The 57,671-nt window shown below is 46.0% G+C and carries 52 protein-coding genes and 4 pseudogenes (1 of these 56 only partly in view); 30 read left to right on the forward strand and 26 right to left on the reverse strand.

Annotated features, from left to right (window positions below):
• The first annotated feature begins 178 nt into the window (after positions 1-178).
• Together D0A34_05160 and D0A34_05165 are read left to right on the forward strand one after the other, a co-directional pair.
• Entirely contained in the window at positions 179-589 is a 411-nt protein-coding gene (locus D0A34_05160) for an AbrB family transcriptional regulator (GenBank protein UNU18343.1), read from the forward strand.
• A 90-nt stretch (positions 590-679) separates the two neighbouring features.
• Complete coding sequence (locus D0A34_05165) at positions 680-1,147, forward strand: regulatory protein RecX (GenBank protein UNU18344.1); 468 nt, start codon at positions 680-682, stop codon at positions 1,145-1,147.
• Between the two features lie 101 nt (positions 1,148-1,248).
• On the opposite strand, the gene D0A34_05170 is transcribed toward D0A34_05165, so the two are convergent.
• Together D0A34_05170 and D0A34_05175 are read right to left on the reverse strand one after the other, a co-directional pair.
• A complete protein-coding gene (locus D0A34_05170) occupies positions 1,249-1,764 on the reverse strand; it encodes a DUF4385 domain-containing protein (GenBank protein ID UNU18345.1) in 516 nt (171 codons plus the stop codon).
• Positions 1,761-2,186 carry a DoxX family membrane protein gene (locus tag D0A34_05175; GenBank protein ID UNU18346.1) on the reverse strand — a complete coding sequence of 142 codons (426 nt, stop codon included), beginning with the start codon at positions 2,184-2,186 and terminating at the stop codon, positions 1,761-1,763. Before D0A34_05175 ends, D0A34_05170 begins: the two co-directional genes overlap by 4 nt.
• A gap of 875 nt (positions 2,187-3,061) precedes the next feature.
• Here D0A34_05175 and D0A34_05180 point away from each other — a divergent pair.
• The 4 genes from D0A34_05180 (at position 3,062) to ureG (ending at position 5,869) form a co-directional block, all read left to right on the forward strand.
• On the forward strand, positions 3,062-3,553 hold the full coding sequence (locus tag D0A34_05180) for a DUF4168 domain-containing protein (GenBank protein ID UNU18347.1): 492 nt from the start codon (positions 3,062-3,064) through the stop codon (positions 3,551-3,553).
• A 431-nt stretch (positions 3,554-3,984) separates the two neighbouring features.
• Positions 3,985-4,422: an urease accessory protein UreE gene (ureE, locus tag D0A34_05185; protein UNU18348.1), complete on the forward strand. Its 438-nt coding sequence runs from the start codon at positions 3,985-3,987 to the stop codon at positions 4,420-4,422.
• Positions 4,423-4,545: 123 nt separating this feature from the next.
• Positions 4,546-5,235, forward strand: a complete 690-nt coding sequence (locus D0A34_05190; GenBank protein UNU18349.1) for an urease accessory protein UreF — start codon at positions 4,546-4,548, stop codon at positions 5,233-5,235.
• A gap of 37 nt (positions 5,236-5,272) precedes the next feature.
• A complete protein-coding gene (gene ureG, locus D0A34_05195; GenBank protein UNU18350.1) occupies positions 5,273-5,869 on the forward strand; it encodes an urease accessory protein UreG in 597 nt (198 codons plus the stop codon).
• Between the two features lie 70 nt (positions 5,870-5,939).
• On the opposite strand, the gene murG is transcribed toward ureG, so the two are convergent.
• Positions 5,940-7,004 (reverse strand): undecaprenyldiphospho-muramoylpentapeptide beta-N-acetylglucosaminyltransferase, encoded by a 1,065-nt coding sequence (gene murG / locus D0A34_05200; protein ID UNU22177.1) that lies wholly within the window; start codon positions 7,002-7,004, stop codon positions 5,940-5,942.
• Between the two features lie 221 nt (positions 7,005-7,225).
• Here murG and D0A34_05205 point away from each other — a divergent pair, with 221 nt between their 5' ends.
• Positions 7,226-8,131 carry a nuclear transport factor 2 family protein gene (locus D0A34_05205; protein ID UNU18351.1) on the forward strand — a complete coding sequence of 302 codons (906 nt, stop codon included), beginning with the start codon at positions 7,226-7,228 and terminating at the stop codon, positions 8,129-8,131.
• Between the two features lie 184 nt (positions 8,132-8,315).
• Complete coding sequence (locus D0A34_05210) at positions 8,316-9,104, forward strand: SDR family oxidoreductase (GenBank protein UNU18352.1); 789 nt, start codon at positions 8,316-8,318, stop codon at positions 9,102-9,104.
• A 138-nt stretch (positions 9,105-9,242) separates the two neighbouring features.
• Here D0A34_05210 and D0A34_05215 read toward each other — a convergent pair whose 3' ends face one another.
• From D0A34_05215 to D0A34_05235, 5 genes are all read right to left on the reverse strand, one after another.
• Complete coding sequence (locus D0A34_05215; GenBank protein ID UNU18353.1) at positions 9,243-9,713, reverse strand: hypothetical protein; 471 nt, start codon at positions 9,711-9,713, stop codon at positions 9,243-9,245.
• A 112-nt stretch (positions 9,714-9,825) separates the two neighbouring features.
• Positions 9,826-10,086 carry a hypothetical protein gene (locus D0A34_05220; protein UNU18354.1) on the reverse strand — a complete coding sequence of 87 codons (261 nt, stop codon included), beginning with the start codon at positions 10,084-10,086 and terminating at the stop codon, positions 9,826-9,828.
• A gap of 36 nt (positions 10,087-10,122) precedes the next feature.
• Positions 10,123-10,455, reverse strand: a complete 333-nt coding sequence (locus D0A34_05225) for a hypothetical protein (GenBank protein ID UNU18355.1) — start codon at positions 10,453-10,455, stop codon at positions 10,123-10,125.
• A 12-nt stretch (positions 10,456-10,467) separates the two neighbouring features.
• Positions 10,468-10,689 carry a hypothetical protein gene (locus D0A34_05230; protein ID UNU18356.1) on the reverse strand — a complete coding sequence of 74 codons (222 nt, stop codon included), beginning with the start codon at positions 10,687-10,689 and terminating at the stop codon, positions 10,468-10,470.
• Positions 10,686-12,455 carry a peptidase S8 gene (locus D0A34_05235; GenBank protein ID UNU22178.1) on the reverse strand — a complete coding sequence of 590 codons (1,770 nt, stop codon included), beginning with the start codon at positions 12,453-12,455 and terminating at the stop codon, positions 10,686-10,688. Before D0A34_05235 ends, D0A34_05230 begins: the two co-directional genes overlap by 4 nt.
• A gap of 270 nt (positions 12,456-12,725) precedes the next feature.
• Between D0A34_05235 and D0A34_05240 the strand changes: the two genes are divergently transcribed.
• The 3 genes and pseudogenes from D0A34_05240 to D0A34_05250 all read left to right on the forward strand — a co-directional run bounded on the left by D0A34_05240 (position 12,726) and on the right by D0A34_05250 (position 15,756).
• The gene (locus D0A34_05240; GenBank protein UNU22179.1) at positions 12,726-13,127 is read left to right on the forward strand and encodes a hypothetical protein; all 402 of its coding nucleotides are present in this window, start codon (positions 12,726-12,728) and stop codon (positions 13,125-13,127) included.
• A gap of 423 nt (positions 13,128-13,550) precedes the next feature.
• Complete coding sequence (locus D0A34_05245) at positions 13,551-15,251, forward strand: low-complexity protein (GenBank protein ID UNU18357.1); 1,701 nt, start codon at positions 13,551-13,553, stop codon at positions 15,249-15,251.
• Between the two features lie 340 nt (positions 15,252-15,591).
• A pseudogene (locus D0A34_05250) lies at positions 15,592-15,756 on the forward strand (DNA-binding protein).
• Positions 15,757-15,874: 118 nt separating this feature from the next.
• On the opposite strand, the gene D0A34_05255 reads toward D0A34_05250, so the two are convergent.
• The 8 genes and pseudogenes from D0A34_05255 to D0A34_05290 all read right to left on the reverse strand — a co-directional run bounded on the left by D0A34_05255 (position 15,875) and on the right by D0A34_05290 (position 25,625).
• Positions 15,875-16,258, reverse strand: a complete 384-nt coding sequence (locus tag D0A34_05255) for a hypothetical protein (GenBank protein UNU18358.1) — start codon at positions 16,256-16,258, stop codon at positions 15,875-15,877.
• A gap of 120 nt (positions 16,259-16,378) precedes the next feature.
• On the reverse strand, positions 16,379-17,560 hold the full coding sequence (locus D0A34_05260; protein ID UNU18359.1) for a hypothetical protein: 1,182 nt from the start codon (positions 17,558-17,560) through the stop codon (positions 16,379-16,381).
• A 148-nt stretch (positions 17,561-17,708) separates the two neighbouring features.
• Positions 17,709-17,975, reverse strand: a pseudogene (locus D0A34_05265) (hypothetical protein).
• A 30-nt stretch (positions 17,976-18,005) separates the two neighbouring features.
• Positions 18,006-20,099 (reverse strand): histidine kinase, encoded by a 2,094-nt coding sequence (locus D0A34_05270; GenBank protein UNU18360.1) that lies wholly within the window; start codon positions 20,097-20,099, stop codon positions 18,006-18,008.
• A 217-nt stretch (positions 20,100-20,316) separates the two neighbouring features.
• A complete protein-coding gene (gene nirD, locus D0A34_05275) occupies positions 20,317-20,676 on the reverse strand; it encodes a nitrite reductase (NAD(P)H) small subunit (GenBank protein ID UNU18361.1) in 360 nt (119 codons plus the stop codon).
• Positions 20,677-20,873: 197 nt separating this feature from the next.
• Positions 20,874-23,441: a nitrite reductase large subunit gene (locus D0A34_05280; protein ID UNU18362.1), complete on the reverse strand. Its 2,568-nt coding sequence runs from the start codon at positions 23,439-23,441 to the stop codon at positions 20,874-20,876.
• 293 nt (positions 23,442-23,734) lie between these two features.
• Entirely contained in the window at positions 23,735-24,523 is a 789-nt protein-coding gene (locus D0A34_05285; GenBank protein UNU18363.1) for a multidrug ABC transporter permease, read from the reverse strand.
• A gap of 121 nt (positions 24,524-24,644) precedes the next feature.
• A complete protein-coding gene (locus D0A34_05290; GenBank protein ID UNU18364.1) occupies positions 24,645-25,625 on the reverse strand; it encodes an ATP-binding cassette domain-containing protein in 981 nt (326 codons plus the stop codon).
• A gap of 197 nt (positions 25,626-25,822) precedes the next feature.
• Between D0A34_05290 and D0A34_05295 the strand changes: the two genes are divergently transcribed.
• Together D0A34_05295 and D0A34_05300 are read left to right on the forward strand one after the other, a co-directional pair.
• Complete coding sequence (locus D0A34_05295; GenBank protein UNU18365.1) at positions 25,823-26,632, forward strand: calcium-binding protein; 810 nt, start codon at positions 25,823-25,825, stop codon at positions 26,630-26,632.
• Between the two features lie 135 nt (positions 26,633-26,767).
• On the forward strand, positions 26,768-28,261 hold the full coding sequence (locus D0A34_05300) for an IS5 family transposase (GenBank protein UNU18366.1): 1,494 nt from the start codon (positions 26,768-26,770) through the stop codon (positions 28,259-28,261).
• Between the two features lie 102 nt (positions 28,262-28,363).
• Here D0A34_05300 and D0A34_05305 read toward each other — a convergent pair whose 3' ends face one another.
• Complete coding sequence (locus D0A34_05305) at positions 28,364-29,371, reverse strand: NAD(P)-dependent alcohol dehydrogenase (protein UNU22180.1); 1,008 nt, start codon at positions 29,369-29,371, stop codon at positions 28,364-28,366.
• 197 nt (positions 29,372-29,568) lie between these two features.
• A complete protein-coding gene (locus D0A34_05310) occupies positions 29,569-30,372 on the reverse strand; it encodes an SDR family oxidoreductase (protein ID UNU18367.1) in 804 nt (267 codons plus the stop codon).
• Between the two features lie 268 nt (positions 30,373-30,640).
• Between D0A34_05310 and D0A34_05315 the strand changes: the two genes are divergently transcribed.
• Together D0A34_05315 and D0A34_05320 are read left to right on the forward strand one after the other, a co-directional pair.
• Positions 30,641-31,567 (forward strand): DMT family transporter, encoded by a 927-nt coding sequence (locus tag D0A34_05315; GenBank protein ID UNU18368.1) that lies wholly within the window; start codon positions 30,641-30,643, stop codon positions 31,565-31,567.
• A 163-nt stretch (positions 31,568-31,730) separates the two neighbouring features.
• Positions 31,731-32,588: a phosphotransferase gene (locus D0A34_05320; protein ID UNU18369.1), complete on the forward strand. Its 858-nt coding sequence runs from the start codon at positions 31,731-31,733 to the stop codon at positions 32,586-32,588.
• A gap of 123 nt (positions 32,589-32,711) precedes the next feature.
• On the opposite strand, the gene D0A34_05325 is transcribed toward D0A34_05320, so the two are convergent.
• The gene (locus D0A34_05325; GenBank protein UNU18370.1) at positions 32,712-33,101 is read right to left on the reverse strand and encodes a hypothetical protein; all 390 of its coding nucleotides are present in this window, start codon (positions 33,099-33,101) and stop codon (positions 32,712-32,714) included.
• Between the two features lie 489 nt (positions 33,102-33,590).
• Between D0A34_05325 and D0A34_05330 the strand changes: the two genes are divergently transcribed.
• From D0A34_05330 to D0A34_05340, 3 genes are all read left to right on the forward strand, one after another.
• Positions 33,591-36,113, forward strand: a complete 2,523-nt coding sequence (locus D0A34_05330; GenBank protein UNU18371.1) for a GAF domain-containing protein — start codon at positions 33,591-33,593, stop codon at positions 36,111-36,113.
• 142 nt (positions 36,114-36,255) lie between these two features.
• The gene (locus D0A34_05335) at positions 36,256-37,719 is read left to right on the forward strand and encodes an NAD-dependent epimerase/dehydratase family protein (protein ID UNU18372.1); all 1,464 of its coding nucleotides are present in this window, start codon (positions 36,256-36,258) and stop codon (positions 37,717-37,719) included.
• A 308-nt stretch (positions 37,720-38,027) separates the two neighbouring features.
• Positions 38,028-38,906, forward strand: a complete 879-nt coding sequence (locus D0A34_05340) for a sugar ABC transporter permease (protein UNU18373.1) — start codon at positions 38,028-38,030, stop codon at positions 38,904-38,906.
• A 148-nt stretch (positions 38,907-39,054) separates the two neighbouring features.
• Here the strand turns inward: D0A34_05340 and D0A34_05345 are convergent, their stop codons facing one another.
• On the reverse strand, positions 39,055-39,756 hold the full coding sequence (locus D0A34_05345; GenBank protein ID UNU18374.1) for a DUF4079 domain-containing protein: 702 nt from the start codon (positions 39,754-39,756) through the stop codon (positions 39,055-39,057).
• Between the two features lie 466 nt (positions 39,757-40,222).
• On the opposite strand from D0A34_05345, the pseudogene D0A34_05350 reads away from it, so the two are divergent.
• A pseudogene (locus D0A34_05350) lies at positions 40,223-40,585 on the forward strand (winged helix family transcriptional regulator).
• A gap of 94 nt (positions 40,586-40,679) precedes the next feature.
• Here the strand turns inward: D0A34_05350 and D0A34_05355 are convergent.
• Together D0A34_05355 and D0A34_05360 are read right to left on the reverse strand one after the other, a co-directional pair.
• On the reverse strand, positions 40,680-41,102 hold the full coding sequence (locus D0A34_05355) for a hypothetical protein (protein UNU18375.1): 423 nt from the start codon (positions 41,100-41,102) through the stop codon (positions 40,680-40,682).
• Between the two features lie 238 nt (positions 41,103-41,340).
• The gene (locus tag D0A34_05360; protein UNU18376.1) at positions 41,341-41,547 is read right to left on the reverse strand and encodes a hypothetical protein; all 207 of its coding nucleotides are present in this window, start codon (positions 41,545-41,547) and stop codon (positions 41,341-41,343) included.
• A 165-nt stretch (positions 41,548-41,712) separates the two neighbouring features.
• Here D0A34_05360 and D0A34_05365 point away from each other — a divergent pair, with 165 nt between their 5' ends.
• The gene (locus D0A34_05365) at positions 41,713-42,126 is read left to right on the forward strand and encodes a peptide chain release factor 1 (protein ID UNU18377.1); all 414 of its coding nucleotides are present in this window, start codon (positions 41,713-41,715) and stop codon (positions 42,124-42,126) included.
• Positions 42,127-42,381: 255 nt separating this feature from the next.
• Here D0A34_05365 and D0A34_05370 read toward each other — a convergent pair whose 3' ends face one another.
• Positions 42,382-43,893: an FAD-dependent oxidoreductase gene (locus tag D0A34_05370; protein ID UNU18378.1), complete on the reverse strand. Its 1,512-nt coding sequence runs from the start codon at positions 43,891-43,893 to the stop codon at positions 42,382-42,384.
• Positions 43,894-43,994: 101 nt separating this feature from the next.
• On the opposite strand from D0A34_05370, the gene D0A34_05375 reads away from it, so the two are divergent.
• The 4 genes from D0A34_05375 (at position 43,995) to D0A34_05390 (ending at position 48,210) form a co-directional block, all read left to right on the forward strand.
• Positions 43,995-44,843: an ABC transporter permease gene (locus D0A34_05375; protein UNU18379.1), complete on the forward strand. Its 849-nt coding sequence runs from the start codon at positions 43,995-43,997 to the stop codon at positions 44,841-44,843.
• 86 nt (positions 44,844-44,929) lie between these two features.
• Positions 44,930-45,787 (forward strand): ABC transporter permease, encoded by an 858-nt coding sequence (locus D0A34_05380; GenBank protein ID UNU18380.1) that lies wholly within the window; start codon positions 44,930-44,932, stop codon positions 45,785-45,787.
• A gap of 52 nt (positions 45,788-45,839) precedes the next feature.
• On the forward strand, positions 45,840-46,901 hold the full coding sequence (locus tag D0A34_05385) for a spermidine/putrescine ABC transporter substrate-binding protein (GenBank protein UNU18381.1): 1,062 nt from the start codon (positions 45,840-45,842) through the stop codon (positions 46,899-46,901).
• Between the two features lie 220 nt (positions 46,902-47,121).
• Positions 47,122-48,210 carry an ABC transporter ATP-binding protein gene (locus D0A34_05390; protein ID UNU18382.1) on the forward strand — a complete coding sequence of 363 codons (1,089 nt, stop codon included), beginning with the start codon at positions 47,122-47,124 and terminating at the stop codon, positions 48,208-48,210.
• A 253-nt stretch (positions 48,211-48,463) separates the two neighbouring features.
• On the opposite strand, the pseudogene D0A34_05395 reads toward D0A34_05390, so the two are convergent.
• A pseudogene (locus tag D0A34_05395) lies at positions 48,464-50,419 on the reverse strand (serine/threonine-protein phosphatase).
• 337 nt (positions 50,420-50,756) lie between these two features.
• Here D0A34_05395 and D0A34_05400 point away from each other — a divergent pair.
• From D0A34_05400 to D0A34_05410, 3 genes are all read left to right on the forward strand, one after another.
• Complete coding sequence (locus D0A34_05400; GenBank protein ID UNU18383.1) at positions 50,757-51,188, forward strand: NfeD family protein; 432 nt, start codon at positions 50,757-50,759, stop codon at positions 51,186-51,188.
• 102 nt (positions 51,189-51,290) lie between these two features.
• Positions 51,291-52,259, forward strand: a complete 969-nt coding sequence (locus tag D0A34_05405; GenBank protein ID UNU18384.1) for an SPFH/Band 7/PHB domain protein — start codon at positions 51,291-51,293, stop codon at positions 52,257-52,259.
• Positions 52,260-52,402: 143 nt separating this feature from the next.
• On the forward strand, positions 52,403-52,705 hold the full coding sequence (locus tag D0A34_05410; protein UNU18385.1) for an IS1 family transposase: 303 nt from the start codon (positions 52,403-52,405) through the stop codon (positions 52,703-52,705).
• A gap of 499 nt (positions 52,706-53,204) precedes the next feature.
• Here the strand turns inward: D0A34_05410 and cimA are convergent, their stop codons facing one another.
• Positions 53,205-54,818, reverse strand: coding sequence for a citramalate synthase (gene cimA / locus D0A34_05415; protein UNU22181.1), 1,614 nt, complete (start codon positions 54,816-54,818; stop codon positions 53,205-53,207).
• Between the two features lie 117 nt (positions 54,819-54,935).
• Between cimA and D0A34_05420 the strand changes: the two genes are divergently transcribed.
• Both D0A34_05420 and thiO read left to right on the forward strand, forming a co-directional pair.
• Complete coding sequence (locus D0A34_05420; protein ID UNU18386.1) at positions 54,936-55,274, forward strand: (2Fe-2S)-binding protein; 339 nt, start codon at positions 54,936-54,938, stop codon at positions 55,272-55,274.
• A 151-nt stretch (positions 55,275-55,425) separates the two neighbouring features.
• Positions 55,426-56,523, forward strand: coding sequence for a glycine oxidase ThiO (gene thiO / locus D0A34_05425; protein UNU18387.1), 1,098 nt, complete (start codon positions 55,426-55,428; stop codon positions 56,521-56,523).
• A gap of 74 nt (positions 56,524-56,597) precedes the next feature.
• Here thiO and D0A34_05430 read toward each other — a convergent pair whose 3' ends face one another.
• Positions 56,598-57,065 carry a hypothetical protein gene (locus tag D0A34_05430; GenBank protein ID UNU18388.1) on the reverse strand — a complete coding sequence of 156 codons (468 nt, stop codon included), beginning with the start codon at positions 57,063-57,065 and terminating at the stop codon, positions 56,598-56,600.
• 415 nt (positions 57,066-57,480) lie between these two features.
• Between D0A34_05430 and D0A34_05435 the strand changes: the two genes are divergently transcribed.
• A protein-coding gene (locus tag D0A34_05435; GenBank protein UNU18389.1) for a hypothetical protein crosses the window boundary here: on the forward strand, positions 57,481-57,671 show its 5' portion. Its footprint extends 61 nt past the window's final position; the window shows 191 of its 252 coding nt (coding positions 1-191); the start codon lies at positions 57,481-57,483; its stop codon lies off the right edge, out of view.

Consider the following 57,671-nt stretch of genomic DNA (forward strand, 5'->3'; position numbering starts at 1 on the left):
GCCACAAGCAGCAAATTGATCGCCCTTCGAGCATCCTTACTTCTACCCCCCGTCTTGAGACCGCAGAAATTTATCCAGAATTTTAAATATTGAGAATTATTAGTATTGACAGTGAAACAAAGTTAATCTAATGTGTTGTAATTGATATAAGTAAAGTCCAATAAGCGAGGTACGGTCAATGGCAGAAACAGCTACAGCACCCTTAACAGGAAAAGGTCTGCTTCAAAAAATCAAAGGCAGTGATTTGCCACGCAGAGAACTTGCAAAGCTTTGCGGCTACTTCACTGTCAGCAAAAGTGGAGAAACCCGGATTAATCTGGCTGAGTTTTACGATGCAGTGTTAGCTGCTAAGGGCATTGAGCTAGAGAAGTCGAAAGCAGACGGACGCGGGCGAGAAGCGAGTTATCGAGCTAGCGTTCACAAGAATGGCTCGATCGTGATCGGCGCAAATTATACCCAAGAAATGGGATTAAAGCCGGGAGACGAGTTTGAAATTAAGCTCGGATACAAGCACATTCGCTTGATTCAGATCGATATGGACAGACCGGATGTGGAATTGGATGATGAAGAGGAGGATACAGAAGAATAGAGGCGATCGCGGTGCAGTCAGCCGATAGCAAGGCGACTGGATTTGGCATTCGCTACACGAGTATTTGCGCGCCACCCTTCGATTGAACTGATGAGCTGTCTTGACTATTTCTATTTTCTCTTGTCCCGCAAAGACTACAGTGCCTCTGAACTTCGCAAAAAGGGGCAAGAGAAAGGTTTTGGCAATGAGGAAATATTGGAGGCGATCGCGCAAATTCAAGACCGCGGCTATCAGTCCGACACTCGCTTGGTGGCAAACTCGATCGCCTCTGCAGCAGGCAAATACGGGAAGTCGGCCATCAAGCGCAAGTGCCTGCAAAAAGGAATTACCAACGATTTGTTCGAGCAAGTCTGGGAAGAAGAAATTGCCGAAAATCAGGACTCCGAAGCAGAAAAACTGGCCGAATTAAAAGCCAAAGTCATGCGGAAATACAAGATCGATACTTGGGGTAAAGCAGATCCGAAAACCAAGGGCAAAGTCTTGAATTACCTGCAATACAGGGGCTTTAATGCCTTTGAAATTTGGCGACAGTGGCAAACAGAAGAAGATGACGAGTAAATAGTAGGGCCACGCAAATAGGTGCGGCCCAGATAGGCAAGCACAACTACACTGCTGCCGACGGGGCTAAAGTGTAAGTTCTGAGTTTTTGTAAATGTATGTCAATCCTCAGCGTTGACTAAATAAGATTCGTACATCTGTCGGTGTCTGGCTAAAAGCTCGAGATATTTCTCGTTGATTTTGGCCAGCATCCATTTTTCAAGAAAAATGGCGGCGGATTCTGCTTTCAGCGGATCTGCTTGTAGGGGCAAAATATCTTTTCGAGCTGCGGTTTGCTCTGCAACAGACTTCAGCTTCTGAGGGTTTTGCTGGTATTTTCGACCGCTTTTGTGGTTGGCGTAGCGACGCGATCGAGTATACCCCATCTGCAAGAACTTGCGGGCCATGTCGGCTCCCACAAAATCTTCGCGATCGAGATACTCTAAAAACAAGGAGTAAATTTTGCTGCTGGACTCCCTGGCAATTTCAGGAGTCTTAAATCTCCAGAAAGGCAGAATTTCTCCTTTGTAAGGTTCCACCAACAGCACTCCCTGTTCTCCCCTCCCTACCCGATAGAGTTCCGGGTGCTGTCGAAAGTCAATATTCTTAAAATCCAAAGAGTAGTCGAACTGCTTCATTGGGTCTTTTCTGTTCTATCGGGAACTATAGAAGCCCGGGGTTTACCTTCGTCTGGTTGGGTATAAACCCAGGCCCAAGCAATGAAGACAGCTTGAAAAGGCAGCCTGAACCAATACAGTAATTGGTTGTGGGGAATCCCTTCTATCGGAATGTTGTTGACGGCTTGATTGATATTAGCTGGAAACACGGCAATAAACAAGGCAATTAATCCCCATGCCGCCGCCCTGCTGACAGGAGGAACTAACAGCCCAATGCCACCCAAAATCTCGAAAAAACCGCTGATATAAACCAAGGCTTCTGGGTAAGGAAGCTGGGGCGGCACGATTCGGATAAAAGGTGTCGGCACTGCAAAGTGCAGCACGCCTACAATACAGAGAGCTACTGCGAGGATAACTCGCCAAATTTCTTTTTGACTTTTCATGGGCAATGGGTAATTAATAATTGTTAAATTGCTGCGAGAATACTTGCAAAAATTTGCTATGTGCGATCGAGATGACAAGAAAACTGAGATCCAAAAATTCCAGCTTTCCGGGTTTGTCTGCTCTTGCTGGTAGCTGTAACGATTTTATTTCGTAGAAAAATCAGGTTTATGGGTAACTCCCAGACAAGTTTTCACCGCCCCAAACTGGAGGAAGCGAGAACTGGAATCGAAGGCCTGCGCGTTGACTGCCGGCAACAGAGAGCGCGCATTTTGATAAAAAGATTTTAATGTCTAGTTCCCTGCTGCGGTCTCTATCTTCGGGTAGTAAAACATGATTTTTGGTTCGGGCTCTGGCTCGGTTAGTGACCAAACCAGCGGGGGATTTTCTTGAGCGACAAATGCGCCACAGCCTAACATTAAATAAATCATCGCGGGAATTGATGAGTGCGATTACTGTTAATTTTGACCTTGCCTTGCAGGCGATTCCCTACCCTTCACCGAAGGCACGCGCATTCGGGATAGCTTCGCTCGCGCGTACTTTGATTAAACTAAATAATGCGAGTAATTTGTCAAGAAGTTTTAGAATTATTTAAGATTTGCGCTTTAAGAATTATTGGGAGAGGCAATTCGAGAACGCTCTGTAATTAAAATTACCGTCTAAAGTAAGGGTTTTGTCAACTTCCCACAGATGTTAGAATCGATGAAATTATCGAATTTGCTAAAAAGTCGATCGTCGTAGCAACTTCCAAACCATCCTGCTGGAATTCAAAATTGTCACCAACGGCAGGAACTTTTTAGCCGCCACATGATTCAAAAAGATTGAGCCTCCAAGCGCTGTGTCATTTTTATCTACACGCAAGCAATCACCGACGACCATGAACACCTCACTTAACACCTCTAAATTTGCCCTCAACCGGATGCTGCGACAATCGCTGTTGCTTGGCATCTTTTCTGCAGCAGCTTTAGCTAGCGGATGGGCACCCGGTTTGTATGGACAATCCCCAAACCTCGTTTTCGGAGCAGCAGCCCAAGCTCAAGAGATTAGCAGCGAGGAAATTACTAGCTACGCTCGCGCTGTGTTGGCAATAGAACCTAGACGGGTGGAAGCTTTTAACGAAATTAAAGGAATGGCTGGGGGCTCGGTTCCCAGAGTCGTGTGCAACGAAACTCAGCAAATTAATAGGTTGTCTGGAAGTGTTCGCGGCATCGCGGTGAATTACTGCCAACAAGCTAAAAAAGTTATCGAAACCAATGGTTTGACAGTTAGTCGCTTCAACCAGCTCACTTTGCTCCAGCAAGCGGATCCGGCAGTCAAACAGCGAATTCAAGCCGAGCTGCTGCGACTGCAACAAGCGGGCAATCAATAAGCTTGATGGTTTGAGTCTTTCTTCCTCTCCCGTTCTATTAGACTTCTCCATAAAAGTAGGTTTTGGGCAGGCAGGATGCCTAACCCCTATTTCCCACAACAATTATTGGAGATTTAAATTGTTCGAGTGACTAGACGGTATGCAAATTTTTTTTAAAAAAAAGCGATCGTCTGTAATAAAGTGCTTGACAAAATAATATAAATTTGGTTAAAAAGCCCGAACGGGAGGGGTTCAGAAAGATGAATATTTTTCCACTTGCTATAAATCGCAATGAGAAATAGCCATCGCCGACACGATTAAGACGTTTTTAATTTCTGAAACATGAGCTGAAGATTGGAACTTGAGTCTTCCTTATTCCTTCGGCTATAAAAAAAATATATTCCTCAAAAACTCAAGTTCAAGTGAATTGCTCTGAGGAATAGAATATAAAAATGCTAACCCTCACAAAACATTTACCTGCAAATCCCGATGCTATTGTCAGCTTTACTTTACAAATGACATCGGACGATCGCACTCGCAGCCGTCACCGATTCGAGACGGATACGGGGGAAAAGCTGCACCTGAGTTTGCCCAGAGGTACGGTACTGCGCGATCGAGATTTATTGCAGTCGGAAGACGGTACCTGTTTGGTACTGGTAAGTGCAAAACCCGAACTGGTACTGACAGCGCGGGCATCAAGTCCGCTGCTACTGATGCGGGCGGCTTATCATTTAGGAAACCGTCACGTAGCTTTAGAAATTGCGGATAATTATTTAAGATTTTCTCCCGACTCTGTGTTGCAGGGAATGCTCGAAAAAATGGGTTTGGAAGTAACAGAGGAAATTGTGCCGTTTCAGCCGGAAATGGGGGCTTACGGGCACAACCATTAGATTTTTGATTTTAGATTTTAGATTTTAGATTTACTCCCACCCTGGAATCCGAGGGCTTATAACCAAATTAGTTTCGCTCATTCAAGAAGGAAGAAGTCAACACTCAACAGTCAACAGTCAACAGTGAACAATCAACTTTTATGTTTGTTACAGCTAGCTTTTGCACCTGTGGGAGCTTATAGTTATTCTGAGGGAATCGAAAGTCTGGTAGAAACCGGTGCGATCGACAGCGAGATTACTTTGAGAAATTGGTTAGAAAATTCGCTGCAATTCGGGGCTGTTCGAGTAGAAGCCGCTGTGGTGGTAAGGGCTTTGAGGGCGGCACAGATAGGGGATTTGACGGCTTTGAATTACTGGAATGCTTGGGCGACTGCTACTAAGGAGACAGAAGAATTGCGCTTGCAAAGTTGGCAAATGGGGCGGACTTTGGTCAGGTTGCTGCTGGATTTGCGATCGCCCGTTGCTTCTGGGTTAACAACAATTGTAAAAGAATTCGTGGAATCTGGCACCAATCAGTGCAATTTTGCGATCGGCTTTGGCATTGCCGCCGCAAGTTGGCAGATTGAAGAGGAAGTGGCTGTGTTAGGATATTTGTACAGTTGGGCTGCTAATTTGGCGAGTGCAGGCGTGAAACTGATTCCCCTCGGTCAAACAGTCGGTCAACAGTTACTGTTAGATTTGCAGTCTCAAATTAGCTGCACGGCGCAAGAAGTTTTACACTTAGAAGATGATGACCTTGGTAGTTGCAGTTGGGGGTTAGCCCTAGCTAGTATGGCGCACGAAACTCAGTACACTCGGTTATTTCGGAGTTGAAAATCAGAAAATCTAAAATCTAAAATCTAAAATCGCTATGGGTGCTTTTCGTGTAGGAATTGCTGGGCCGGTTGGTTCAGGGAAAACTGCTTTACTTGATGCTTTGTGCAAGGCGCTGCGGCAGCAATACCAGATTGCGGTTGTTACTAATGATATCTATACTCAGGAAGATGCACAGTTTTTGGTTCGGAGTCAAGCTTTGGACAGCGATCGCATTTTGGGCGTAGAAACGGGAGGCTGTCCCCACACAGCCATCCGCGAAGATGCTTCCATTAACTTAGTAGCTATAGAAGAGTTAGAACAAAAATTCACTGAGTTAGATTTAGTGTTTGTTGAAAGCGGTGGCGATAATTTGGCGGCAACATTTAGCCCGGAGTTAGTAGATTTAACAATTTACGTAATCGATGTCGCTGCCGGCGATAAAATTCCGCGCAAAGGCGGGCCAGGAATTACTAAATCAGATTTATTAGTAATAAATAAAACAGACCTCGCACCTTATGTAGGAGCAGATTTAGGCGTGATGGAACGGGATACGAAAAAAATGCGAGGCGATAAACCTTTTGTTTTTACTAACTTGAAGACCAAAGAAGGATTAGAATCAGTAGTTAAATTCATCCACTCCCATATTATGTAAAACATTAGCCTTCATCTGGGTTTATCAAGGTTTATCTGCCTTCATCTGCGGTTAAAACTCCTAAAAACTATCACCGCACCACCAATTCCCTCACCAAATTAGCCAAACGTTCTGTACTGTCTGTCACCGCTAATTGAGCAGCAGCTTTAGACATTTTTTCCAAATATTCGGAATCTCTTAACAAATACAACACTTTGCTTTGCAACACATCTGCTGTCAGTTCGCTTTGACGGAATACCACGGCGGCGCCGGCTTTAGCAAATACTTCCGCATTAAATCTTTGGTGGTCGTCAGCGGCGTGAGGAAAAGGAATTAAAATAGAAGGTACTCCCGTCACTGCTAATTCTGTCAGAGCACTGGCGCCCGATCGACTAATTGCTAAATTTGCTCGCTGCAACAAACTCGCCACATTGTCGTAAAAGGGCATCGACAAATATTGCTCATGTTTCAAACTCTCAGCATCCGGGTCATTATTTCCGGTGAGGTGAACCACCCAAGCACCCGCATCAAACCAAGCCGGAGCACACTCGCGCACTAACTTATTGACTGCGACAGCACCTTGAGAGCCACCCATGACTAAAATTACAGGTACACTGTCAGGAATTGGCAAATTTAGAGGTTGGCGGGCGAGGAATTGCGATCGCACCGGTGTACCAGCAACCACGGTTTTCGCGCGGGGTAAATGCTGGGCTGCGGCTTCAAATCCGATCGCCACAGCAGTGCACAAAGGACTAAACCAGCGTGTCACCTTTCCGGGAATTGCATTAGATTCATGGAGAATTACCGGCAAACCCAAAGAACGGGCCGCTAGAATTGCCGGTGCTGCGATGTAACCGCCGGTAGTAAAGACTCCCTGAAAATTTCCCGCTTTGAGCAACTTCCGCACCTGAAGGATCGAGCCGGCGAGTCCGCCCAAAATTCGCAGTGTACCGAGTCCCAATCCCTGCTGAAAGCCTTCAACGGCAATCGTGTGGAGGGGGTAAAGGGATGAAACTAACTGGGTTTCCATGCGGTCTGGGACTCCTAGCCATTCGATCTGACAGTCGTTCAACTGCCCAGCGGTGGCGATCGCGGGAAATAAATGTCCACCAGTGCCGCTAGCTGCAACCAACAACCGGAGGGGGGCTTTTGTCAAGGTATTTGTTTCTTTTTTTACAAGTACAAGTTCCACAGGTCGATCAATTTTCTATTTGAGGTTTTAGATTATTATGCTTATTATTCCGGCAGTTTCAGCCAATTTTGAATCAGCCATCTAAAATTAGATTGTGCCGTGTCCCTGCTTCCGTTGTCAGTTTTCGTTGCAGGCGAACAGTTGCCCAAGCTACGACCCCTGACAAATAACCAAATTATCATCTAATGCGTAATTTTTTGAATTTAGTGCCAAGTGCATCTCAGTATTTTTCCAGCCGTCGGGACAAAAAACCCGATCGGGCGATCGTTTTTGGCTTTAACTGCGGGCAGTCGATCGCTCAAATGTTGTTATGTTTAACAGTGGTAAGTGCTGGCGTGCTGCATCCTAGTGCGGCAAGAGCGATCGGTGCGATCGCGGCGACTCCCCGAACGATCGCCCAAACCCCTGCAAATGCGCCTGCCCCACTCACAAAAGTGCTAACAGAAATTGACGCAGCGGCCAACCGGCGTGATGTCAAAGCAGTCATGGCATTTTACAGCCCGAGTTTCACTCATTCTGACGGCTTAAACAGCCAAAGCATGGAAAAAGCCCTCACCCAACTCTGGGCTCGATATCCGAGTTTAAATTACCGCACCGAGCTCAAATCTTGGAAAACCGAAGGTAACGCGATTCTCGCAGAAACCATAACTACAATAGCGGGCACTCAAAAAAAGGATGGCAGAGAATTAAATCTCAAAGCTACAATCCGTTCCCAACAGCGTTTTGAAGGTGAAAAGATAGTTAAGCAAGAAATTTTAGCCGAACAAACTCAGCTTAGTTCTGGTCAAAATCCTCCCACAATTCAAGTGAATTTTCCGGATCAAGTTAAGGTGGGCGAAGAGTACCATTTTGATGCCATTGTTCGAGAGCCGATCGGCGATGATATTTTAATAGGGACTGTTTTGGAGGAACCCATTACCGAAAAAACATTTTTTAATCCCTCAGAAGTCGAGCTGGAGTTGCTAAATTCCGGGGGGATTTTTAAAGTAGGTAAAGCTCCGGCTACGCCGGAAAATCGGTGGGTTTCAGCAGTTTTGATGCGACAAGGTGGAATTGCAACAGTTAGTGTGCGATTGCGGGTGGTCAAATAATAAAATAGGTGTTATGGGTTATTTGGGTAATTTCTGTAGTGGCGGTTTAAGTAAAATCTCTAATAAAAAAGAGAGAACCAGCTAAACCTGCCTCTACAATAATTATGGTTAATTGACCCGACTTAATCTTATACCAAGTTAAAAAATCCTCTTTCCTCTTCCCTCTTCCTTCTGATTATTAAAAATGATTTCTATCCAAAACCAAATTGTTTTCATTACAGGTGCCAGTAGCGGTATCGGAGCAGCCTGTGCCAAGATCTTCGCCAAAGGAGGAGCAAAACTAATTTTAGCAGCCCGCCGCCTTGAAAAGCTGGAGCGACTGGCAAACGAACTTGTAGAAACAAAATCGATCGCATCGGCGAACGAGATTTATTTGCTCGAATTGGACGTGCGCGATCGCCCGCAAGTGGAATCGGCGATAACTGCGCTTCCCGATGCCTGGAAAAGCATCGATATTCTGATTAACAATGCGGGATTGAGCCGTGGTTTAGACAAACTGCACGAAGGCAACTTTCAAGATTGGGAAGAAATGATTGATACCAATGTTAAAGGCTTGCTTTACATGACTCGCGCGATCGTGCCGGGAATGGTAAGCCGAGACCGCGGCCACGTAGTGAATATCGGCTCCATAGCAGGCCGCCAAGCTTATCCGAAAGGTAATGTTTATTGCGCTTCCAAAGCAGCAGTGAGAGCTATTTCCGAAGGGTTGAAACAAGACCTTTTGGGAACACCCGTGCGGGTGACGGAAATAGAGCCGGGTTTGGTGGAAACAGAATTTAGCAATGTCCGGTTTCACGGCGATGCAGAAAAAGCCAAAAATGTCTATCAAGGATTGACACCGCTGACTGCGGACGATGTAGCCGATGTCGTGTATTTTTGCGCGACGCGATCGCCCCACGTCAATATTAGCGAAGTCTTGCTAGTTCCGACAGACCAAGCTAGTGCAACTCTGGTTCACCGAAAAGAGTTGTGAGTTTTTAGTGGTAAGTGTCCGGATTGCGCTGGAATTCTCAGGAAGCTTAATTGGTAGATGCACCCTGATTAATTAACTCCCGACCAATTTTGGTTCGGGGTTTTTTTTTGCGCTCACGCGCCCTCGCCACAAATTCTCCTAAATTCGGCCAAAGTGTCCTGAAAGAGCTGCTGTGAGACGGGAGACTAAATTAGTAGATGCACCCTGATTAATTAACTCCCGACCAATTTTGGCCGGGTTTTTTTTTGCGATCACGCGCCCTCGCCACAAATTATCGCAAATTCTGCCAAAGTGTCCTGAAAGAGGTGTTTTGAGGCGGGAGATTAAATTAGTAGATGCACCCTGATTAATTAACTCCCGACCAATTTTGGCCGGGTTTTTTTTTGCGATCACGCGCCCTCGCCACAAATTATCGCAAATTCTGCCAAAGTGTCCTGAAAGAGGTGTTTTGAGGCGGGAGATTAAATTAGTAGATGCACCCTGATTAAATAACTCCCGACCAATTTTGGTTTGGGGTTTTTTTTTGCGGTATCGACGGTGATGCTGAAAAAGTTTGAGGTTGTCCGGATTGCGCCTCGAATTCTCAGGAAGCTTAATTGGTAGATGCACCCTGATTAATTAACTCCCGACCAATTTTGGTTTGGGGTTTTTTTTTGCGGTATCAAGGGTGATGCTGAAAAAGTTTGAGGTTATCCGGATTGCGCTCGAATTCTCAGGAAGCTTAATTGGTAGATGCACCCTGATTAATCAACTCCCGACCAATTTTGGCCGGGTTTTTTTTTTGATATCGCCACCCAAACCACAAATTTTCGCAAATTGTCCCAAACTGCCCGGAACAGGTGCACCTCGAACCGGAGACTAAATTAGTAGATGCACCCTGATTAATTAACTCCCGACCAATTTTGGCCGGGTTTTTTTTTGCCATCGCCACCCAAACCACAAATTTTCGCAAATTGTCCCAAACTGTCCGGAACAGGTACACCTTGAACCGGAGACTAAATTAGTAGATGCACCCTGATTAATTAACTCCCGACCAATTTTGGCCGGGTTTTTTTTTTGATCTCGCACGCCGTCGCCACAAATTTCCGCAAAGTCTACCAAAGTGTCCTGAAAGAGGTGGTGTGAAGCCGGAGACTAAATTAGTAGATGCACCCTGATTAATTAACTCCCGACCAATTTTGGTTTGGGGTTTTTTTTTGCCGATCGCACGCCGTCGCCGCCAATTTTCGCAAATTCTGCCAAAGTGTCCTGAAAGAGGTGTTTTGAGGCGGGAGATTAAATTAGTAGATGCACCCTGATTAATAAACCCCAGCCAATTTTGGCCGGGGTTTTTTTTGCTCAAAAGCTGCATTAACCAATTAGGCTAATTCGCCTCAAAAGACTGCACCTCAAGAACCGGGCCGATCATAGCAAAAGTCATCACATCCTTACGCACTTCACCTTTAACACTGACTTTCAAACCAGCTTTTTTCAAATCAGAAGGAGCATCCTTAAGTTCGTAAGTTTCCCCATCTTCGCCGACCAAAGCCCAAGTACCGGGACCCAATCCTTTGCGTTCAATTACACCTTTGACAGTAATACTCATGCCGATCGCACCTCTGTTTTAATTGCTAAACGCGCCAGTCCGAAACACAGTAAAGCATTGACAATCAAAAATGTTTGTGATACCAAACCTGTGCCCAATCCCCAGACTGTGGGAGACACAAAAGCATTCACCGCTAAACTGCTGGCAAAACCGATCGAAATTGCGATCGCGATCCACTTCCACTGTTGATGTCCCAACAGCAAAGCAATCAAAATCCCAGGAATCAAAACGCTAGCAAAAAAGGGATTCAGCATACTGCTGCCATTAATTGCACCGCCGAGTTCGGGAATAGAACTGCCCATCACCCGCATCGGCCACTGTGGCAAGTCAAATACAAACAAGTTCCGCAGGAAAAAGAACCCAGAACTCCCAGCCATCAAGCCGCCGGAAAAGCCCCAAGTCCACTGGAACGGAAAATAATTCCGCAAAAAGAAAGCCAGCAGGTAAGAACCGAGCACCATTGCAATTTTAGGCAACAGGGCGACTGCACCGCCGTCAATCCAAAAGCGGGGGTTGAGATAGCCGTTATCGCGCAGCCAGCGGAAGAAATCGCGGAAGTTGATTTGTCCGCGCTGGGCTAGCTGAACTGCTGCGGCTGCGTCTAGGTGTCCTGAACCAAAATGGTTTAACGGATCTTCAGTGACAGTTCGCGAGGACTGCAAGAGTACGCTGCGAATTTCGTCTGGTTCTGTGATGCCGGAAGCCTTGACAAGGGCTGCAACGGCTGCAACGTGGGGAGAAGCCATGCTAGTGCCTTGGTAGCCTTCAAAGACTTCGGCGCCTGTTTCCGGGTCGATCGTACTTTGCAGGATCTTGCCCATTTCAGAACCGCCGGGGGCTGCAATGTCAACCCCTGCGCCGAAATTCGAGTAAGTGGCTTTTTCGTCGTCGGGGCCCAGGGCCGAAACGCCGATGACGTGGGGATAGCGGGCGGGATAGGAAGCGGAACTGTCGCCGGAGTTGCCGGCGGCTGCGATGACGACAACGCCTTTAGAGTGCGCGTAGTCGATCGCCTCTTCCATTAACTGACTTTCGCCGCCACCGCCTAAACTCATGTTGATGACATCTGCGCCGTTGTCAGCAGCAAATTTAATTGCTTCGGCGATGTCGGAAACCGTGCCGCCACCGCTGCCGCTTAACACTTTTAGCGGCATTAAAGCTGCTTCGTAGGCAATGCCCGCAACGCCGTAATTGTTGTTAGTTGATTGGGCGACTGTACCGGCGACGTGAGTACCGTGGCCGTTGTCATCGTAGGCTTCGGCGCGATCGTTTACAAAGTCGTAGCCCGGTACAAATTTGGTTTCTTTTAAGTCAGCGACTGGAGTAATACCCGTGTCAATTATCGCTACTGTTGTGCCGCTGCCTTTGGTTTCGTTCCAGGCAGATTCTACGTTGATACTGCGGAGATTCCACTGCTTGGTATACATGGGGTCGTTGGGAATCTCGAAAGCGCTGTAGACGTAGTTCGGTTCAATGTATTCGGTATCTTTAGCCAAATTTGATTTTCTCAGGGCGTTTAGCAAAGTGCGATCGCCCTTAACTACATATACATTGTCGCCCCCTGAGAATTCGCTGTTGAGTTGCGGTGCGATTTGGTACTGTTGGGCGATCGCATTTACTTCTTTCGCAATCTCAGCAGCACCCAAATCTTCGCGGAAATCAAGCACAATCGAGTCGTAAGTGCCTTGAGTAGCAAGTCCTGGGAAATTAGAAATCGCCCAGCCGAGCCCGATTAAAAATAAGCACAGAAGGAAAAACTTTTTCATTGCCGATCGTCCGTTTAGGGAAGGCGTGTTCACCACAATAACCCAATTTTCACCGCCAGCGCCAGTTTTCCTTGCTGTGGCTTGTGGATATCTCGCACGCGGGCGTTTGGTAGTTTTCGGCGGTGGCTGTTGCTCGAACAAAAATTGCTCTAATTTCTCGTTTAAATTGCAGAGCAAGTTGTAGGAGTTCAATTAATTGTATCATGAGAGAAGATGACCAACAGAACAAGCGAGTATTTTCAACAAGGGTATTGCATGGAAAGAGGTTTAATGTGGCTGCCGCTGCTGGCAATTTTTATTTCTCTGGCTTGGGCTGGATGGAACGAGTATCAAAAGCTTGAAGCCTATCGTGTCTGGGCCGAACAATTCGCTAAAGCCAAGTACGATATTTATGCTGTACTCGGTCAGCAAGAAGACAGTTTAACGTGGGGAAAACCTACTCGCAGCGGGCCGATAAATTTGCAAACTTTTTCTTTAAAAGACGTGGAGTCGCTGCGGTTGTTAGTCAACTCTCAGGCAGTTGATTTAGAGTCGCCGCCGAGTTCTGGAAGCCCAATCGCCCTCGAATTTTTGTTGAAAGATGGTGCTGCGGTGCAGGTTCCCTTTACAGAAATTCCTCTAGCGACTAAATGGGGAAAATACTTGCAGCAAGAATTGCAGCGCTTTAGGTAAAAACACTCTCCGGCGGGGCAGCGTATAGGGAGCATCTCAATGAAAGCAACCAACCTAGAAATTCGAGTTTTGAGGCAGGAGACAGGAGGCAGGAGGCAGGAGGAAATAGGGAGAAGGAAAGAGCCAGAAGAAGTGTTTTTACCACTATGAGATGCTCCCAGCGTATAAGATGTTAACTCTGCTGCTTTAAGTTACAAAAGTTTTTAAAACTGGTAGTAGAAATAGAACTTACGCAACAAATCCTTTGAACTGCCATCTATAGGGTAAAGTACCCAGGGATCGCCCGGAGGACATGAGTTCTTGCAGTAAGTAGTAAGAGTAGTGTCCCCGTGCGCCCGCTCGTGTTCCGTGCGTACCTTCCAGTTAAAGTTATTGACCAGCGCGTCCTAAAACAGCTAAATTGCCAGCCCCCCAATCAGCGGAATGCAAACACAAGAATTTTTACAGCGCTATCAACAGGGAGAGCGCAACTTTGGTCACATTGACCTCAGCGGCGCTAGTTTAAGCGGTGTTAACCTGCGAGAAATAGACCTCACTGGTGCTAACTTGACCGGTGCTAATTTGAGCTGGTCTTTTTTGAGCAATGCCAAGTTGATAGGGGCTTGTTTGCGGCGCGCGGATCTCCGCAGTGCGGGGCTGAGTGGGGCCAATTTGAGCGGGGCAAATTTGAGCGGGGCAAATCTTGCTAAAGCGGATTTGCGCCTTGCTTGTTTGGCAGCAGCAGAACTCAATTGGGCCGCGTTTCCCGAAGCGGATTTGGGCGGTGCTAATCTTCAAGGAGTTAAATCTGACCAAATTAATTTTGCCGGGGCTAAACTCGACGGCGCGAAGTTGATGGCGGCGGAATTGATGGAGGCCAATCTCAACCGCGCCAGTCTTGTTGGTGCTAATTTAACGGGCGCTAATTTGCGGGAAGCGCATTTAGTGGAAGCGAATTTGCGATCGGCAATTTTAATCGGTGTAAATTTGATTGAATCTGACTTAAATGGCGCTCAAATGCGATCGGCAAATCTGACGGGCGCTGACTTGCACCGAGCTGTGCTGGCGGGGGCGGATTTGACTGAGGCGGTGCTGGATAACGCTGATTTGAGTCGAGCTAATCTGGCGGGTTCTTATTTATTGAAAGCGAGTTTTAAGAAGGCACTTTTGCTGCGAGCTAACCTGCAAGGAGTGTATTTGCTGCGGGCGGATTTGAGCGAAGCTAATTTACGCAGTGCAGATTTGCGGAAAGCTGATTTGAGCGGCGCTTATTTGATGGATGCGATGTTGGGTGAGGCGGATTTAAGAGAAGCTTGTTTGATTGAGTGCCGTTTGATTCGGACGAATTTGGAGGCGGCCCAGCTTACGGGTTGCTGCATTCAAAATTGGCAAGTTCAAGATGTCGATCTGTCGAGAGTTGACTGCAGCTATGTTTTTACTCAGTTTGATTATAGTGCGAAAGTTGCGGCAAATCGCTTGCCGATCGATCGCGATTTTGAGTCTGGGGAATTGGGGCGGCAGCATCAAGAGGACAGTTCTATTGTAAAGGTGTGTTTTGCCCAATCTCCTAATTGGGAGGCTTTGGTTTTTACGATGCGTCGGGTGGAGTTGGAGAGCCGCGAACTTAAGTTGAACGTTCAATTTTTTGAGTCGGCGGGAGAACAAAGTTTACTGAGGCTGAGTGCGAACCGTTTGGTGAACGGCAAGATTTTGGGCGATCGCATTTTGGAGCTTTATCCAGATATGTTGGAAAAGGTTTTAGCCAAGGACGCTGAAATTTTGAGTTTGCTCGACTTGGCTATTCCTAGTAACAGTGTGGAGCCGAGTCACAAGGAAATATTGCTCAGAAGACAGGAAATCTACCAGCGGATGGTCCGCCAAATTTCGTTTATTTTGATGTCTCAGACGCCGGATAAATTCTCCGAAAGCGTGCAGCGGCTGTTGGAGTATTTGAAGCAGCAAGGTATCCCGACAGAGCAGATTCAAAAGAAAGTCATCAGTCAGGCGATCGTACAGCGGGCAAAGCAAGATCCGGCTTTTCGGGAACAGTTGCTCAGGTGGGAGAAAACGGCGTCCGATCGCGTTCGTTGTTCGATGATGGGGGAAGCGGTGCGGTATGCGATCGCCCTTTTAATCGATGATTAACAGTTAAGTGTTAACCCTTGAAGCCGCAGAGTGGCTAATACCCGCACTGGCCCTTCTGCGTCGGAAACTGCAAGCATGGTGCAGCGGGCCAAGCAATACCAAGTTTTTGGGGAACAGTTGCTCAAGTGGGAGAAAACGGCTTCGGATTGCGATCGTTGTTCGCTAATGGGGGAAGCGGTGCGGTATGCGATCGCCCTTTTGGGGGAATGAATAGACATAGAAGTCAAAAGCCAGTCCAGGGAGGGCCGGATGCCTGTCCCACAATAATTATTGGAGATGTATAGTGATAAGATTCTGGAGGTTTTACCCAAAAGAAGGCTGCGTGAGTTATAACGATAATTTAGGAATTGAACAACAGCGACTTAGACATTATGAGGACAGTGATTATCCATGTGTCAGTTTTGTAAAAATTCTCGAAGTTAGCAGAGTTTGGGGTGGAGAATTTGAAACTGCGGTGAGGGGCGTAGATTTTGAGGAAATAGAAGTTGTTAAACAAAGTACCTAAAAATGGCTAAATCAAAAAGTAAGTATGACAGCTAAAACCTCATAAATGTTAGTTAGTTTCCCTAAAAGCGCCCTTCTTCCCTCTTTCTTTCCTCCTATATAGGCCGTCACGATAGCAATCAACCCGTTTTAGCAATAGCATAGGCAAAATATACAATTGCCACCGAAATGATGAGTTTGAGCCAGAAGGCCAAACTGTCCCACGCAAAACCCTGAAGAATCCACCAAATCCATAGAAATACAATGCACAAGGCTAACAACAACAGCAATGGCGCTAAGTAGGGGGCCATTCGCGAAATCAATTTAAACTTGGCTGAAACTTGCTCGATTGTGAGGAGATTCGGGGGATAAGAGCGATCTCCATCCAATATGAATGCAAGAATACTGGTATGGTTTTCCTGATCAAGAGGCTCTCCATGCCCTCCGTTGTAATAGCAGACCTCTTGTGTACGATCATCATCGAAATAGAAACCGTCAAATCCACCAGTACCAATATCTTTCATTCCAAGTCCACGTAAACCACTGCACAGAATTCCCACTGGCCAATCCCAACAACTTCTGTCATTCCGAAACTCCCTAAGCTGACCTAAATCAAAGCGCTCTTGCCAAGGATACTCACGAGGTCAAACACTACCTGCCAAGTAGATTCGATTAAATCTCATAGCTGACACTCTTTTCAAACTTTCTCCAAGAATGTATGTACCGTTGCTATGACCAATGAAAAGGAATTCTGTCTTGGGATTTAAGGCAAAGCGATAACTGTACTGATCTTGAAACCAGCGAATATTCTGCCGCCTGAGCCAGGGAAAGAAAAAATTAAAAGCAGAAAAATAACCATATGTAGAGCGCACTACTGTAATTTTTCCCTGGGTAAGATTCCTAATCTTATCTTCCAACTGGCTAGCCCAACCACTGTTACTATCGCGTATACCATGTATGACAAAAACAGTTGTGGTTTCAAATGCGCTTTCTGTAGGGTTAACCATAACACCATCCCTGAGTTCAGAGGGAATTTGCTCGGGTTTTTGAGGCTCGCATTGTAAAATGGCCCACTTCAGGAATTTATAGCGTAGATTCCATTCTTCACTTGCTTCACTATTGCGTCCTTTAGGACGGTAAAGATTGTCATGGTTTACATCAGCAATATCAAACTGAACACCGTTAGGAAATTGCTGAATATCAATGCTATCTTCTCTCTGGACAATACCATCTTCAGTGCCAAGAATCTGAATCATCATTATCGGTTCTGCACCCTGGAAGCTTGAAAAATAGCGAATCCAAGCGATCCGTAAGTTGGTAACAAAAGCAGATCCCTGAACGGTATCGCGTAAATTTGGGAACCAGCCCGTTGCGCTTGACCAATCTACGACTGCTGATACCAAGAAATTATTAGCTTTAAATCCTCGGTTGGTCGATGCAAGTAGAACAAAGCGACTAACTTTTCCCACCCAAGGAATTGCACTTTTGACACTTCCGGGGTAAGCTCCAGCCGCTACTAAATAAGCTTGTCTTACAATTAGCCCGCCAATGCTATGACCAATGCAAATAATATCGTCAAAAGGTTCACCGCTAACAACGGCTGCCTGCCAATGCTGCTCAATTTTAGATTTCAATTCAAGCGATAGTGTTTCAATTGATTTAGTAAAGAACTTACTAAAGGCATGAAAATTCCAAAATCCACAATGATTAAAAGTTAACCACTTGCTGCCGGCTATTAAATCTTCTTCATGTAGTTGGTTTAGTAGAGGTCGCCATTTTTGAGGCGATCCATCAGTCCCAGTGGCCAATACAATTAATCGCTTCATATGCTCAGCTTCTAATTAAGTAAGGTTAATTACATTACATAACAAGTTCTAACACCCGTTTACAGTGTATAAAACTGTAAACATTCGATCCATAAACTTACGCTTTTCTACAGGCTATACCGCTTCCCGGCGCCAACCCTCTTGGCTACCAAAGTAAACCCATCCATCCCATCAAAGCACCGACACCCAACGTCGTCAATAGGATACCCGTTACAACCGCCAAAGAACGTGCAGATGTCGCCACCCTTCTCATTTTCGTCGGACGCACTAAAGAATTCACAGCCTGAGCAATCTGCCCCTTTTGTTTCTCAACTGCCACCCGTTCGTAAGTCGCCAGAGTCTTATTAATCCGCGCTAAAAAGCGAGCATCGCACGCTAACTCTTGAGCAAGGGTGGAAGAGCAGGCATGATTAATTTTCCGAGGTGTCTAAAGGATTGTTTCCACTTACCAGTCTTGGCTGCGGAGCCGGCGATCGGCTAAGGCCCGGATTTGCTCGTCGGCGTCGGAAACGGAAAGCGATCGCAACAAAGGCACAACTCCGGGATTTTCGGGATAATGTTCGATAATCGCTTCAAGTGCTGTAAATCGGGGATTGTAAGGAAAAGAACCGTTTTGATTGTCAACATCGCTCAAAGCTCGATCGCGCAAAAATTCAAACATTCCCGGCTCGTCTTTCCATCCCCGCATTAACTCTACCAGGGCGATCGCCCGCACCTGCGAATCTTCATCTTTTTGAGCTCTACTTTTGACCCACTCGAAAGTTTGAGACTGATTTGTCCACCCACGCGCTAACTTTTGCAAAGCCATTTGCCTGACAGCCGGAGTCTCATCGCCCTCTGCTTTAGCCTCCAGCAGCATCCAAGTTTCAGGATTGTCTGGCCAGTTGTAAGCAAGTTCAAGCACCGCCGCTTGCCGCACCAGCGCTTCCCCAGAATCGAGCTCAATTTTCAGCCAAGGCAAGGTTTCTGGGTGGTCGGGCCAGCGCCGCACGATCGCCCGTACTAGCACGCTCAGCAGGTGAGAATCATACTCACACTCTACCCGGCTTTTGAGGAAAGGCAGTGTCTCGCCGCGGTGAGACCAGCGTTTTGCGATCTCTTCCACGGCAGTTTCTCGGACGTTGAGGTGTCTGTCTGACTCGGCGAGATTTTGCAACCAAGCAAAGACTTCGAGACTGGCTGACCCCAGTGCGGCGACAGCTTCCACTACTACTTGCCGCACAGTCCAGTAATCCTCGGAATCAGCTATTTTTTGCAGCAGGGGCAGGGTTTCTGGGTGGTCGGGCCAACCTGCGGCTATCTGTTTTAGGGCTATTTCGCGCAGGTCGGCGTCGCTATCGCCCAATGCTATATTTTTCAAAAAAGTCAGAGTTTCGGGGTTCCCCGGCCAGCCAAAGGCAATTGCTTGGACTGCTGCGCGCCGGACGCTCGAACTCGGGTCGGACTCGGCTTTAGTTTTCAGCAGCGGGTAAATGTCGGGCTCGCCGGGCCAGTGCGAGGCCAATTCTTCTAAGGCTGCTGTCCGCACTTCTTTGCTGCTGTCGGATTCAGCTAGGGTTTTCAGTAAGAGGCAAACGTCTGCCGCGGCGGGCCAGCGCGCTGCCAACTCCCGCACCGCTACTGTTCGCAGGATAGAACTTCCTGTCTGGGCAAGGTTTTTGAGCAGGGAGGCCGTGCCTAAAAGGCTGTGCCAACCTTTGGCTATTCCTTGCCACGCTGCGACTCGCACTCCCAAATTTTCGTCGGATTCGGCGGCGGTTCTCAGCATCAGCAAGGTATCTGTGCGATCGGGCCAATTAGAGGCCAACTGTTCGAGTGCTGCGGTGCGGACTGCGGGACTTTGATCAAACTGAGCCAGGGCAGCCAGCAGCGGCCAGGTATCGCTCGTGTCTGGCCAACCAGAAGCCATTTCTCGCACACAGGTCGATCGCACTGCCCAGCTTCCATCGGATTTGACGAGGTTTTTGAGCATCAGGTAAATTTCTGGCTGGTCTGGCCAACCACGGGCTATTGCTTCGACTGCTGTGGCTCGGACTTCGCCGCAGTCACTGGAGTGAGCGAGTATTTTCAGCCAAGGTAGGGTTTGCGGGTCGTTTTTCCAAGTTTGGGCGATCGCCGCGATCGATCGATTGCGAATTTGATAAGTTTCCTGCAATTCTTGAGCGCTTTGATAAAGAATCAGGAAACCCGTACCGTATTGCGATAACTTTTTTAAAGCGTTTAACAGTTTTTTTTCGGTTTTTTTATTAACATCATTTTTAACTTTTAACAGGCATTGCGCTGCTAAAAACAAATTAATAAATTTTTCTTGTTGACCGTTTTGAGCTGTGAGATATTCAATAATTTTGCTGGCTGTTTCTTTGTCGAGCTTAGCTGCAATTTCTCTGAGGACTTCGTGCAAAGATTCGTCCCGCCAGTGCTGGCCGAAAACTTCTATGTTGAGATCGCCCCAAGTCAGTTGACCGATTGTGAGTTGGGTATAAATTAACTCTGCTACAGTCTGGGGATTATTTTCGGAAACAAGTTTTTTTAACAACATACCGATACCCTGCCCCTGAAGTTTGTTTGTATTGACAATCCTCGCCTCAGCTCCGATATTAGTGGAGATTTTTTTGAGCGAGCCGCGAGTATGGAACCAATCGACTCTATTTTAGACGAAAAATACGGAGTCGGGAGGGCCCCAATGCAAAATCCGCCAGCACCCGCAGGAATGTTAGGTGGTGGCGGATGGCGATCGAATAATTAAGCCAGTGAATCTAACTAACAGCTACTTGGACGCGATCGGCTACAACCCGAACCGCAAAAGTAGGAATCTTTACCGTTTCATCGTCCAGACATTGCCCGGTAGTCAGACTAAAGTTTTGTTTGTAAATGGGAGAAGCAACTTTGAGAGTGCCGTTGCGATCGCCCACAATTCCCCGCGACAAAACAAAAGCTTTGCTAAACGGGTCGTAATTGCTAAGCGCATAAACTTCCTGCCCGTTTCCCACTCGGAAAATCGCCACTTGTTCGCCTTTAACTAAAGCGCAAACTCCAGTATAAGGGGCGATCGCATGCAGAGAACACACATCTACCCAAGTTGTTACTGTATCGGAAACCGATAATGATTGAACCATTTTGTTTTCCTGTTAATTTACTTCAATCTCGTTCCCAGCCGGAGACTGGAAACCTAGGTTTTGAGGCTATGCCTCACGGTTCGAGGATGCCTCGCCTCGCGGAAGGAGGCAGAGCCTCCCGGAATTCATTCCCAGGAAGAGCCTGGGAAGAGGTGATCTTGCTGCCTCCCCTTAGCAAGGGGAGGGCTGGGGAGAAGTTATTCCGAAACTCCCGCCAGAGCCTTTTCATGTTCGTTAGCCGGCCGCGTTTGTCCTCGTTCTGCAACACGAACAATACTCGGATCGGGCAAATCGGAATTCACAAAATGCTGGAACCGCTGCACCTTGTGTGGGTCTTCAATCGTCGTTTTCCACTCACATTGATAAGTATTCACTAAATGTTCCATCTGCCCTTCTAATTCCGCACAAATGCCCAGAGAATCCTCAATTATCACCTGTTTCAAGTATTCAATCCCGCCCTCAAGTTTGTTCAACCAAGTAGCAGTGCGTTCTAATCTGTCGGCGGTGCGGATGTAAAAAACCAAGAATCGATCGATATACTTAATCAGCGTTTCCTTATCGATATCCGTCGCCAGCAAAACCGCGTGCTGTGGCTTAATTCCCCCGTTGCCGCACACGTACAAATTCCAACCATTCTCTGTCGCAATTATCCCAAAATCCTTGCTTTGAGCTTCCGCGCATTCGCGAGTGCAGCCAGAGACAGCAGATTTGAGCTTGTGGGGCGATCGCAAACCACGATACCGCAATTCAACCTCGATCGCCAAACTCGTTGAATCCTGCACCCCAAAGCGGCACCAAGTGCTGCCAACACAAGATTTTACAGTACGCAGAGCCTTACCGTAAGCGTGTCCCGACTCAAATCCCGCATCAATCAACCGACGCCAAATATGGGGCAATTGATCCACGCGAGCTCCAAACAAATCAATCCGTTGCCCGCCAGTAATCTTAGTATAAAGCCCAAAATCCCTGGCAACTTCTCCCAAAACAATCAACTTATCGGGAGTAATTTCTCCCCCCGGTATTCGGGGCACCACCGAATAAGTACCGTCGCGCTGAATGTTTGCCAAAAAGTAATCGTTTGTATCTTGCAAAGCGACGTGAGACTTCTCTAAAATATGGTCATTCCAAGTAGAAGCCAGCATCGAAGAAACAGTGGGTTTGCAAATTTCACAGCCCTTACCTTTGCCGTGTCTTTCAATCAACTCCTCAAAGGTTTTAATTTCTTGAGAGCGCACCAAATGGTACAATTCTTGACGCGAATATTCAAAATGTTCGCAGAGATGATTTTTGACGGCGAACCCAGCTTTTTTCATCTCCGCCTTGAAGATATCCGTCACCAAAGGCACGCAGCCACCGCAGCCCGTCCCAGCTTGAGTGCATTTCTTGACGCTGGCAACATCGGTTAAATTGCGATCGCGAATCGCTTCACAAATCTGCCCTTTGGTAACATTATTGCAAGAACAAATTTGAGCCGAATCCGGCAAACTGTCTACTCCGAAGCCTGCCACTGCTCCCCCTTCTCGCGGCGGCATTAACAAATCTTCAGGATGCGGCGGCAGAGCAATTTCATTTTGCATGAATTGCAGCAAAGTTCCGTAAGCCGAAGCATCTCCCACGAGAATTCCGCCTAAAATTCGGCTGCCGTCTTGATTTAAAACTAATTTTTTGTAAATGCCTTGGAAGGTGTCAGCAACAACAATTTCTTTAGCATCGCCCGACTTGGGAAAAGGATCTCCAAAACTAGCGACATCCACCCCTAATAATTTGAGTTTAGTGGACATATCCGCACCTGTAAAAGTGCTTGTAGTAGAGGGGGCATCCTGCCGGCAATCGGCTGCACGGCTCAAAATATCTGCTGCTACGCTTGCCATTGTATACCCAGGCGCAACTAAGCCGTAGATGCGATTTTGATACAGCGCGCATTCTCCGATCGCATAAATGTCAGGATCGGAGGTTTGGCAGCTATCATTAATCACAATGCCACCGCGTTCTCCTACTTCTATACCGGAACTTCTGGCAATTTCGTCGCGGGGGCGAATGCCCGCAGAAAACACTATCATATCTGTTGCCAATTCCGAACCGTCAGCAAACAGCATTTTAGTAACTTTGCCATCTTCGCTGACAATTTCTGTGGTAGATTTGCTGGTATGAACCGAAACCCCCAACTCTTCTATTTTGCTGCGGAGAATTGCACCGCCAATTTCGTCAACTTGCACGGGCATCAGCCGCGATGCAAACTCAACAACGTGAGTTTTTAAACCCATATTTTGCAGAGCATTAGCACACTCTAGACCTAACAAACCGCCGCCAATTACTACTCCTGTTTGGCAATTTTTAGCGTAATCTAACATCGCTTCTAGGTCGTCAATTGTCCGGTAAACAAAAGTTCCTGTAGCGTCTTTGCCTTTAATTGATGGCACAAATGGATAGGAACCGGTCGCGAGAACAATTTTGTCGTAGGGAACTTCTAAACCGTTGGCTGAAGAGACTATTTTGTGTTCCCGGTTAATGGCGACTGCTTTGTCGCCGATGTAAATTTGGATGCCGTTTTCTTGATAAAATCCCGGTGCAACTAAAGATAAATCTCCCGCTGTTTTGCCCGAGAAAAATCCGCTGAGGTTTACGCGATCGTAAGCAACGCGCGGTTCTTCACAAAAAGTAATTAAATTCCAGTGTTTGGCAGCATCTGAGCTGACCATTAACTCTAGGAACTTGTGACCTACCATGCCATTGCCGATTACAATGAGGTTTTTTTTGGCTGTCATTAGAATCTCTTTTATCCCGTTTATCAGTCGTTGGGTTTATTAATATAAGACTTTATTGTAAACTTTTGTACTTATATATACCAAAAATGGATGTTTATGCAATTGTCGAATACTCCCGATTGCATTTTTGCATGGCATGATGTGTGCGATCGACTTAAGTAGGTGCGTCAGTCGATTTTAGATTTTAGATTTACTCGACAGTTAAGTATGGTGCGTCAGCTAAGTGTTTTTGACAAAACGATTAATATTTTTACTGTGACGCACCTTACAGTTTTCTAATTTTTAATTATTATTTAAGCGCCCATGCCCGAATACTGCTTCAAGCCCTGCCGCCAAAGCCAGCGATTCCACACAAAAAACACCGCACTCCAACCCAACATTACCAACAAACCGCGGCCTACATCTACGGGCAATCCTATCAAGATTGAAGCAGGAAAATGAATCAAATAAGGAAAAGGCGTCCACAAAACTACTTCGCGCACGGGTGCGGGAAACACTTCTAGCGGCGCGATAAGTCCCGATAAAAACAGGTAAATTAGAAACCAGAATTGCTCGATCGCACTTGCCCTTTCCAGCCAAAAAGCAAACAGCGCAAAGGTATACTGTATCAAGAAGCGCAAGCAAAAAGCCAAGACGACAACCAACAAAAACAGCAAAAACCTGCCCAAACTCGGCAGCCAAAAAGACTGCGGGTAAAGTGCAAAAAACAGCAGCGCTAATCCGCATACAAACGGCAGCCTCGCAAACCTTTCGGAAACGTGAGATGCGAAGTGGTGCCATACGGGATCGAGAGGCTGCAACAATCTATTAGATAGCCGGCCTTGCACTACTTCCTTTTCAAACTCCCAAATCACCCACACTACATTTGTTTGCCTGACAATGAAAGCGGCTAAGAAATAACGGGCAAAGTCGATCGAATTCAGCCCAAATTGACCAGTTTCGGCCGCCTGCATCCAGACACCCATCAAGATAAACGGCAAAGCTCCCGACAGGGCCCACAAAAACAATTCGGCCCGGTATTCGAGCATATAAGCGTAGTAGGTAACTAGCAAAGTTTTAGCAATTTTGATGGATTTTGTCATATCAATTTTAGATTTAATTTTTCGGTGTTAGCAACGGGCAAGATGCCCGTTCCACAAAACATTAAAACTTTAGCGGAACAGATATCTTGCCTGTTATGGAGAATGAACCCAGCCAAAAACGTTACACTTTTCCCGTGCGAAAAACGCGACCGATTACCTCTTCAATGGGCGGATCGGTAACTGTCAAATCTATCACTTCCAACTCCGCCAAAATCTTCGCCACACTCATCGTCAACTCTTCCCTTTTCACCAAAAACCGCACCGATTGTCCCTCAATAGATTCTACCTCCCCGTAAGCAAAAGCACTATCTTTTGCCAGCGGCTTAGCTAATTTTACCTGAACTTCCCGATAAGGTGCAAACCTGTCGAGCAATCCGTCTAAACTGCCATCATAAACTAATTGCCCTTCATGGATTAACAAAACGCGCTTGCACAAAGCAGTAATGTCAGCCATGTAGTGGCTCGTCAACAGCACTGTTGCTTGATAGCGCTCGTTATATTCTCGCAGAAATTGCCTGACGCTAAACTGTGCGTTTATATCCAAACCTAAAGTCGGTTCATCTAAAAATAATACTTCCGGCTGGTGCAGCAGCGCCGCCATCAATTCAGCTTTCATGCGTTCGCCTAAAGAAAGCTTTCGTACCGCCTGATTTAACTTGCCTTCTAGTGACAGCATCTCTGTCAATTCTCCGACTCGCCGCCGATAATCTGTGTCGGGAATGCCGTAGACAGCGGCATTGATTCGCAGAGAGTCAAGCACTGGTAAATCCCAAATTAACTGTTGTTTCTGCCCCATCACTAAGGTGATTCTTTGGAGAAAATCTGCTTCGCGACGAAAAGGAGTGCGATCGCACACTCTCACAGTACCAGCCGAGGGATAAATCAAACCAGTCAGCATTTTCAGCGTAGTAGTTTTGCCCGCACCGTTAGCACCGAGAAACCCCACCACTTCCCCCGGTTCAATACTGAAAGAAACGCCCTCAACTGCTTTGATATTGCGGTAAGTGCGACTAAAAAAGTGTCGCACTGTTCCTTTAAGCCCCGGTTCTTTAATCGCTACCGGATAAACTTTGCTCAAGTCTTCAACTAAGATAATTGGCATCGGCTCAAATTTTAACTTTTATTTTAATCTAGGGTATTTCCATCAGGCTTGTGCCAAGATGGAGCGATCGAGCTGTCTAGTAGGATGCGCCAGCGATTGCTCGATCGCTCGGAGAAAGTAACTGTGTTCTGGCGCACCCTAATAAGCTGTAGAATATTGCACAATATCCAGGCTCACATCGCACCAAGTTTACAAATATGGTACTCACCCCAGATAATTCAGGCATCTCTCGTTTGGTAGGAGACAATTCTCCTGAAAATATTACACTTGCACCAGGACAACTTGCTAGTTTTCCTGGGGGACTTTGGATGCTGGGCGGCAATGATACTGTCAGGGGCTCGTCAGAGGCAGAACGGATTTTCGGCAACGATGGTAAAGACAGTCTGTTAGGCGGTGTCGGCAATGATTCTATTTACGCGGGCAAAGAGGATGACGATGTTTTGGGAGAAACTGGCGACGATTTCTTGACAGGAGATAGAAATAGCGATTTCCTTGATGGGGGTGCGGCAAATGATTTGCTGCGCGGAGGACAAGGTGTTGATTTGTTAGTGGGCGGTGACGGTAATGATACTTTAATTGGCGACAGAGAGGTGGATATTTACCAAGGTGGTGCAGGGAGCGATGTATTTGTTTTGAGAGTCGATCAAGCGGGAAGCAGAGTAGTTGGAATTGAAGTTCCTGACGCGGTAATTGTGGATTTTGAGAAGTCGAGCGATTCGATTGGAATTAGTGTGGCATTTACCAGCAGCAATATTTCCTTGGAAGAGGTAAGTTATAGCTTGAACGATCCGAGACTGCTGCTGATCGATCCTGCAACTGTAACGGGGGGAACGAGTTTGTTAGCCAAGGGTGGCATCTCGCGGCAAAGTCTCGATCCCGATGGCAACGGCCGTGTGGAAGCTACTAATATTAGATTCGGTTTTACTAATGCTTTGTTGGGTACTGTTTTGAATGTGACCCCAGCCGATTTAAACGGTCGTTTTATTAATGCTATTTCTTTGCTTTAATTCGTTGCTTATATAGGGCTTGCTGAATAAGCGATCGCATATTGCGTGGCCTGGGTTTTCGATCGCGTGATCGAGAATAAAGTGCAAGATAAACAGGTAAAATAGGTCAAAACCCGTGCATCACCATCTGCGCTCGTGTACAAAAAAGCTGAGTTTGCTTCCCTCTCACCCTCCGACTTTGAACTGCCCTCATGCGGAAAATTGTCAGCTTCTAACCGTTGGGTAAAGATGGCCCAAGTAATACCGTGGTCAGAATTTGAATCAGAATATGCTGAAAACTTCCCCACAGAAATGGGTGCACCAGCCAAATCATGGAGGATGGCATTAGGGGCATTAATTATCAAAGAAAAACTGGGAATTAGCGATCGCGAAACGGTAGAACAAATCCGTGAAAACCCCTATTTGCAATACTTTATCGGTCAATCAAGCTACAGTAACGAGCTGCCATTTGACCCATCACTATTAGTTCACTTTCGGCAACGAATTAGTCCCAACCTAATTAATAAACTGAACGAACGAATGGTCGAAAAAATGCGCGAAATCACCCATGTAAAAACCGAAAAAAAAAAGGATTCGGACGCCAAAAATGAGTCACCCAATCGCGGTAAACTAATCATAGATGCGACCTGCGCTCCAGCCGACATTAGTTATCCGACCGACTTAGGACTATTAAACGGAGCCAGAGTTCACACTGAAAAAATCATAGATATCCTGTATAAACCGCTCAAAGGTCAAATCCCGAAAAAACCAAGAACCTACCGTAATCTCGCAAGAATTGATTACTTATTAATAGCCAAACAAAGACGACCCACCCGCAACAAAAGAAGACAGGCAATTAAAAAACAACTTCAATATATCAAAAGAAACTTAGCTCATATTGAACAGCTAATTGATGGGGGTGCGAGCCTAAAAGATCTGAATAAAAAGCAATATAAAACCTTGCTAGTCCTCACAGAAGTCTATCGCCAACAACAGTGGTTATTTGACAACGATAAACAGAGTATTGAGGATAGAATAGTAAGTTTAAGTCAACCCCATATTCGTCCCATTGTAAGAGGAAAAGCAGGGAAAAGCGTAGAGTTTGGAGCCAAACTATCAGCCAGTTGTTTTGAAGGATATGTATTTTTAGACCGGATGAGCTGGGATAACTTTAACGAATCAGGGGACTTAAAAGCACAAGTAGAAGCATATCATAGGTTCACAGGATATTACCCAGAGTCCGTTCATGCCGATCGCATTTATCGAACAAGATCAAATCGAGCATGGTGTAAAGAAAGAGGAATTAGAATCAGTGGACCTCCTTTAGGAAGACCTCCAGCAAATGTGAGTAAAGAAAAAAAGAAGCAAGCCGCATATGATGAGAGAATTCGCAATGCGATTGAGGGCAAATTTGGACAAGCTAAACGAAGATTCGGTCTCAATCGAGTGATGGCAAAACTTGATAATACATCTGGTACAGTTATTGCAATTACTTTTTTGGTAATGAACCTTGCTACCTGGTGGCGTCGGGTTTTTTGTATGTTTTTATGTCTATTTGGAAAAAGAACACCTATTTTTGGGTGGAAGATAATCTACTATTATAATTGGGGGCAAGCGATACAGAAAAAACTTATCTTTAACCGAGATTGAATATATCGATCGCTCTTGTTATTGATTTGTGATCGATTATTCAGCAAGCCCTATATATCTTTAGTAGGGTGCGCTAGGCGCACCTTACCCATTACGCATTATCTAACTCACCGTCAAAACTGCGCGATAGCGCACTTGATTATCCCGGACTTTCTGCATTGCTTCATTCGCTTGTGCGATCGCAAAAACTTCGACAATCGGCTCAATCCCAAACTTCTCTGCAATTGATAGCATTTCATTAATCATAGCGCGACCGCCGATCGGCGAAGCCATAATTCGGCGTCGCTTTGTCAGCAACGGAAACAAGGGAATGCTCAAAGGTGCATCCGGGACTCCGACGAAGGCAAGCGCACCGTCAGAATCGAGAAAATCAATGTACGGAACCCAATCTAAAGCAGCAGGAACTGTACTCAACAAAATATCTAATTTGTTGCTGGGGGCTTGAGGAATTTCGCCTTTTCCTACTACAATAGCTTCGTCCGCCCCCATTTTCTGTGCAAATTCTGCCTTATCTTGGGAAGTAGTAAAAACTGTAACGCGGTTGCCTAATTTTTTCGCAAATTGCACCGCCATGTGTCCCAATCCGCCGATGCCGAGAATGCCAATTTCTTGCCCGGAACTCATCCCCGCATTCCGCAAACCGGCGTAAACCGTAATTCCGCCGCACAACAGCGGCCCCGCTATTTTGGAATCGATGCCTTTGGGAATAGGAAAAGCAAAGCGGGAATCTACCATCAAATAATCGGCAAAACCGCCCGGGCCTGTAACAATTAATCCCTGGTTTTCATCGCAGAGATTTTCGTTACCGCGCAAGCAGTCGCGGCACTGCAAACAAGACGACCTTTGCCAGCCGACACCAACGCGATCTCCCACTTTTAAATGAGTCACTTGCGGGCCTATTTCTGCCACTTCTCCGATAACTTCGTGGCCCGGAACGAGGGGATATTTTGATTGACCCCAATCGTTGTCAATCATGTGCAAGTCAGAGTGACAAATGCCGCAAGTTAACACTTTTATCAGACATTCATGTACTTTGGGAGGTTCGACATCGAATTTGTATTCTTCAAGCAATCCCCCGGTTTTTTTAACTGCCAGTGCTTTGATTTGCATGGTGGTGTTTCCTGGTTTGTTTGCCATTATAGGGTTCGGGGCGGGTTTAACAGTCTCTTTCTTTAGTTGTATATATTCAAGGGAATCGGCCCCGAGGACTCAGGCGCGTTACTAATAATTTGTCTGGTGCTTATGGCGCACCTTACCAATTACCAATTACCAATTACCAATTACCCATTACCCATTACCCCTTAGGATTATAACTTGCCCTTTTCCATTGCCCACTGCATCAAACCGGGGAACAAACGATAAGCTTCCGATGCCAAAAAAGCAGGACCTACAGTAACTTCTGCACGCTGATCTTTCACAGCATCCCAAATAGCTTTAGCAATATCTTTGGGCTGAGTTGCCCAGTCAGATTTTAGCATTTGGCTCATTTTCTGGCGGCGCAATTCGACTCCGGGTTCGTCTCGATCGCGAAATTGAGCTCTTTCTAAAAAATCGCTGTTAATCAAGCCCGGATGCACCGCGCAAACGTGAATGCCTTGAGGCGCTAATTCTAATCGCAAAGTTTCTGTTAAACCGGTTACTGCATATTTGCTGGCACAATAAGCAGTCATTTGAGGCAAAGGCATTTTGCCGCCAATGGAACCAACATTGACTATTGTCCCTGTTTTTCGTTCCAAAAAATGTGGCAACATTTCTTGAATTGTGTTAACGCAGCCCCAAAAATTGGTATTCATTAATTGCTGCCAGTCTTCGGAGGTAGTTTGTTCCATCGCCCCCGTGAGACAAATGCCAGCATTGTTAACTAAAACATCGATGTTGCCGCAGGTATCTAGGGCTTTTTGGACGATCGCGCGCACTTGGTTAATGTCGCCCACATCCCCCGGAATAGCTACAGCGGAAGTGCCTTCTCGCTGCACTTGAACCGCTGCTGCTGCCAATCTCTCTGGCTGGCGAGCTACCATAACTACATCGTAGCCTTTACTTGCAAATAAAATTGCTGTTGCTTTGCCACTTCCTTGAGAAGCGCCTGTAATCAAAACTGTAGGAGCCATAGATAGTTATAAATTGTAAGTGGGTAATTTGTTTGTTGCGATAGTGAAACTATAACAGAGGTCAGGTAATTTTAGACGCCCTATACATTTAGAAGTATTGAGTATAGGATTTTTTTGTGTTTCGCGAGCGGGCTTTTTTTAACGAACCGCGAAGGCGCGAAGGACACGAAGGAAGAGAGGAGAAGAGAAGAGAAAGAGTTCAGATTTGTGCAAAAATTTCTATGTATATCTTACTTTAGGTAGTTACCAATTACCAATTGTCGCAAAAATGAATGTTCCGAAACAAGCACCTAATTGGTCGATCGCTCTAGTGTTAATTATCGGGGTTTTAGCCGTCTCAACTTCCTCAATCTTAATTCGGCTGGCTAACTTGAAAGCAGGCGCCGGCGGCTTTGGTTTCAGTCTGGTACTTGCGGCTTCTCGCCTGACTTTATCTGCTTTAATTCTGCTTCCTGCTTGGCGGAAAATTCAGTGGAACGCCCTGCAACCGGGAGCTCGGCGCTATGCTGCTGCTGCGGGTTTGTGTCTCGCGCTGCACTTTGCGCTGTGGATTACCTCACTTTCTTATACTTCGATCGCCGCCTCGACTGCTCTTGTCACCACTAATCCTGTCTGGGTAGCGCTTTTGTCGCGCTTCTGGTTCGGTGAAAAACTCAGCAAAATGTCGATCGCGGGCATTACTATAGCTCTTGCTGGGGGAATGGCGATCGCCCTTGGAAGTGCGGGCGCAGCCGATGCTGGCAGCAGCCAACTGCTGGGCGATTTCCTGGCTCTGGCTGGTTCCTGGGCTGTCAGCTTGTATTTGCTGCTGGGCCGGGAAGCTCAGCGGCGGGGACTGGGAATTGGTGGCTATATCGCGATCGCCTATACTGTGGCTGCGATCGTCCTGCTGCCTCTCCCCTTCGCCTTCGGCACTACTTATACTAATTACCCAGACATTGTATATTTTTATATTTTGTTAACGGCCGCTTTGCCTCAGTTAGTAGGCCACACCATTTTGAACTGGGCCGTAGTGCAGATTTCCCCAACTCTGGTAACTCTTGCCATCTTGTTTGAACCGGTTGGGGCGAGTTGGTTTGGTTATTTGCTGTTTGGGGAAGTGCCCGCGCCGGCGGTACTCACAGGTGCTGCGGTGCTGCTGTTGGGGGTAGCAACCGCTACCTTCGGAGCAAAAAAAATCAGTGTCAACAGTTAAGAGTTAACCGTTTTCGACATTGCCACTACAGTTGCCGTGAGTCAGAATAAAACAAATTAGGGCTTAAAAACCCCAATAACTCATCAGTGAAATATCGATTCAAAACTATCAAAGGTCTGAGTAATGACTAATAATACTCGGCTGCCTTTAGGAGAATAAAATTATGCTGCCAGAACAACTACAGCGGATCATCGGCTACTTTCTCGAAGAAGCCACAGAACAGATCCAAGTTATCGAACAAGGCTTGCAAGATCTGCAAAATACCCTGCCAGCTCCCCCAAGAATACACCAGCTCATCCGAGCCTCGCACTCGATTAAAGGGGGAGCAGCTATGCTGGGATTTAGCAGCATTCAGCGCATTGCTCATCGGTTGGAGGATTATTTAAAGCTGCTCAGAGAATGTCCGATCGCCATTGATAGCAGGCTACAATCGCTCTTAACCGAAGTTTTTGATATTTTAGCAGCCCTCGTGTCAAAGGTTTCTAAGGGTTTTGGGCTCAACCACGAAGACGCAAACCAAATGCTCTCCCTCGCCGAACCGGTTTTTGACGAACTCGACGCTTACCTGAGATTGCGAATTCCCACTCGCCTGACTGTGAGAGCTACTACGGACGAACATATTCACGTTTTCTCCGGTTACTGCACCTCCCTGAGCGAATTTTCCTCGGCTATTGCTTCGCGCGTCGGTTTGCTCGGAGGCACTATTACCCGCCACGATCAGGATAGCCAGGGCATACGCCTTTGTATTGACATTTACCTACCGCCTTACACCAGGATCGAAAACATCCGCCAAGCTGTCGAACTCTCCGGCGCTATTATCGGGAATGTTCAGACGCAGCGGGACTTTTCGCTGCTGGCGACTGCGGATTATCCGGTTTACCAAAGTGCGATCGAGCCTCCGGCAATTTGCATCGGATGCCGCTACTATTACGGTAGAAGTGACGGCGGCTACCTGCTCAACTGCACGATCCATCCCCGCGGCCCGGAAACAGAAGATTGTCGCGATCGGGAACCGGAATAAGCAGTAGAAAATCTGGACTCTGATCCCCGATTTGCAACCAGGGAAAAATTTCTTCTGAAACCAATATTCTCCCTGACATCTTTGACATTACGCCGACCAACTTATTTTTGAGTTCCTAGATAATTACATCCTTCTCTCCAAGATAACTAAATCCTTCTTCCTCTGGAGAGATCCCCTAACAACTGATACTGCAACTCGAATTAATTGCATCATGCTTGCAGGATGAGCGATCGCCCAGACATTGATTGTCAGACAAGTGATTCCCATAACTAACAAGATGTATGTCGGAGGCATTACTACCCCGATCGCGAACCAGCAAAAAACGTGAAATATCATTGCTGTAGCCCAAAGGCTGGCGACAACCACAGACGCCCAAATTTGTATTCGAGGTCGGTTTAGTGCTGTCAAAATCACTGTCACCAAAGTAGTCAGCAAGTTTGCCGGAACTAAAAAGGCACAGATAGCTATGCAGTAGGTATGAGAAAATTCAGTAACTGTATTGAAGTCGATCATCAGTCTAATTGTCGGGCCTGTTGGATATACTTAAAGAGCTTAGCGTGACTTGACTTTCAGATCTTGTCACCCTTACTTTAACTTAATATTTCCGTAAGTAGGCCGCTCTGGAGACGCATTTCTCTCCCCCTTTTCCAGCAGGCAAAATTCTACCACACATATTAAAGTTTTGGGGAATTATTAAACATACTTGAAGAATGGCAAAAATTGCTGTGATAATTAACATCGGGAAGCGATAGTATAGAAGAGCCAAGTCTGTAAAATATCTAGAAGGCTGAGGCGGGTCGAACAGCAACACATACGGCAGGCTGATTTCCGACTCAATCATTTTTGATTCCCTGATTCTCGGATGATGGATTCTCAGCGTCCATCAAGGGATCGAGCCGTTATGCGATCGAACAATATGAGATTATTATAAAACAGCCAATTTGCTCTCACATCTCAAATCATTAGAACCCTCTCGAAATTATACAGCGGAAGGCAAAGCAAATGGATCAACAAATCACCATTCCCGCACTCGAAGAAGTTGACTTGACCAACTGCGACAGAGAACCCATTCACCTATCGGGGCACATTCAGCCACACGGGGTGCTACTTGTTGTACGAGAACCTGAACTAGAAATAGTGCAAGTCAGCGAAAATACGCAAGATTTGTTAGGAATTGATGCAGAAAGTGCGATCGGTCAAGATTTAAGCTTATTATTCGATAAAATTCAACTAGAAAAACTCAAGGCCTGTTTGCGGAAGGAAAACTTAAAAACCGTCAATCCCATTAAACTCTCTGTCGAAAGAGCAGGTAAATATTTAGAATTTGACTGCATTCTTCACCGAGAAGAAGAAGTTTTGATGGTCGAGTTAGAATTAGCCACCAGCCCCGAAAATCTTTCGGTTTTTAGCTTTTATCATTCAGTGAGAGCGACGGTCAGCAAAATTCAAAGCGCCCCGAATCTCAAGGAATTATGTCAACTGACTGTAGAAGAAATCAGGAAAATATCGGGATTTGATAGAGTTATGGTCTATCAATTTGACCCCGAGGGCAACGGCGCTGTCATCGCTGAAGCTAAAGCAGAAAAGCTGAGTCCTTTCTTAGGATTAAACTACCCCAGCTCAGATATTCCCAAACAAGCCAGACAACTGTATTCGTTAAATTGGTTGAGGTTAATCCCCGATATTAATTATCAACCAGTACCCCTTGTTTCAGGCAAGAATGCGGCTTCCATCCAGCCCCTAGACCTCAGTTTCACCGTGTTGAGAAGCGTTTCTCCCATTCACATAGAATACCTGCAAAATATGGGCGTTGCAGCTTCGATGTCCATTTCTTTAATCAAAGACAAAAAGCTGTGGGGATTGATTGCTTGTCATAACTATACACCAAAATACCTCAACTATGAATTGCGCGCCGCCTGCGAATTTATCGGGCAAGTAATGTCGTTAGAACTGCAATCAAAAGAAGGAAACGAAGACTACGACTATAAACTACACTTAAAATCTATTCTCACCAAGATTTTTGAAGACATATCCACCTCCGAAAACTTGTCACAAGTGTTAGTTAAATGTCAGCATAATTTGCTGGAAGCAGTCAACGCCCAGGGAGCAGCAATAGTATTTGGAGACAATTGCTATCGAGTCGGGGAAACACCTCCGGGAGAAGCGCTCAAATACTTAACTCAGTGGGTGCAAAATAACCTAAACAAAGAAATTTTTTATACAGACTCGCTGACCAAATGCTATCCCGAAGCTGAGGAATTTAAAGACACGGCCAGCGGGTGTTTGGCTATAGCAATATCGCCGACTCAGAAAATATACGTTTTGTGGTTTCGCCCGGAAGTAATTAAGACCGTAAATTGGGCGGGCAACCCCAACAAACCAGTTGAAAAAGATGAAGATGGCAACCCTCGACTGTCTCCTAGGAAATCCTTCGAGCTGTGGAAAGAAAATGTGAGGTACAAATCGTTGCCTTGGAAACAATGCGAAATAGACGCTGCATTGGAACTGAAAAAAGCAATGATTAATATAGTGCTTTGCCAAGTAGATAAACTAGAAAAATTAAATACAGCACTAGAAGCATCCGTCGCCCGAGAACGCGAAAAAACTGCTCATTTAAAAACAGCGATGTCCGAGCTTAAGCGGGCTCAAACTCAATTGGTGCAAAGCGAAAGAATGTCAAGTTTGGGACAGTTGGTGGCGGCGGTAGCTTATGAAGTCACTAACCCGATTAACTTCATCTACGGAAATCTTAGCTATGCTAACGAATACAGTCAAAAAATGATCAATTTATTGCAGCTTTACGAGCAGCAATATCCGTCACCTTCGCCAGAAATTCAAGCACAAATTGAAGCAGTTGAATTAGAGTTTATAGCTGAAGACTTACCGAAGTTGCTGGGTTCAATGAAAGTAGGAGCTAACCGCATCCGCGAGATAGTTCAGTCGTTGCGAAACTTCTCTAGAATTGACGAAGCAGAGATTAAACCAGTTGACATTCACGACGGATTGGACAGCGCTTTGCTGATTTTGAGCAACCGACTCAAACCGAAGCCCGATCGCCCAGCAATTCATCTCATCAAAGAATATGGCTCTCTGCCTTTGGTTGAGTGTTACGCCGTTCAAATCAACCAAGTATTTATGAATGTACTGACAAATGCAATTGATGCTCTCGAAGATGGCTTTGTCAACAATAATTTATCGTCGCACTGCGGGGACGAAGAAGAGTCACTCAAGTGCGGACAAATTCGGATTGTGACTGAACTTTGTCCCGGACAAAAAGCCGTAGCAGTTCGGATCAAGGACAACGGTTGGGGCATGGAACAAAAAGTTCGCCAGAAAATTTTTGAGCCGTTTTTTACCACAAAACAGGTGGGCAAAGGTGCGGGGATAGGTTTGGCGATTAGTCACGAAATTGCGGTAGAACAACACGGGGGCAAATTGACTTGCATTTCAGCCCCCGGAGAGGGAACCGAGTTGATTATTGAGATTCCCTTGAGCCAAACTCATCCCACACCCATTGTCAAGTGAAAAAAAGTCCGCGCTAGCGAAGCTATCCCGAACGCGCGCGCCTTCGGTGAAGGGTGGCGAATCGCCCAAATTCAAAAATCGAAAATTCAATTAAAATACAAAAGTAGCTAAGTAGATTTGAGCCAATTCTGAGGAAGCGACTGTGACTGAAAAAAATACCGCCCAATGGGATGCCGGCAGGTTTCTCAAAACCTTGGCTTATTTCGGCGTCATTCCCTTCATTGGCAGCATGAGCTGGCTGCAACAACTCTTTGCAAGCAGCAGCAACAGTAAAAAAGACCAACCCAAACTGGTACTGGTAGCCGGTGCTACCGGCGGCCTCGGGAAGCGAGTTGTCAAGCGGCTGCAACAGCGGGGATATAGAGTGCGAGCCCTCGTCAGAGATACCAAAAGAGCGACAGAAATTCTCGGTCAAAATGTCGAATTAGTCGAAGGAGATATCACTCTCCCAGAAACCCTAACACCGCTAGTAACCGAGGGCATAGAAGCAGTTATCTGCTGCACCGGCACTAAAGTTCAACCGATAGAAGGAGACACCCCAACCAGGGAAAAATACTATCAAGGCATCAAATTTTATATGCCGGAAGTGGTCGATGTTCCCGAAATCGTGGAATACAAAGGCATCAATAATTTAGTGCAAGCTGTTCGCCGCCAGCTAATTCAAGCAGGCGAAAAAACAATTTTTGACTTCACAAAACCCAGCCAAGATTTAAAAGAAACTTGGGGTGCGCTCGACGACATCGTGATGGGTGGCACCAGCGAAAGTTCGATCCGGCTGACAGACAATACAGCTATATTCACAGGCAATGTTTCTACTGCCAACTCGGGCGGCTTTGCTTCGGTGCGTACCCGCAACTTCGATACTCCGCTCAATCTCGCAGGATTTAGCGGCCTCCAACTGCGTGTCAAAGGCGACGGCAAGCGCTACAAATTGATTGTTCGCAACGAAGCTAAATGGGATGGAATTGGCTATTGCTATTCGTTTGATACTGTTTACAATATCTGGATTACTGTCACCGTTCCCTTTGATGAGTTAATCCCAGTATTCCGCGCGAAAACTGTTAAGGATGGCTCTAAATTTGATGCCAGCAGTATTTTTTCTTTTCAGTTAATGTTGAGCAAGTTTGAATATGACGGCGGGCTCAACCCGAAATTTACACCGGGTATTTTTCAACTGGAGTTAGAATCTCTTAAAGCTGATGGGGGACAGACTTTGCCGCGATTTGTGATGGTGAGTTCGGCAGGAGTTACCCGCCCGGGCCGCCCGGGAATTAACTTGGAAGAAGAACCGCCGGCAGTCAGGATGAATGATATGTTGGGGGGGATTTTGACTTGGAAGTTGAAAGGGGAAGATTGTGTGCGATCGAGCCGCATACCTTATACTATTGTCAGACCCTGCGCTTTGACTGAAGAACCGGGAGGCAAAGCTTTAATATTTGAGCAAGGAGACAATATTAGGGGCAAAGTCAGTCGGGAAGATATTGCAGAATTGTGCGTGGAGGCTTTGGCACAACCTCAAGCTTGCAACGTTACTTTTGAGGTGAAAGAGGGGGAAAATGGCAGTTCTCCCGGAGACTGGCAGGCTTTGTTTTCGGGAGTTAAATAACATATCCCACTTCTTAGTAAAATGAGGTAGGCTGGGTGATTGGTAGGTGGTAATTGCTAATTGAGAAAAAGGAGCGCGCCTGTCAGCATACCTCATTTATTTGAGAAATGCCATGTGACAATTAAGATTGAGTAAGATTAAATGAACCGCGAAGACGCAAAGGACGCGAAGGAATAGAAAGAAGAAGATGCAGTTCTTCCTTCGCGCTCTTGGCGTCTTCGCGGTTTAATCATTTCGATGTAACTGGATTTGGTATGATGAGTAAAACAATCACCAATAATTAATAACCAATAACTAATAACTAATTTATGTCTGTGACTTTTTCCCGACGCTCCTTGACGCCTTATTTGTTTTTGTTTCCGGCTTTATTTATTTTGAGCTTGACTGTTTTGTGGCCTGCGGTGCAAGCTTTTTATTTGAGTTTTACCAACTACGAATATGATTTAACTCAAATGCCACAGTGGGTGGGGTTGAAGAATTTTAACAGGTTGTGGGGCGATCGCACATTCTGGCAAACTTTGACGAATACGCTGCTGTATCTCGCCTGCGTTGTGCCTGTATTGGTTGTTCTACCGTTGGGAATGGCGATTTTGTGCAACCAAAAACTTAGGGGGATGAACTGGTTTCGAGCCGCATACTACACGCCGGCGGTGATTTCAATGGTTGTCGCCGGGATTGCTTGGAAGTGGCTGTTTGCTGAGACTGGACTGCTGAATCAGTTGGGGGAATTGTTGGGTTTACCTCCTGTTTCTTGGCTGGCTAATCCGAAGTTAGCAATCTTTAGCGTCATGGCGGTTACTATCTGGAAAGGATTGGGCTATTACATGGTGATTTATTTGGCAGGGCTGCAAGCTATTCCGGCAGAACTTTATGAGGCGGCTGCTATTGATGGTTCTGATGGTTTGGGAAAGCACTGGGATATTACTGTGCCGCTGATGAAGCCTTATTTAGTTTTAGTTGCGGTGATTTCGGCGATTTCTGCTACTAAGGTTTTTGAAGAAGTTTATATTATGACTCAGGGCGGGCCTCGCAATAGTTCTAAGACTGTTGTTTATTATCTTTACGAACGAGCGTTTAATGATTTGGAAATTGGCTATGCTTGTACGATCGGGCTGGTTTTGTTTTTGCTAATTTTGGGTTTGTCGATTTTGCAAGTTAGCCTTCAGGGTTTGACTCGCAATGATTAAGGTTTATGACTGACGCGATCCGGGCCTCATAAACTTTGTTTCTCGTTCTCGTTCCTGTGATTACCAGGACTTTTTTATATTCAGAAACCGGGTTTATTGGTCTAATTTCTACTAATTTTAGACGGGAATCTCGAAGTAATGCGATCGCTCACGGCTTTGGACAGGTCTTATTGGTGAAATCACAGCTATAAATATAGGGTTTCTGCCAGTTCAGAGGAATTTCTAATAAATCCCTGCTTCCGGTCATTCCCCCTCCCAGAAAGAGCAGCACGGCGATCGAGCTCAAGATGACATGGATAGTGCGCCAGCGATTTGAGCGGTCTTTGTAAATGTCTTCAATGATGGCAAGGGAAAAAACCATAATTAGCGCAGCGGTGATGCCAATGTAGTAGTGAGACCAATACCATTCATTGGTTCGCCGATAAACGCCCTCTTGAGTGCCAAGAATCACCAAACCAGTACCTGTTAGGGTCGCAAATATGCCGCGCCATAAAGCGGGTGTCGCTCGATATAGCATGACCAAAGAGCCGACAGTTGCAACAAACATCAGCACAATGAAAATGACCTGAAAGGAGTTTTTGCTCCAAACATCCTTGCTCCAAATATGCTCAAAAATCGGGTAGGCTAGACCCAACAACGTCACTCCTACCACCGAACCTGACAGGATGCGACCTGCTTTGACGTGTTCGGGACCGACTACAGGTGGAATTTTGCTCTTGGTGTCGATCGCAATTTGCTTGCGACGCTGCATGGTTTGCCACCCCATATTGAGAACAATACCAAGCATAGGAAAAACAATCGCTACAGCTAAAATAGGATGCAGCAAAGCCAGAAAATCTTTAAATTCCATAGATCACCTTTTTGTTGAAGAGGGTTGGCTTCATCAACCCGGTTTTTGCGATACATAATATCATACCCGGTGATCTAAGCACAGTAAGTTTGTAGTCAGGACTAATAGTTATTATTTACCCCCATATAAAGGGCTAAAGTCCTGACTACAAACACGCTTTATGAGGGGTAATTCACCGGAGAAGTTGATAAATCCGAAGATATATAGCCATCCTAAATAATTTGTGAATTTCTTACTCCCTCCCCTTGATAAGGGGAGGGTTGGGGTGGGGTAAAAAATTTACAACTCATTTAAGATTGCTATAGCAGTTGTCTATTGGGTGAGGTACAGCTTTCTCAATTACGCAATGGAGCAATTACAATTACCTTGTTCTCTGGGAAATGAAAACTGCTCGCGGTAATGTCAGTGCCGGTTAGCCACTAATTCCCTGCATCACTTTGAGCCTATATGTTACTAGCCTTTCAGTATTGAAGAACTCCTAGCGGGAGTGAAATCACGTCTGCGCCGAACTCAACCAAATGACCCGGATAAGTTATAACTTGAAGACCTAATGTGGAACGGTTTAACCCCTGAAGTTTAGGAAGGCAATCAATAAATTTAACTCACTGCCAAAGAGTTAAATTTGTTAGAATTTATGCTGTAAAATCCCCGTCAAGTGATTACCCGCGACCGAATTCTAGAAAAAGTCTGGGGTGACGATTTTATGGGCGAGTCAAACATTATTGAAGTGTATATTCGTGCGTTACGGAGTAAGTTAGAAGCAAGTAACTCCAAACGCCTGCTGCCTACTGTACGGGGAGTTGGAGACGAGTTACGAGAGCAAAAGTGATGAGGGGCGGATTTACAAATACTTCGCAGATAAAGTATGGATACTGGTGAACCCGCTCCTATTATGCTAGCTATTTTTTTTGTAAAAAATAGACCTAGAAATCCGGTCGTTCCTGATAATCTTCCGCAGAACTCGGGTCTAATTCCCAGCGACTTTCATCTCGATGTTCAAGCATATTTGTTGTGTTCAAAATAGCGCCATCGGGCATTTCTATGCCCGCAGCGGCTCCGAGTTCGTCAACAATATCCAGGTCGGGAGTAGGTGCGGTTCCGCCCACCGATTGCTCGCCAGTGGCACTTTCTTGTTCTGCAGCCGGATCGCCATCCTCGCCGCCGATTTGGGCACTGGTGGAAGAGTAGTCCGAACTGCTGTCCTGCAGGGTTGTTATGTCGTCTTGGCTCAATCCCGGTTGATCGATGATGCCGGTACCGTAAGATTCGGTAATTTCTTGAGGTAATTCGCCCAAATTATCGCGTTCTGTTGGGGTTTTTGCGTTGTGTTTTTTTTGCTGTGCCACGATAGTTGCTCCTGTTTACTTTTGAACTCAATTAAATTAAAAATGTCCGAATTTGGCTTTAAATGAATTGTTTTTAGTAATTGCCGATGGATATAATTAAGTGGTATAATAATTTTTATTTAAGCTTTTAGCTTCTATCCGAGGAAATATATTGATTCGGCTCAGCTATTTCATTGGGAATACAAAAAGCGATCGCCCTTTTGAAAATGGCGATCGCTTTTTAATTCGGAGGCTAATGCTATTCGGGAAAATCAGGGATTACCCATTTGGGGGGTTCCGTCCGTTTCCTTCTCACCGCTTCCTCTGCTATTTCTAGCATTTTATCCAGAGAAGTATTTTCAATAAAGTTGGACGTTGCTTCTGCGTATTCCCGCTTCGGGCACTTGTCGCCCAGAACGCAGCCATTGACGCAAGCCACAGCACAATCGACAGTGTTCTCCACCATAACTTTTTTCCTTTCACGGTTCCAACAACTAGCAGGCAGATGCTCTGGGTTAATTTGTCAAGAGACTGCCCTCTATGTTTATTTTACTTTACAAACTGGCATCAAAGGTCGATCGCCAGGGCAAAACTGTTATAAAATCAAAGCAACCTACCTAATCGGCCGATCGTGAGTAATTTTCTTCGGCGCTTAAAGCTTTTACCTTGGCGAGAAATGCTGCAAATTGCCGCCCTCGTCAACTCAATCGTGATTGGACTGGAGCTATTTTTAGCCTGGGGTTTCACGCAATCGCGGCCAATCCGCAACGTCGTGACGCTTCTTTACGGCTCCTCCCTCGGGACATTGATACCTTTCGCTGCTGCAGTGGGAATGGGAGCTTTAGCAGTGTACTTTTTAGAGTATTGGCAACAACAATTTTTGCTCAACCGAATTAGTTTGTGGGTTTTAGTTTTCTGCGTGCTCTTGGGTTTGGTGTTAAAGTCATTCCTACCCATACCTCCTTTATTAGCAAGTTTATCTGAAGCTGCACTAATCGGAGTTACGGTGGGAGTTTTTTGGAAGGGCCGGCCTTATTGGCGATAGTCATGCCATTTTATATTTGAGATTTTAGATTGGCAATGACTGATGAATATTCTGGTTTCGAGCTTGTCTACACTTGCAGTTTTTTGTGAAGATAGTATCATTAGTCATGGGTCATTGGTTATTAGTCTATATGTAGGGTGCGCCGAGGCGCACCTTACCGCTTAAATCAAGAAATTCCCTCTTCCTTCTCCCCTCTTCCTTCTTCGTGACATCCGTTAAATGCGTTACCGAATCCGTTGCCGAACTTCCTTCTTCTTATGGCAGCCAAAAATCGGGAATGAATGTTTTAGTCAAACTGCGAGTAAACTGATTAATCTTTCTCCCGATTTGAATATGCGGTTCGTCAGCTTCCACGGGAATAATTACCGCTTTGTTTCCGATTCCGAAACGCGAAATTACCAAATTTGCCGCCTCCAAACCAGTAACATAAGCCTTTTCCTGCGACCAAGAACCGTGACGAGTAACAACCCAATCGCCGCTCATGAATACATTATCATAACTTGTTACTGCCGGCAACAAATACTGATAGCTGCCAGGGGCAAAATGCGTCACCGCCCGCGACAGCCGAATCGCGCTGCTGTCAATTACTTTTGCCTCCCGAAAAGCCGGAATGCAAGTCGCTAAATCCCGCTGAACTAAGGAAACAATTTCCTCATCTTTCAGGGGAATTAATTGATTTGCGTGATAAAAGTCAGCTTCGACAACTGTTCCCGGTTCGTCTCGAAATTCGTCGTGCAAAGCATTCAAATCAAAAAACGTCCAACCTGTAGTTGAACTAAACCCAAAACAGGCATTAGAAGGCAGCGGAATGTCAATTTGTCGGTCAAACCACAGGCGAACAGCTAACACGTCAACTGCACCCAGATTCATTGCGTCCCGAAACTCTTGGCGACTTTGCAAAGCGGGGCTACTGCTGATAATTTTTTGCATTCCCGTGACGCCAACAGCAAAAATAACTGCATCTGCATCGAAGGTTTCTTCGCCGCAAACAACGCCTGTTGCTCGGTTGTTGCTGTCAACTATTAAGTCAGTAACTCGCTGCTTTGTCAATACTTTGGCACCGAGTTTTTCCAGGATATCGACCCAGGGGCGAAAGATTTTTTCTCCCACAGTTCCGCGACACCAAACTACATCAAAATCCGGTTGGTGTGCTAAGATGAAATAATAAAGCATTCCCAAAGCGGCGGCGGCAGAACATTGTTCTCCGGGTGCAAATAAACCTACTAATAACATCGGTTCAAAAGCATCGCGGTAGAGTCTTGCAGAAACGCCAAACTGTTTGAATAGTTCGCGGGCAGTGACGCGATCGTACCTGCGCCACGCTTCGTCGGAATTGTCGAAATCTAGGACGGCGTAGAGTAAGGGCAAGGCTGAAAGCCGATCCACTAATGGCAGCCTTTTAAATTTGGTATAAAGAAATGTTCCTAACGGTGTGGGAAGCCACGGTTCGTCCTGAAAAATCGGCGATTCTACTTCCAATCCGGCAGGTGAATACTGACAAGAACGAGTCCAAGGCGTGAAGGGAGCGAGTCCTAATTCCTTGACTAAGGAAAAGATATTTTTGTAGGGATACCAGAAGCCATGAATGCCTGCTTCTACGGAACGCCCGCCGGCGGTTTTCCACCCTGCAACTAAGCCACCCGGATAAGGGCCTGCTTCTAACAAAGTTACGTCATAGCCTTGCTGGGCTAGGTGATAGGTAGCGCCTAAACCGGCCCATCCTGCACCGACGACGACTATTTTTGGGGTTGACGATTCTGCTGACATTGCGTACCTCTTGATAATTTATTAATGATGACATAATTCATAAAACCCGGATTTGATATAAAATGTGTTGAATTATGTGCTAAATTTCGCTTGAGTGAATAATGAGTGTCAAAAACCGCCAGCAGACTAACCTGTTGCTGCTCTTATTTCCCGCTACGGCCTGGCTGATGGTTTTCTTCATTTTGCCCGTGCTAATTGTACTTTTGTACAGTTTCTTAGAACGCGGTACATACGGTGGCGTTACTTGGATATTTACTCTCAGCAACTACCAGCGTTTGTTCAGCGGACTTTTCTTAGGAGTAATTGGGCGATCGCTCTGGCTGGCTTTTCTGACAACAGTCGCTTGCCTATTAGCTGGCTATCCCCTCGCATTCTTCATCGCCACCCGTTCTCCCCGCTGGCGAAATGCTTTGCTTTTGCTGGTAATTATTCCATTTTGGACTAATTTTTTAGTGAGAACCTACGCCTGGATCATACTCCTACGTAGCGAAGGAGTAGTTAACACAGCCTTGCAAAGCCTGCAAATTATTAGTGAACCGTTAAACTTGCTTTTTACGCCTTTCGCTGTGGCGATCGGTCTTATTTACGGCTATTTACCTTTCATGGTGCTGCCTTTATATTCTAGCATAGAACGCTTCAACTTTTCCTTGGTAGAAGCCGCTCACGATTTAGGTGCCAATGACATCCGTACTTTTTGGCGCGTATTTTTACCATTAACAAGTCGCGGCATTGTTGCAGGCTCTATTTTAGTTTTTGTTCCCGCCGTCGGCGCTTTCATCACACCGGATATATTGGGGGGTTCTAAAACAGTTATGGTGGGAAATTTGATTCAAAATCAGTTTATGAAAGCCCGCGATTGGCCTTTTGGGTCGGCGCTTTCTATGCTGTTGACGGTAATCATATTGATTCCGGTTTTAATTTACTTCCGCGTGTCTGATGAAACTCAATAAGGTAAGGTAGACACGAATCGTTGCACCCTGCGTTTAGGTGAAGATGCCCTAATGACTAATGACTACTGAATAATGACTACTGACTAATGACTAAAACAAAACTAGATTTACTCGTGCGGGCGATCGGCAAAAAGTGGCTTTGGGTACAAGCTGCACTAGCATTTGCCTTTCTTTACTTGCCAATTCTCATCTTAATTATTTACTCCTTTAACGCCTCCAGATTCAATGCCGTTTGGCGGGGCTTTACCCTCGATTGGTACCGCAGTTTGTTTAGCAATGCAGGCGCGACGATTGCTACGAGTAGCAGCGCCGGAATCTGGACAGCGCTCAACAACAGCTTGCTAATTGCAGCTATTTCGACTGTGTTAGCAACCGTTTTTGGTACAATGATCGCGCTAGCACTGGAACGCTTTCATTTCCCGGGGCGCAAAGCCGTAGAAGCTTTACTGTTTTTGCCCATTATTATGCCCGAAATTACGATCGGCATTTCGCTGCTAGTTTTCTTTACCCTAGTATTTCGGATCGTAGAAAATCTCACGGGAATTCGCCTCAATCTCGGCTTACCTACTGTAATTATTGGTCACGTTGTCTTTAATATTTCCTTTGTGACTATTACTGTCAGGGCGCGTTTGGCGGAACTAGATCCTCAATTAGAACAAGCAGCTTTTGACTTGGGCGCTAACGAGTGGCGGACTTTTTGGCGCATCACTCTCCCTCTGATTTGGCCCGCTATTTTCAGCGCGGCACTGCTGGCTTTAACTCTGTCGCTAGACGATTTTGTCGTGACATTTTTTACCACCGGTGTCGGTTCCATGACGCTACCTTTATTTGTTTACGGTCTGATAAAATTCTCAGTGACACCAGCGATTAATGCCATTTCAACTTTGATGTTATTGGCTTCTTTGTTGCTGGTTGTATCATCGTTAAAAGTTCAGAAAAATTAAAAAGTTTACTTTTATGTGTCATAATTATTGTTGTCTGCAACTAACACAACCTATGAAACGCCTGCTGACTTTCCTACTTTTGTTTGTGATGAGTGCAACGGTGGTTTTCGGCTGTAGCCCCACAGGTGGCAACCAACAGCAAGTGCTCAGCATTTACAACTATGCAAGTTATATCGCCCCAGAAGCGATCGCCCAATTCGAGAAAGAGAACAATGTTAAAATTCAATACGACACTTTCGAGAACAGCGACGCACTCTATGCCAAACTCAAACAGGGAAACCCAGGTTACGACTTAATATTTCCCGCCGATTACATGGTGAAAATTATGATCGCAGAAAATATAATTGAGCCTCTGAATTTAAACAATATTCCCAACCAAAAAAACCTCGAACCTAAGTTTATTAATCAAGCTTTTGATCCGGGAAATAAATATTCCCTGCCCTACCAGTGGGGAACGATGGGAATTGGCTACAACTTGAAAGCAACCACGGGCGATATCAACAGTTGGGCGGCGATGTTCGACCCGAAATATACCGGAAAAGTCGCGTGGCAAGACGATGCCAGATACACATTTGCAGGAGTTTTAATGTATTTAGGATTTGATCCAAATACAACCAATCCCGAAGAGATTAACAAAGCCCGCGATTTGCTGATTAAAAGTAAAAATATCATTGCAGCTTTTGTCCCTGACACCGGGCAAAATATGCTAGATCAAGGAGAAGTAAATTTGACAATGGAATGGAGCGGCGATATTTTCCAAGTGATGAGAGAAAATCCTAATATTCGTTACGCTATTCCCAAAGAAGGAACAATCATTTTTTCTGACAACATGGCAATTCCCAAAGGTGCGCCCCAGAAAGAGTTAGCGGAGAAATTTATTAACTTTATTTTGCAGCCAGAAGTAGGCGCCCAAATTTCCAATTTTACCCACTTCGGATCGCCCAACAAAGCAGCAATCGATCAAGGTTTAATAGACCCGAACGATTTGAAAAATCCTCAAATTTACCCGCCGGCTGAGGTGTTTGGCAAAATGAAATTGTTGCAGGATGTCGGGAAAGCAACTGCATTGTACGATCGAGCTTGGACGGAAGTTAAAGCAGGGGCCGGAAAGTAGATATAACACAGGTCACGGCCGGGGCGGGTTTACTTAAATTTTTAGTTTGTATTGGAGTTGCACCATCGTCAAGAACGGGCAAGATGCCCGTTCCACAAGAAAATTAAGTTTTGTGGAACGGGCATCTTGCCCGTTCCTAAACAAGTAATTGAGAATGGTGCAAAATATCAGTTGAACCGGACTCGAACTCAGATTTTTATCAATCATACATACTAACACAATGCACGCTGTCGAAGTTTTAGACGTTTCCAAAGTATTTAAAAGTGTCCGCAGTCAAGATTTCTTAGCTGTCGATAACATCAACCTCCAAATTTACGATCGAGAATTCTTTTCTTTACTCGGCCCTTCTGGCTGCGGCAAAACTACAACTTTGCGAATGATCGCTGGTTTTGAAATTCCCACAGCGGGCGAAATTTACCTTCACGGCCAACCGATGCAAAATCGCCCGCCATTTCACCGCCCAGTAAATACGGTATTTCAAAACTATGCTTTATTTCCGCACATGACAGTAGCACAAAATGCCGCTTTTGGGTTGGAAATGGAGAATTTGCCTCAGAAAACAATTCGCGATCGCGTTGCTGAAGCCTTAGCATTAGTACAGTTAACCGAGGTAGAAAAACGCTATCCCCGCCAACTGTCAGGGGGACAGCAGCAACGAGTAGCGCTAGCAAGAGCATTAGTCAAACAGCCGTCTGTTTTGCTGTTGGATGAACCCCTAGGAGCGCTGGATTTAAAATTGCGTAAAGAGATGCAATTAGAATTAAAAAAAATGCAGCGAAAATTGGGAATTACATTTATTTATGTAACTCACGACCAAGAAGAAGCACTAACGATGTCGGACAGAATTGCAGTAATGGATGGAGGAAAACTGCAACAAGTCGGCACGCCAGTTGATATTTATGAATATCCTAAAACTCGGTTTGTTGCTGATTTTATTGGCGATAGCAATTTTTTAAGCGGGCAAGTAGTAGAAAAGCAACACGGTCAAATAATCGTGTTGGTTGACCAGCAGTTGCCCGTGTTAGTTGCGACAGCAGAATATCTGCCCGCTGGTAAAGTTGTTACCCTAGTGTTGCGGCCAGAAAAAGCTGCTATTTACCCGGCTAATTATGATGTTGAAAATAGCTGGCCGGGAATAGTAGAAGAGGCTATTTATATTGGCACTGACACGCGCTATACGGTGCGGTTGACGGCTAAAAGTTCGATCGCCATTCGCCGACAAAACTTGCACAGAGATGACTTGCAGCGACACAAAGTCGGCGACAGCGTTCGACTTGCCGTGCCGCCGGAAAGTATCTGCATTTTATGAAAAATTCTGCTTAATTCAATCTCCCTTACTCCCGTGATTGCGAAGGAGGTTCCGCTTCTTCAGGCGAGGGAATCTCCGAAGGACTCGATTCCGGCGACGGCGAAGAAGTTTCCGCTTCGGGCGGCGGAATTTCCGAAGGAGTCGATTCGGGCGACGGCGAGAGACTCTCGGCCCCGCGCGAGGGAATTTCCGAAGGAGTCGATTCGGGCGACGGCGAGGCACTCTCGGCACCGGGCGAGGGAATCTCGGAAGGACTTGGGGCGGAAGTTTCCGGCGGTGGCGGAAGTTGTTCGGTTTGGGGCTGGGGGCTTTGGAGGCTTTGCACCCACAAACCTAAACTGCCGCCGGCTAATATCAGCCCCAACAGCCCCAGTAGGGACAGCGGAAGCTTGGACCGCCGTTTTTGAACGGGTTCCGGGGCGGGGGAAGTTTCGGGGTACAACAACTGTTTGGACGATTCAGAAAGCTGAGATTCTGGAATCCTCCCGGACTTCTTGAGGGAGGCCGGGAGCGACGGTGGCAGGGACACCGAGGCTGACGCCGGCGCTGAGGCCACCGCCGGATCAAACAGTACCAATCTCTCCGGCGACATTCGACAGTGAGTCACCACCACAGAGGTGTTGTCGTAACCATTTTTCTCGTTGGCGAGACGAATCCAAGACTGAACCGCGGCTTCCAAAGACATTTTGCCTTCGAGCACCTCTGGGCCGTAATTCTCCCAAGACTGCTCTACCCAGTCGTTGTCGCTCAAACCGTCGGAACACAGCAGCAGTAAGCCTTCCTCTTCGACAATAAATCGCTGAATCGTCGGGCGCAGGAAATCGCCGTCCCGCGTGCCCAAAGCTTGAGTCAAGGCTCCTGCATCCGATCGCAGTTGAGTTTCCCAGTATAAACAGTGTCCTAGCTGGACTTCCCTTGAGGCTACGTCGTCGTCCACAGTCAGCCGGTGACAGTAATTTTTGCCAATCCAATAAGCCCGGCTGTCTCCAACATTGACTAAATAAAGTTCGTGACTGTTATTCGAGGGCAACTCCTCGGAAATTTTCACTTTTTGAGGCAACTGGAGGGCCATCACCAAAGTTGTCCCCATCCGCTGTCGCAACTCTTTTCCCTGCTCGTTATTTTGAGCGGAAATCACATTATTCACAACTCTCACTATTTCTTCGAGTTGCTTGATGACCATTGCTGGCGTCATCAACTCTTCTTGTTCAGCAATTTCTGCGAGCAAATTTTGGATTAAAGCTTTCAGGGACTGCACGGCTAATTGACTGGCAACTTCTCCCCCTTCGTGGCCTCCAACCCCGTCGCAAACCATTGTCAAGTAAGGAATTAGTTTGTCGTTCCCTGAAGTTTTGCTAGATTGAAAATCCGTAGCAACCGGATAGCAACTGTCTTCATTTTGGGAGCGCTGCGGCCCGGTATCGGTCATGCCGACTACTTCTAAGTGCAGAGGCAATTTAGCGGCTTGTTCTAATAGTAAATCGTTGAGTTCCAGGGCGATCGCCTCGAAATTCATGCTGCTGCGGCGCATAAACTGACAAATCTCTCCGAGTCTCGACTGCACCTCGGGTTGCGCTGATTCCACCAAACCTGACCACACATCTCCCAAATCCCGCAGCGTCGGTACAAAATTGCCCCGGTGCAGTTCCAGCAGGCGTACCCGCCAACCTTCCACCCGCAAATTTTGCGGTACCAGCAAACTCGAAGCGACTCCTTGTTCCGACAGCGGCGCCCACATTTGGAGCATTTGCCACAGCCAGTAAACTTGGCGCGCGCCGCTTGTCCCCGACCAAGATTCTAAAATAGAAGGATACAGGCGACCGAAATTATTGATGGGCACATTTTCCAACAACAGCACCTCTGTCGCTTCCGGTGCTTCCCCTAGCGAACAAAAACCGTATACTTCCGGCGTATGCAGCCGTTGGGGATACAAATGCAGGTAAGGCATAATGCTATCCGGCAGTTGTTCCGGGACGCTGGGAGGCAGAACAGGACGGCTGTCGAGCCAGATTTGGGGTGCAATGACAAAGTATCGATCGGCTATTACCTTACCCGTCGGCACTTCCTCGGCTGCTTGCCCCACCACCCACACATAGCGATAAATTAAATCCGTTTCGCACGCTGCACAGTGCTGGCGGCCAAAGGTATTACGGGGATCTGGACAGCTAAGATTCGGGCAATAAATGGGTTCGGAGAAACTGCTGATCATATCGAAATAGTTTGTGTAATAAAAACATTCTGAAGATATATGATTCGCAAGCCCAAATTCATGAGCTTGAGAATAAACTGATTTTAGCCCCTATCAATTTCTTAACTGCCTTTGGGCCCGTAGAAATTGTAGTTTCTGCCAGTCTGCACCGGCTTAAATTGTAATTTAAGTTACTAAACTCAGACTTGGAGTACGATGGAAGCCTCAACCTGGTACCGCTGCGCGAAAAAGCGCTCTGAGGGCTTGCAAGTGGCAAACCCTTGCAGAGTCAGTTGTTTGCATTTCTTAAATTTTAAATTTCAAATCTAAGATCTAAATAGTATCACCTATTCTTTTTATGATCTGGACTCCGACGCTCCTTTGGCTGCTAGCTGGGTCTTTGCTGTGTTTGGCAGAGCTATTTCTCCCGACTGCTTTTGTCGCTTTTCTGATGGGACTGAGCGCCTTCGCCGTAGCTGGATGCTCTCTAGTTCTACCTTACGTTAATTTACAAATATTCCTCTGGATGGTATTTTCGACAGTTTTTGTGCTGCTGTCTCGGGGGTTGATACCAAAAGGCACGGCAAGGGCGATCGCAGATTCTCAGGAAGCAAAAACTTTAACAGAAATTCCCCCCGGAGAAGCCGGCCGAGTCATTTATGAGGGGAATTCTTGGCAAGCTCGCTGCGAAGACACGAAGGCGACTATCCCCCCCAACCAAAACGTAATTGTCGTCGGACGGAAAGGCACTACTCTGATAGTTTTGCCAGAAAATCTCTTGCATTCTTAAACAAAATGCGTAATTAATCACAGCCAATTAGTAGTTAGTCATCAGTCATTAGTCAACATTTAACAGTCAACAGTCAACACTCTATATTGATAGGAGGCGACCGTGGAACAATTTTTTTTACTTGTATTTTTAGCACTCGGCGGCTCAGCCCTCGCAGGTTCAGTCAAGATTATCAATCAGGGAAATGAAGCGCTGGTGGAAACTTTAGGTAAATACAGCGGCAAGAAACTGGAACCCGGTTTGAATTTTGTCACGCCGTTTTTCGATCGCGTCGTGTACGAGCAAACAATTCGGGAAAAAGTCTTAGATATTCCTCCGCAAGCTTGTATCACCCGCGATAACGTTTCCTTCACGGTTGATGCTGTGGTTTACTGGCGCATTGTAGACTTGGAAAAAGCTTGTTACAAAGTAGAAAATCTCCAGTCAGCAATGGTAAATATGGTGCTGACTCAAATTCGCGCCGAAATGGGTCAACTGGATCTAGAACAAACCTTTACTGCTCGTTCTCAAATTAATGAAATCTTGCTCAGAGATTTAGATATTGTTACTGATCCTTGGGGAGTTAAAGTAACGCGGGTAGAATTGCGCGATATTATCCCTTCTAAAACTGTACAGGAATCGATGGAATTGCAAATGGCCGCCGATCGACGGAAGCGGGCGGCAATTCTGACATCCGAGGGCGAACGCGAGTCAGCAGTTAACAGCGCCAAAGGTAAAGCAGAAGCGCAAGTTCTGGACGCAGAAGCGCGCCAAAAAGCGACTATTTTGGAAGCGGAAGCTCAACAAAAGGCGATCGTCCTGAAAGCTCAAGCAGAACGCCAAAGTCAGGTTTTGAAAGCTCAAGCTACTTCCGAGGCCTTGCAAATTATTGGCAAAACTCTGCAAAATGACCCCAATGCTCGTGAAGCTTTACAATTTTTGTTAGCTCAAAACTATCTGGATATGGGCTTAAAAATTGGCACCAGCGACAGCAGCAAGGTGATGTTTATGGACCCGCGTAGCATTCCCGCTACGCTCGAAGGAATGCGATCTATCGTTGGGGAAGGTAATAATAATGAGGTGAAAAAGTAGTCTTAGCTAGAATGGGCAATTGAAAGAGACTGGCAACTCTGTATGAGGGGTTTTATCCCTCATACAGAGTTACCATGAATAGCAAAAATGATTGTGTAATCACACAGCAAATTGTTAAATAATCGGCGTTGCTGAATTAAGATATGATTGATTCTAATAACAATTCACAAAAAACAATTCAACACAAGTCATCTTCTAGGGAATGTCCTAAATGTAAGTCAACCCATATCAATAAAAATGGGCGAAAAAAAGGTAAGCAGAACTACCTGTGTGTTAACTGTGGAAAACAATTTATAGACTGCTATCAACCTCACAGAAGTTATCCTCAAGAAGTTAAAGACGAATGCCTAAAAATGTATGTTAATGGCATGGGGTTAAGGGAGATTGAGAGAGTCAAAGGTGTACATCATACGACAATTATGAATTGGATCAAACAACTAGGATAACTCCTGCCCAATTTTTATGAGGGACAGACAATTACCGAAATTGGAGAATTAGAAACATTTGTCGGCTCACAAAAAACAAAGTTTGCCTGTAGACAGCGGTATATCAGTTAAAAACAAGTATTGGAGGATGGGTACTAGGAGAGCATAGTAACAAAACATTTAAACCTTTATGGGACGTAGTTAGTAAAGGTAAAGGCTATTTTTCTGTGACGGATAACCCGAAAGTTTACCCGATGTTTATTCCCGATGGAAACCAGATTAATCCGAGGTTTGGTTTGACTCACGCCCATAGTACCATTCTCCTTTAACAAGCTTTGGGGCCTGTTCCACAAAGAATGAATTTCTTGTGGGTGGGATCTTATAGCCAGCCCATAAAAGCCTGATTGAGAATGATGCAAAATCTCAGGTTTCACCCTTTTTAAATTGGCTAACTCTATCTTGAAATCGCCTGGTATCTATTTAAACATCGATATTCAGGCAACTTCTCTTCGCCGTTAACCTAATAACTCGACACAGTTAAAACGATCGCCTCCCTATCTCCCAACACCAAACCATACTCCAAACCCTCAACAACCGCTTGATAAGAAGCATCCAAAATATTACCAGAAACCCCCACAGTCGTCCAGCGGTCTTGACCGTTACTAAACTCAACCAACACGCGAGTTTTAGCAGAAGTTCCCGCACCGGAGTCCAGAATCCGCACCTTGTAATCTGTCAGGTAAAAATGGGCGATCGCCGGATAAAAATTCACCAAAGCTTTCCGCAAAGCCGCATCCAAAGCCGAAACCGGGCCGTTTCCTTCGGCAGCTTCCAAAATATTTGTACCGTTTACTGACAATTTGACCGTGGCCAAAGCCGTACAATCTTCGCCAACCTTATCGCAGTGGACTTGAAATCCCTTAATTTCAAACCACGGCGGCCGTTGTTCCAAGGCTTCCCGCATTAACAATTCAAAAGACGCCTCAGCACCCTCAAATTGATATCCCTGACTTTCCAAATCTTTCAATTTTTCTAGAATTTGGCGACAAGCAGGATTTTTGCGATCGAGATCCATTCCAAAAGTGCGCGCTTTTGCCAAAACATTGCTCAAACCCGCTTGATCCGAAATCACAATTCGCCGCCTGTTGCCAATTTTTTCCGGTTCCAAATGTTCGTAAGTTAACGGATTTTTCTCAACAGCCGATACGTGGATTCCGCCTTTGTGAGCAAAAGCCGAAAGACCTACAAAAGGAGCATGGTCATCGGGGGCAAGATTAACAATTTCACTAATCGATCGACTTACTTGAGTTAATTTAACTAATTGCTCGTCTTGAATGCAATCATAACCCAACTTTAGCTGAAAATTAGGAATTAAGGAACATAAATCGGCATTGCCGCAGCGTTCGCCGTAACCGTTAATAGTTCCCTGTACCATCGTCACCCCTTCCTGCACCGCAGTCAAAGCATTAGCAACTGCAACTCCCGAGTCGTTGTGAGTGTGAATTCCTAACTGCACAGGTACTTCGCGATTGGTTCCTAAAGCTGCTAAAACATCGCGAACAACCTGACTGACTTCGTGAGGTAAAGTACCCCCGTTAGTATCGCACAGCACCAGCCATTCTGCACCGGCATCGGCGGCAGCTTCTAAAGTTTTAATAGCATAATCTCGATTGTGCTTGTAGCCGTCAAACCAGTGTTCGGCATCGTAAATAACGCGCCTTCCCTGACTCCGCAAATATTCAATTGTATCTCGAATCATCGCCAGATTTTCTTCTAGCGTCGTCTTCAAACTTTCAATAACGTGCAAATCCCACGACTTGCCAAACAGTGTTACCCAGCGAGTACCGGCGGACAAAATAGCCTGCAACATTTCATCATTAGCTGCCGTAGTTCCCGGCCGCCTAGTCGAACAAAAAGCTACAACTTCTGCTTGAGTTAGGGGCTGTTCTTTGAGACGCCAAAAAAATTGTACGTCTTTAGGATTCGCCCCCGGCCAGCCGCCTTCAATAAAGGGAATTCCTAAACTGTCTAACTGCCGAGCAATTCGCAGTTTGTCTTCGAGAGATAAGGAGAGTCCCTCACACTGAGCACCGTCTCGCAGCGTGGTATCGTAGATCCAGAGCCGATTTGTCATGGGAAATTGCGATTGAGAAATTGGTAATATATCACTTACCATATTAGATGAATTTATTTGAATTTAATGCGATAATATATAGGAAAATTAACATAAATCTAACTGGGGTAAATTGCTGTGGTCAAGGTACAAGCGCAAGGAAAAACATTTGAGTGCGATCGCGGAGCGAATCTCCGTGAAGTTTTGCTCAAAAACGGCATCGATGTCTACAACGGCAACGCCAAAGTCATCAACTGCCACGGCCTCGGCACTTGCGGCACCTGCGCCGTCACCGTCGAGGGCGAAGTTTCCGAGTCCCAGTGGCGCGAAAAAGCCCGACTTTCGGTTCCTCCCCATTCTCCCGCCTCCAACCGCCGTTTGTCCTGCCACACGAAGGTTTTAGGCGATATTAAGGTGACAAAATATGATGGTTTCTGGGGTCAAGGTTCTGAAACTGTCTGGAAACCCCAAGCATAGATTTTTTGTTAAGGAAGGCAGATAGGACGATCGCCTTGCCAGATAATCTGTAAGACTTGTGCAAGAATTCTAACTGTAAGGTGCAGACGGGGCACCTTACCCTAAAGAAACCCGAGAGGTCAAAAAAGCCAGAAAGTCCATAGAAAAGTTAATGAATTCATCTAAAGATATTCTGATTATTGGCGGCGGAATAATTGGCCTTTCGCTAGCAGTAGAACTGAAATTGCGAGGGGCATCTGTCGCGGTTCTCACCGCCGATTCTAAACAACCGACGGCCCGGGCTGCTGCTGGAATGCTTGCCCCGCAAGCCGAACGAATTCCCCCCAGTCCGATGCTGGATTTGTGCTTGCAAAGCCGCACACTGTATCCCGCCTGGGTAGAACAGCTAGAGAATATTACCGGATTGAAAACGGGGTATTGGCGATCGGGAATTCTCGCACCAGTTTGTCAAAATGAGCCTCCAGAAAAGCCACTTTTGTCAGACCTTAATTATCAATGGTTGGACAGAGATACTGTTCGCCAGCACCAGTTTGGATTAGGTCAAGAAGTAATTGGCGGTTGGTGGTATCCTGACGACGCTCAAGTAGACAACCGCGCTTTATTTCGGACGCTTCAGGCCGCAACTAAAGAATTGCAGATTGAGATTATTCAAGGCAATGCCGGGGAAATTATTCGGCAGGGAAACCGAGTTGTTGGCATTGAAACAACAGCAGGAAAATTCCAAGCAGACCGTTATGTTTTGGCTGCAGGTCCTTGGTCTGAGAAATTATTAGATATTCCTGTTTTTCCCAGAAAGGGGCAAATGCTGTCAGTATGTGTACCAGAAGATTGTGGAGTTATCCAGCCCCTGCAAACTGTTCTATTCGGGACTGGCATTTATATTGTGCCACGTCAAGATGGCAGAATTATTATTGGTGCAACTAGCGAAAATGTGGATTTTAGACCGGGAAATACGCCTGCGGGAATGCAAAGTTTGCTAGCCGGAGCGATTAAGTTATATCCCGAATTACAAAACTATCCAATTGTGGAGTTTTGGTGGGGATTTCGGCCGGCTACTCCTGATGAATGGCCGATTTTAGGTGCTAGTGCTTGGGAGAATTTGACATGGGCTACGGGGCATTACCGCAATGGCATTTTGTTGGCTCCGGTGACGGCTAAATTATTGGCTGATTTGATTGGGAATCAGGACTCACATCCGTTATTGGCTGCTTTTCATTATTCGAGGTTTGGAGCTTCAGCACTGACTTGAACCTCTATAGGTGAGGTGCAGCACACCTTACCACTGTAAGTAGCGCGCCAAACCATTTTTTGGTAAGTCTTGAATTAGTTCACATCCTGTTTTTTGGGTTGGTTTAATTCCCTGCATTTAGCGGCAGCCAAATCGTAAGCATTTTGGTAATCGCTACCGCCTAACATCAAATCGCCGTAATATTCATAAGGTTGATTGCCATAAATCGGCAGGGGGTCATCTTCCGGATAATCTTCTTTTGATTCTTCTAGGATTGCTTTGAGTTTCTTGACGCTGAAGCGCTGGACGGGGAAGTAATGAATGTCTTGAGCGATGAAACCCAGATGGGGAAAGGTTGGGTCAACAATTCGCTCGTCGAGTTCAATCCAGCTATACTCGATGGGTTTATATGGCACTCCCGGCACGGCTAAAAAGCCTTGAACATAAATCGCGCCCTCGGTGGCTAACGCTGCTTTACAGGCGTTGTCAAAGCAGTTTTTACGGTTGCTTTTGATGCGAGCCGCCATTTCAATAGAAAGCGTCTCATCTAATAGTTCGGTCATAACCCATTTCTAGTCGCATGTGCGATTAGATTGTAGCAAATCCGAGCTATCTCCGAGCACAAAAAACGCAGGCATTTGCGATCGCTCCTCAAATTCTATTTTCAAGGAATTGAGCCAAAATCCTCTGCGGTTCTGGATGTTGTGTCAGCTTTGGTTTCCGAGATGAGCCGTTTGTCGATCGCCCCTATAGCCCGCCCATAAAAAGTTTTTGCCAGTAGCCAAAATTTTGAACCTGCGCTCGAGTCGGCGTAGAACCCGGTACAGTAAAGTGTGGCACAGACGATGCAAGCAAAAATAGCGGCATACATCACCCAATGCCGATCGTCCAACCAACAATCATATTAATGCCTTCGGGTGCAGCAATTGCTCGGCGGCTGACAGGCTTCACAGTTTTTTCTGCAAACAACGTTGAGTTATGACGATTCTCGCTGAGACATGGGAATATCCTCGGATTTGTAACAACCGGGAAATAAATAAAGCCCTGAAAGCATTTTTTACTGGGAAATTAGAGACAGATTCTTTATTGCAGACTGTTCCCGCGCTGAAAAATATGGTAAAGTCTGCTACAGTGCTGCAGCAAGCAAGAAACCAATGCGAGTTGAAAAT

Source organism: Microcoleus vaginatus PCC 9802, assembly GCA_022701275.1.
GTDB lineage: Bacteria > Cyanobacteriota > Cyanobacteriia > Cyanobacteriales > Microcoleaceae > Microcoleus > Microcoleus vaginatus_A.

Bases quoted from the DNA above. Each gene is read 5' to 3' on its own strand.
- D0A34_05290 (UNU18364.1), bottom strand. From the start codon at position 25,625: ATGCCAATTATCTTAGTTGAAGACTTGAGCAAAGTTTATCCGGTAGCG.
- D0A34_05380 (UNU18380.1), top strand. From the start codon at position 44,930: ATGACTAAAACAAAACTAGATTTACTCGTGCGGGCGATCGGCAAAAAG.
- D0A34_05410 (UNU18385.1), top strand. From the start codon at position 52,403: ATGATTGATTCTAATAACAATTCACAAAAAACAATTCAACACAAGTCA.
- D0A34_05320 (UNU18369.1), top strand. From the start codon at position 31,731: ATGCTGCCAGAACAACTACAGCGGATCATCGGCTACTTTCTCGAAGAA.
- D0A34_05340 (UNU18373.1), top strand. From the start codon at position 38,028: ATGTCTGTGACTTTTTCCCGACGCTCCTTGACGCCTTATTTGTTTTTG.
- D0A34_05345 (UNU18374.1), bottom strand. From the start codon at position 39,756: ATGGAATTTAAAGATTTTCTGGCTTTGCTGCATCCTATTTTAGCTGTA.
- ureG (UNU18350.1), top strand. From the start codon at position 5,273: ATGGGTGCTTTTCGTGTAGGAATTGCTGGGCCGGTTGGTTCAGGGAAA.
- D0A34_05260 (UNU18359.1), bottom strand. From the start codon at position 17,560: ATGAAGCGATTAATTGTATTGGCCACTGGGACTGATGGATCGCCTCAA.
- D0A34_05330 (UNU18371.1), top strand. From the start codon at position 33,591: ATGGATCAACAAATCACCATTCCCGCACTCGAAGAAGTTGACTTGACC.
- D0A34_05315 (UNU18368.1), top strand. From the start codon at position 30,641: ATGAATGTTCCGAAACAAGCACCTAATTGGTCGATCGCTCTAGTGTTA.
- D0A34_05255 (UNU18358.1), bottom strand. From the start codon at position 16,258: ATGAAAGATATTGGTACTGGTGGATTTGACGGTTTCTATTTCGATGAT.
- ureE (UNU18348.1), top strand. From the start codon at position 3,985: ATGCTAACCCTCACAAAACATTTACCTGCAAATCCCGATGCTATTGTC.
- D0A34_05205 (UNU18351.1), top strand. From the start codon at position 7,226: ATGCGTAATTTTTTGAATTTAGTGCCAAGTGCATCTCAGTATTTTTCC.
- D0A34_05385 (UNU18381.1), top strand. From the start codon at position 45,840: ATGAAACGCCTGCTGACTTTCCTACTTTTGTTTGTGATGAGTGCAACG.
- D0A34_05375 (UNU18379.1), top strand. From the start codon at position 43,995: ATGAGTGTCAAAAACCGCCAGCAGACTAACCTGTTGCTGCTCTTATTT.
- D0A34_05165 (UNU18344.1), top strand. From the start codon at position 680: ATGAGCTGTCTTGACTATTTCTATTTTCTCTTGTCCCGCAAAGACTAC.
- D0A34_05175 (UNU18346.1), bottom strand. From the start codon at position 2,186: ATGAAAAGTCAAAAAGAAATTTGGCGAGTTATCCTCGCAGTAGCTCTC.
- D0A34_05390 (UNU18382.1), top strand. From the start codon at position 47,122: ATGCACGCTGTCGAAGTTTTAGACGTTTCCAAAGTATTTAAAAGTGTC.
- D0A34_05400 (UNU18383.1), top strand. From the start codon at position 50,757: ATGATCTGGACTCCGACGCTCCTTTGGCTGCTAGCTGGGTCTTTGCTG.
- thiO (UNU18387.1), top strand. From the start codon at position 55,426: ATGAATTCATCTAAAGATATTCTGATTATTGGCGGCGGAATAATTGGC.
- D0A34_05230 (UNU18356.1), bottom strand. From the start codon at position 10,689: ATGAGTATTACTGTCAAAGGTGTAATTGAACGCAAAGGATTGGGTCCC.
- D0A34_05270 (UNU18360.1), bottom strand. From the start codon at position 20,099: ATGTTGTTAAAAAAACTTGTTTCCGAAAATAATCCCCAGACTGTAGCA.
- D0A34_05225 (UNU18355.1), bottom strand. From the start codon at position 10,455: ATGCAGCTTTTGAGCAAAAAAAACCCCGGCCAAAATTGGCTGGGGTTT.
- D0A34_05240 (UNU22179.1), top strand. From the start codon at position 12,726: ATGTGGCTGCCGCTGCTGGCAATTTTTATTTCTCTGGCTTGGGCTGGA.
- D0A34_05160 (UNU18343.1), top strand. From the start codon at position 179: ATGGCAGAAACAGCTACAGCACCCTTAACAGGAAAAGGTCTGCTTCAA.
- D0A34_05370 (UNU18378.1), bottom strand. From the start codon at position 43,893: ATGTCAGCAGAATCGTCAACCCCAAAAATAGTCGTCGTCGGTGCAGGA.
- D0A34_05310 (UNU18367.1), bottom strand. From the start codon at position 30,372: ATGGCTCCTACAGTTTTGATTACAGGCGCTTCTCAAGGAAGTGGCAAA.
- D0A34_05235 (UNU22178.1), bottom strand. From the start codon at position 12,455: ATGAAAAAGTTTTTCCTTCTGTGCTTATTTTTAATCGGGCTCGGCTGG.
- D0A34_05360 (UNU18376.1), bottom strand. From the start codon at position 41,547: ATGGTGGAGAACACTGTCGATTGTGCTGTGGCTTGCGTCAATGGCTGC.
- D0A34_05285 (UNU18363.1), bottom strand. From the start codon at position 24,523: ATGACAAAATCCATCAAAATTGCTAAAACTTTGCTAGTTACCTACTAC.
- cimA (UNU22181.1), bottom strand. From the start codon at position 54,818: ATGACAAATCGGCTCTGGATCTACGATACCACGCTGCGAGACGGTGCT.
- D0A34_05245 (UNU18357.1), top strand. From the start codon at position 13,551: ATGCAAACACAAGAATTTTTACAGCGCTATCAACAGGGAGAGCGCAAC.
- D0A34_05180 (UNU18347.1), top strand. From the start codon at position 3,062: ATGAACACCTCACTTAACACCTCTAAATTTGCCCTCAACCGGATGCTG.
- D0A34_05170 (UNU18345.1), bottom strand. From the start codon at position 1,764: ATGAAGCAGTTCGACTACTCTTTGGATTTTAAGAATATTGACTTTCGA.
- D0A34_05305 (UNU22180.1), bottom strand. From the start codon at position 29,371: ATGCAAATCAAAGCACTGGCAGTTAAAAAAACCGGGGGATTGCTTGAA.
- D0A34_05325 (UNU18370.1), bottom strand. From the start codon at position 33,101: ATGATCGACTTCAATACAGTTACTGAATTTTCTCATACCTACTGCATA.
- nirD (UNU18361.1), bottom strand. From the start codon at position 20,676: ATGGTTCAATCATTATCGGTTTCCGATACAGTAACAACTTGGGTAGAT.
- D0A34_05295 (UNU18365.1), top strand. From the start codon at position 25,823: ATGGTACTCACCCCAGATAATTCAGGCATCTCTCGTTTGGTAGGAGAC.
- D0A34_05430 (UNU18388.1), bottom strand. From the start codon at position 57,065: ATGACCGAACTATTAGATGAGACGCTTTCTATTGAAATGGCGGCTCGC.
- D0A34_05210 (UNU18352.1), top strand. From the start codon at position 8,316: ATGATTTCTATCCAAAACCAAATTGTTTTCATTACAGGTGCCAGTAGC.
- D0A34_05280 (UNU18362.1), bottom strand. From the start codon at position 23,441: ATGACAGCCAAAAAAAACCTCATTGTAATCGGCAATGGCATGGTAGGT.